Below are 51,847 nucleotides of genomic sequence, written 5' to 3'. Positions count from 1 at the left end.
ACACCCCGTATCATACCAAGAGGGCTCTTTTTTGTTCAAGTGCCCGAAAATCCTTCTAACAGGAATGCTCCTTATACCATTGATGTCATTCAGCAAATTAGCTTTAATGAATACGATGTTGTTTTAATGGATATGAATCTTGGGGATATAAATGGCATGGAGCTATCCACTGAAATTATTAAGCATTCTGAGGAATGCAAAATTATTTTATATACAGGCTATGATGTCGAAGATTATTTTGACGAAGCGATTCGTCTTGGCATACACGGAGCAATCAGCAAAACGGAGACGAAGGAAAAAATTCTTTCCTCTATCAGACATGCTTTGAATGGCGATGTCGTCGTGCCATATCCATACTTAAAGGCGTTAATCCTGCAGCAAAAGCATAAGAGCAGCGTGTCTCAAAATGATACTGAGTCTCTAAATGACCGGGAGAAAGCGATTCTTCAAGAAGTTGAGAGAGGGTTAACAAATCAGGAAATTGCAGACAAGCTCCATTTAAGCAAGAGGTCGATTGAGTATAGCTTAACCTCAATTTTTCACAAGCTGAATGTAGGCTCACGAACAGAAGCTGTGTTAATCTCTAAGTCAGAAGGAATTATTGATTAGTGTGCAAGAATTAAACTTGCGCACTTTTTTTTATTGGTACGACATATAGATGTAAAAGAGTGTTCTATTCCGAGAGGAGTGTACTGAATGTATTCAATGTATGGACAGCCATTTGATCCATCTTATCGCGGAAGGGAAAGAGAAAGCAAAACAAAAAATATGATATCCGTTCGCGGTACAGGAAAAGTGGAAGCAAAACCAGATTCCGCAACACTTCAAATTGCGGTAACTACAACTAATAAAGATGCAGCCGCAGCTCAGCAGGAAAATAGAGTCCGTATGAATCAGCTGATTCAGGCATTAACTTCAATCGGGATCCAAAAACAGCAAATTGAGACCATCTCCTATACTGTTTTCCCCCAATATGATTATAGCGCTGGTTCAGAACCGATTTTAAAAGGATATGAAGTGACAAATACGATCTCCATCACAACTCAAAATCTGGATCAAATTGGACAGATTTATGATACTGCTTTTGCGAATGGAGCAAACCGTGCAGATCGAGTGCAATTTTCCCTTTCCAATCAAGAGATGTGGATCAATGAAGCATTGAACTTAGCTGCAAAACAAGCACTGGATAAGGCAGAAGCAATTGCCCAATCCTATCAGCTCAAGCTGCAGCGAAAACCTGTAAAAATAACAGAGGAACCGAGAGGATTTTCCCCAATGTCTAAAGAATTAAGTCTAGGTGTGCAGTCATCTGAACAAACCCCGATTTTTGTCAGTAAAATTGAGATTATTGCTGAACTAACAGTGGTGTTTACGTATCAATAAAGATGTTTACAAAACTTAAACACCCTCTCAATATCACCATCACAAACCTTCGTTAAGATGGAGTCTATATATAGATTCAAGTGCTGGAAAGCGCTTTCTTTTTTGGGAGGTAACGATGGACGTGATGGCGGTATTGCCTGTTTTATTCCTCATGCTTATGTATTTTGTGTTTGCTGTATTTGTGCTTAAAAGGTAAAAGGTTCGTTCAAACAAGCATAAATACGTGAACCATTTCTTATTTTTCGTTAAAATTATAGGAAATGATGAATAAGAGGTGATTTTCCTGAGGATTGCATGTTTTCTCATACTTATCAGTGTTTTCATTGCCGGATGTCAGTCAGACCAAGATGGAAGTATACAAAACGAAGAAGCAGCTGGGCAGTCACAGGCGCAAGATACGGAAAGTGTTTTAAAAAACATGGACGTACCATGGTCTATAGCAAAGAGCGATGAAAATTTTTATTTAAGTGAGCGGACAGGACAAATCGTAAAATGGAATCGTGATTCAGATGAATTGGTGATTCAAAAGCTTAATTTGAAAAAAACACTGCATCTAGAAGGGGAAGGCGGATTCCTCGGCTTGGAGCTTGCATCAGATTTTAAAGAGAGTAAGCAAGCCTATGCTTATCATACATATAAAGAAGAAAACACTGTGAAAAACCGAATTGTAATACTTGAGGAAAAGAACGGCCAATGGACCGAAATAAAGGTTGTACTAGAGGATATTCCAGGAGCCCAGTTTCATAATGGCGGGCGCATCAAAATTGGACCAGACAGCAAGCTTTACGCTGCAGCTGGAGATTCGTTAAATCCAGAGCTCGCCCAAAACAAAGATTCTCTTGCAGGGAAAATCCTCAGGATTGAACCTGATGGATCTGTCCCAGCGGATAATCCATTCCCAGGATCATATGTATATTCTTATGGCCACCGTAATCCTCAGGGGCTCGCATGGGACGAGAGAGGCACTCTGTTCAGTACAGAACATGGTCAGTCTGCACATGATGAAATTAACAGGATCCAGCCAGGAAAAAATTATGGCTGGCCAGTAATAGAAGGGGACGAGCAGAGGGAAGGAATGGAGACTCCTCTCTACCATACCGGTGATGAGACATGGGCGCCATCAGGCATTGCCTATAAAGAAGGAAAGTTGTATGTAGCGACATTATCAGGAAAAGCGGTTAAGACGTTTGAAGTGCACACAGGGGGAGTTCAGACGTACCTCGACGGATGGGGCCGAATGAGGGATGTTATGATAGAAGATGATGATTTGTATGCAGTGACCAACAATCGGGATGGCAGAGGAAATCCTGTTAAAGAGGATGATCAAATGCTGCTGAAAAAATTAACCGCACAATAGAGGGGGAAGAAAAAAATGGAATACAATGTTGAAAATACGCTGCTGAACTCACTTGGAATTGATATTAAAAGCATCACAAATGATGGAGTCGTTGCTACAATGCCAGTAGACGACCGGACAAGACAGCCTTTTGGAATTCTGCATGGCGGTGCATCTGTAGCGCTAGCTGAAACAGTAGCAAGCATAGGGGCGTATCATTTAATCGACCAAGAAACAGAGATGTGCGTTGGCCTTGAGATTAACGCGAATCATATAAGAGGCAAGCAGGATGGCTTCGTCACTGCACATGGAGTTCCTGTTCATCGCGGCAAAACGACAATGGTTTGGGAGATTAAGATTGTAGATGAAAGAGAAAGTCTGATTTGTATTTCAAGATGTACAATGGCAATCTTGAAGAAGAAATAATAAAATTTTTCTTAGGCAATTTTTATTATCAAAATAGGAGATAAAAATGATGAAGCCGATTAAGAGGTTCCCAGTTCTAAAAACGGAACGGTTTATTTTAAGAAAACTGGATGAGAATGATGCAGAAGAAGTATTTGCTTATTTTTCTGATGATGAAGTGACCAGATTCTATGACCTCGAAAGCTTTACCGATATCAGTCAAGCAATTGATGTAATCAATCGATGGTCAGCAAGGTTCCTTGAAAATGAAGGATTCAGATGGGGAATTGCGGTAAAAGAAACGAACAAGATCATAGGCAGCTGCGGCTACCATAACTGGGCAAAAGAACATAACAAAGCAGAAATAGGTTTTGAAATAGACCGATCGTATTGGAAAAAAGGCGTCATGACAGAAGTGTTAATGCCAATATTAGAATTTGGCTTTAGCCAAATGGATTTAAACCGGATTGAAGCTTTTTATGATCCAGCTAATATAGCTTCAAAATCATGCCTTGAAAAAGCGGGCTTTATATTTGAAGGGATCATGAGGCAGGCTGCATTTGAAAAAGGGGTATTTTGTGATGCTGCAGTTTGTTCGATTTTAAAAGATGAGTACATTAAGGAACATAATTGAGTTGACTTTAGTTCGCAAAGTTGTATTGCAAAATCGGATTAAACAGGAATGCAAGTTTGGCTTGGCCAAAAAAGCAGCCGGTCAAAACTCTGACCTGTTTTGCAAATCGTTATTTTTAGAAAAAGTATATAAATTTGCGCTTTGATGGCGAGCGGAATCGCCCAACTCCTCGGCCAGAACAAATCCGCAGGAAAAGTCAAATCCGGACTTTTCTGCCGGATTCTTATCTGTCATGCCTGCGCTAAACAGGCGTTTGCGCATTTCTTTTTGACAAATGCTTCATTCCTTCACGTTTGCTTAAAGGAGCCAATTCATTTTCAGAAATAAATGAGTGAACAGATTCAGGGTTCGTTTTCGAGTATTCTCTTAAAGCCCATCCTATCGCTTTTTGAATGAAAAATTCCTTTGATGAAGATAGATTCCGTATTACATTGTACAGCGAAGCTTCATCCGTTTCTTGCTTATATTTCAATTGATAAAGAATAGCTGTTCTTTGCAGCCAAAAATTTTCACTCACTGCCCATTTGTCTAAATGTTTTTCCTTCAATTCGGGGTGCTTCATCACAAGCGGACCGATTACATTCGATGCGATGAGATCCACTGTATCCCACCATGAGACAGTTATAATCAGATCCTTGATCCATTCAATATCCTGCGGGTGCAGCTTCTTTTTTTCAAGCACAAGGATGTCCATTGCCGCATATAAGAGTTCTCTTTCTTCAAACGACCAAAGCTTGAGGATTGTTTCTTTCAGCTGATCAGGACGACCGTGCTCCATAAGGAATTGCTTTGTGATCTCTTTTCTTTCAGGTGATTTAATTCCAAGGAACCGGAATTGGTTACGCATGTAATTTTCCATTGAAATAGCTTTTTCAAGGTCTGCATGCTGTAAAAAAACGTCTCTAAGGTTATTTGCATAGTGCATACATCAGCATCTCCTTAAAAAAAGGATGAGAGCGCTCATCCTTTTACACCTTCTTTTTTCCGATCTTCTTTTAAATCATCCTGCACACTTTTCTCCCATAGCGGCACTTTCGTATTATAAGCAGCTCTCATGATGAGATGGCCTGCAACTGGAGCAGTCATAAAAACAAAGACGATTCCTAGAATGATTCGTGCATTCATATGTCCTTCAATCAGCCAGAAATAGAGAAAGACACCCAAGAGGACGCTGATGACACCAAGTGTCGCGCTTTTTGATGCTGCGTGATTACGCGTATACGCATCAGGAAGGCGGACAACGCCATATGCTGCAACAAGGCTAAGCAAAGCACCTTGAAGGATGAAATACCCAATAATGATTTTAGCGATTACGATCATTTTCGATAATCTCTCCCTTCTCTAGGAATTTTGCAAATGCGACTGTACCAATAAATGTCAAAATCCCAAGCACCAAAATGACCTCAAGAAATGCATTCGTTCTTAACACCACTGAAATAATGGCTGTAATGCCAATCAGGTTAATTCCAATGGCATCAAGCGCGATGACCCGATCGGGTGTTGAAGGACCTTTAATTAGCCTGTATAAATAGAGCACAGTTGATAGAGCAATGATCAGAAGTGATACCTTAAGAACAATATCCAGCATTAACGGCTCACCTCCTGAATGGCTTTTTCAAATGTATTTTTAATATCTTTTCTAGCTTCTTCCGCATCCTCTAAATCCATTGCATGAATGTAGAGAAAGCGGTTATCGTCTGATACTTCAACTACAAGAGTTCCAGGCGTTAGGGTAATTAAATTTGCCAGTATGGTAATTTCCCAATCTTTTTTCAGCTCTGTTTCAAGCTTAAAAATGCCGGGACGGGCATTGATTTTAGGCGCAAGCACTATTTTCAAAACAGCGATATTGGACATGATAAGTTCACGGTTGAAAATATAGATGAGGTTAATAACCGCGAATACATTCCATAAATAAAACCGGTGATGGAAAAAACGGCGCAGGGCAAAAATCATCAGCAAGCCGAAAAAATAGCCATTAAAAAAGTCTTGAACAGAGTATTCACCCTTTAAAAACATCCATATAAACGCAATTGAAAAGTTCAATAAAATTTGAAAGGCCATATCATCTACTCCTTCAGCACGGCTTGAATATAGATTGATGGATCAAGCAGCGTTTCAGCAGCTTGTGTGATATATGGTGCAGCTGCTTCTGTTCCAACTCCGAATGCGATAGAGAGTGCTATTAAAATGGCAATTGGATAGAGAAGTCCTTTTGTTGAGCCTTTCTCTTGATCTTTCGTAAGCTTCACTTCACCCCAAAAGCCATTAATGAAAATTTTCATAATGGAGTAGAGAACAAGCAAGCTTGATAAAAGCACAAACAAAGCAAAGACGTATTCGCCGGCTTCAAAGCCGCCCTGCACGATTTTCAGCTTTCCGACAAAACCGCTTAATGGAGGAATTCCTGCAAGCGAGATTGCGGAAATAAAGAACATCCAGCCAAGGAGCGGATGTTGTTTCAGGAGCCCGCCCATTTTCTTCAAATCGCTTGTACCTGTGATCACAATCATCACACCTGCAAGCATAAAGAGTGCGCCTTTGATAATCATATCATGGATCAAGTAGTAAATAGCTCCTTCAATCCCAGGTGAATTAAAGACGGCAACTCCAAATAAAATGACGCCGACTGCGACGATAATATTGTAGATAACAATCTTCTCTACATCCCAATAGGCAACAGCTCCAATCACTCCGAAAAGAATTGTCAGAACCGAGAGCCAGGCTAAAATCTGATGAGTATAGCCTGTATCATGAATGAAAATCAGCGTATAGACACGCGTAATGGAATACACGCCAACCTTAGTTAAAAGAGCTCCAAATAAAGCTGTAACAACGGCTGGCGGAGCTTGATAGGAACCTGGCATCCAGAAATAAAGAGGGAAAATAGCGCCTTTCATCCCGAATACGACCAGAAAGAGAATGGCTATAACCGTCAGAATCCCTGATTGTCCGTTATCACTGATTATTTGACTTAAATCCGCCATATTTAATGTACCTGTTACTGCATATAGATAGGCAACTGTTATGACGAATAAAGCAGAAGAAAATATATTAACAATGATATATTTAATAGATTCTCTCAGCTGAGGCTTAGTTCCGCCTAAAACAATAAGGACGTACGAGCTCATAAGCATAACTTCAAAGAAGACAAATAGATTAAAAATGTCTCCTGTTAAAAAAGCGCCGGTTACTCCAGTCAGCAAGAACTGAACGGCTGAATAAAAGTAAAACCGTTCTCTTTCAGCACCGATTGAACGAAAGGCAAACAGGATGGACACAAGCCCAATGATGCTAGTCGTTAAAACAAGCAGACTTGAAAACATATCTGCTACAAACACGATACCGTATGGAGGGGCCCAGCTGCCGATTTCCACCGTTAGAATCCCGTTCGTTTTTACCTCTTGAACGAGCAGTAGAGAGATGATAACGGCAGTAATTGACGCAATCACGCTTATCCATTTTTGGATGGTTATATATTTATTGAAAAAGATTAAAAGAATACCTGCCAATAATGGAACAATGAGAGGCAGCATCACGATATTATTCATTATGATCATTTCCCCTTAACTGATCCATATCATCGCTTCCAAGTTCCTGATACGCTCTGTAAGCTAAAACAAGCAAGAAGGATGTAACACCAAAGCTAATAACAATCGCCGTTAAAATAAGAGCCTGCGGCAGCGGATCGACATATGATGAAGCTTCCTCGCCAAGCAAAGGTGCGGCGCCTTTTTTCAGTCCGCCCATTGTGAGAATTAATAAATGTGCTCCATGACTTAACAAGCCAGTCCCAATAATGATCCGAAGCAAGCTTTTTGAAAGCATTAAATAGGTTGCAGCCATAAATAAAATACCAACAACTATCGACATTAAGATTTCCATTATTCCGTCTCTCCAATCGTTTGAATAATGGTTAAGGTAACGCCGATCACGACGAGATAAACACCGAGATCAAATAAAACAGCTGTAGCAAGCTCCGTGTCGCCCAAAACAGGAAGATTAACATGGCCGAATGTATGAGATAAAAAAGGTACATCGAAAAAGAATGAACCTATTCCGGTTAATACAGCTATCAGCAGCCCTGATGCAGCCAGGTTAATATAATTAACAGGCAATACATTAATGACTGTTTTCACATCGTAAGCGAGCAGCAAAAGCACGATTGCAGAGGAGGTCATCAATCCCCCGACAAATCCGCCGCCGGGAGTATAGTGTCCGGCAAAAAAGAGATAAATGGAAAAAATAATGATGATGAAGAAAACAACTTTTGTAACAGTCTGCAAAATCACATCATTCGTTTTGATATGTGTTTTTTTCATCCTTCCTCCCCCTTTGCCATCCGTAATTTGACCATGCCATAGATGCCAAGTGCGGCAATGCCAAGAACTGTAATCTCAAATAAAGTATCAAAGCCGCGAAAATCAACAAGGATAACATTGACCATATTTTTACCGCCTGCTTCTGTATAGCTGTTTTCAATAAAGTAAGAAGAAATCGTTTCACGTACACGGCTGCTGTTGGCTGAAATTGCGACTAAAGTGACAATCAGTCCTACACCAAAAGAAATAATGAAGTTTACTAATCGAAATTTAAGTTTCTTTTCTTTTTTCTTTAGCTCTGGCAAGAAATAGAAGCAGAGCAGGAATAAAGCGACAGAAACCGTTTCAATTACTAGCTGAGTCAGCGCAAGATCGGGTGCACGGAACAAAACAAAAAATAAAGCTAAACTGTATCCTACCGAGCCGAGGGCGATGATCGCAGTTAGTCTGGATTTCGAAAATAAAATTGTAATCGTACCAAGCACCATTGATAACGCAAGGACACCTTCATAAATGCCAATATCGGCAGTTCCGTCTAAAGTGAATGAGAAGCCGCCTTTAATTGCCATTGTCGCTCCTGTAATGCCGATCAGGAAAACAAAGATGTATGCAAGGTAATCCCTAATAAATCCCGTCATATAAAAGCGTGTTAATTTGTTTGAATAGCGTTCCATTCCGACTAATGAAGCATCATAAAATTGATTAATCGTAAGTTTGCCTGGGAACAAATCGTATATTTTGCGCCATTTTCCAAGTGTCACATATCCGATTGCACCAAGTATGATTACACCGATAGTCATGTACAGTTCAGGTGTAAAACCGTGCCAAAAGGAAATCTCAACTTCGAATTTTTTTCCTTCAGGGAGAAGGGAAGGCATAATTGATTCTACGGCTGGCTCAATCAGTGAATAAGACAGCAAATTCGGGAAGAAACCGAAAATCACCACTAGAGAACCAAGAATGATTGGAGAAATCAGCATGCCGAGCGGCGCTTCATGCGGTTTCTTTGCAAGTTTTTCAGGCTGATAAGGCCCTGTAAATGTTTTGAAGACCAGCACCATGCTGTATAAAAATGTAAAGATGCTTGCAACCCATGCTATTACAGGGAATAAAAGCCCCCATGTCTCCATATTGAAGATATCCATTTTTGTCACGTTAATCATGCCGGTAAAGAACATTTCTTTACTTAAGAACCCGTTAAATGGAGGCAAGCCCGCCATTGAAAAAGATCCGATAACCGCAATCGTGAACGTGATTGGCATAAAGCTCATTAAGCCGCCAAGCTTCCTGATATCACGTGTGCCAGTCTCATGATCAACAATTCCAGCAACCATAAAAAGACTCCCTTTAAATGTTGCATGATTGATCAAGTGGAAAATGGCTGCTACCGTAGCAATCGTATAAAAATGATCATCAAGTGAATCGTAATGAAGAGCGGCCGCGCCAACCCCGAGCAAAGACATTATTAATCCAAGCTGACTCACCGTTGAAAAAGCCAGTATTGCTTTTAAGTCGGTTTGTTTAACAGCATTTAACGATCCCCAGAATAACGTGATAAGACCGAAAATACTGACAAGCCAAAACCATTCAGCTGTCATGGCAAAAACAGGACTGAATCTTGCAACAAGATAGATCCCGGCTTTAACCATTGTTGCAGAGTGAAGATAAGCACTGACAGGCGTCGGGGCTTCCATTGCATCTGGAAGCCAGACGTAGAAAGGGAATTGAGCAGATTTTGTAAAAGCTCCAAGCAGGACAAGCACCAGTGCTGGAACAAACAGCTGGTCATTTATAACATTTGGAACAGCTTCTATCATTTCACGAATGCTGAACGTGCCTGTCATTAAATAGAGCAGCACAAAGCCGCCAAGCATTGAGAGTCCGCCAAAAACAGTTATCATCATTGATTTAAGTGCACCATATCTTGATTTTTCTCTATCATACCAATAGCCGATCAGTAAGAAAGATGAAAGACTGGTAAATTCCCAGAAGGTATAAAGCACGATGACGTTATCAGAAAGAACAACGCCAAGCATAGCCCCCATAAACAGCAATAAATACACGTAAAAATGATTTAATTTTTCTTTTACTTTTGACAAATAATAAATAGAGTACAGAACGACAAGTGCGCCGATTCCTGTTATTAATAAGGCAAACAGCAGACCCAGTCCGTCCACATAAGCTGTAAAATTAATCCCTAAAGAAGGAATCCAATTAACAGTAGATTGAACGGTCTCACCGATAAATCCAAGAAAATAAACGAACAAAACAATCGGCAAAATCAGTACAAACCAACCAGTATGTATTCTTCTGAAGTATTTATAAAGGAAAGGTATCAGAATGGCCAGGAGAAATGGTGAAATGATAGCCGTATGTAATAACGTCATGTTTGAACCTCCTTACGAGAATTTCATGGTCATAAGAACCTAAATTAATTATAACGTAAAATTTCTGTTCTTGCATTCCTCGCATTCCTATTATTGACCACGTTTACACGATCTATTAAATAAGTAGAAATGTCAGGAAATGAACCAAAAAATAACTGCATTTTTCCATTCTGGCCAGGTATATTTTATTTATTTGATGAACATCCTAAAAATGAGGTGATCCATATGAATACAAAAAAGATCCTCGCTGCATTCGTCCTATTTTCTGCAATGTTCAGCAGTGCCTGGTTTGCAAATGAAAAAACAAAACGAACTTACATTGAATCAGGTTCGTATGATCAAAGCAAAGAAGATCCCTTTTACATGTCGAATGAAGAAAAGAGATTGCTCGAGAAATTTAAGCCGAGAGAGTACATTCGAATCGTGAATAAGTAAACAGAACGTCTAATGGGATGACGTTCTGTTTTGTGTTTATTTTTAGGAATTTATAAAAGGTAATAGATTGTGGATAATAAAATAAAGTTATCTGCGTCCAGCTACGGCGCCTAACCTCGGTCAGAACTGAGGTGCCTGTGCTGACCAAGGACACTGCACTTTTGTTTAGAGATAGGAAAGTATAAAATTTTGTGCATTGATATCTAGCTCCATCGCCCAACTCCTCGGCCAGAACAAATCCGGCAAAAAAGTCAAATCCGGACTTTTCTGCCGGATTCTTATCTGTCATGCCTGCGCTAAACGGGCGCTTGCGCTTTTCTTATTATCATTTTTTTCTTGTAACCAGTAAGGCTCTCGTTCATAATGGATGAGTATTCTACCAAATTAGGAGATTCATGGAATGAAAAATACATATTTTACGAGTTATTTTCCGTTGATTTCAATTTTGCTTTTCAGCGCATCACTTTCCATTTCTACTGTTATGACAGTGGTAAAGCAGCTGCAGAGACTTGGGGTATATGGGGGAATGCTCGAATTTTTTTCTGAAAATGGAATTAATTTATCGCTGTTTATCGTATTTGCACTTATTTATTTTATGATTTTCTCGGCTTTGAAACTTATTGCCGACACAGTGACTGAACTTTCCCTGCTGTTTTTTTCAAAAGATGCAGATGGCGAAAGCTTAAAGAAGATAAGACTGGGTTCTTCCTTCTTCCTGATCGCATCCGCACTTTCTCTGCTTCTTGTAAAGTATGGGGCTTTTATTATCGCCGTTTTTCTGCTTGCAGCTCTCTGCTATTTCGTATTTGTTGTCTATCAGTTCAGCTTTTCCTTAACCTCACTTTCTTTAATTGGACTCGTGTTATTTCATGTGCTTTTCTGGTCGATTTTTCTGTTTGGCATTCTTTATATTTGCATGAGATTATATAATAGTGTGTTGGCGAGTCTGCCTGTATAGCAAAAGAAGCCCTTCAGCTAGTGATGGGCTTTTTTTTAAGGTTGAAAATCGGAATTAATCCCGAAATTTTTCTTTATATCACATAAAAATCCAAAAATAATGGACAAAAAATCAAATATAACGCCCAAAAATCTCAAAATATACAGTCGCCAAAATTAGATAGATTCCCCTGCATCAAGCCCGTATTTTAGGACAAAAATCGTTCTCTTACTTCAGGAGAAGGCAGCGAACAAGCATCCTTTCTGCCGAACCATTTGTATCTATTTTTAGCAAGAATGCTGTAACCAAAATCCCGGATGGGACGGGGAATCGCAAGTAGAATAAAAGTAAGCTGAAAGGTGCCTCCCAGTTCTTTTAAAACGTGCAAAGCAGCTGTTGATTTTGTATATATCCTGTCATTTTTAACATATACAAAGCTATCAAAGTCCTGCTGCGGAAGGCGATGGCGGGCCAGCAGCCTTTGGCCTGCATCAGATTGGAGGGAAGCAAATTTGAATACAGCTTTTTTATCATGTTTGATGACAAATTGTACAGTGCGATCGCAAAAATTACAGACACCATCGAATAAAAGGATATTTCCGTTTGCCATAATTTCACCCACTCTAATTAAAAGCTATAGTGTATATTTTCCACGAACAACCAAAATAAAACTAGTAATTCTTCGTAATGTCACGCCATATGAGCTGCTGGGGCGCAGATTTTGAAAGTCCGCTGACATTGCCTCCTTGATCTTTTCCAATCCAGACACCCGCTGCATAACGTTCTGTTAAGCCGATAAACCATAAATCTTTGTAGTCGTTTGTTGTTCCCGATTTGCCGCCGATATAGGATGCGGAATGTTTTGCTTTCGTTCCAGTTCCGCTCTTTACAACAGCAGAAAGGAGCTTTCTCATTTCATTGTTGGTTGTGTTTTTCCAGACTCTGACCGGCTCATCTTTCCATTCATATAATGTTTTTCCTTTTAAATCAGTCACTTTGATAATTGCATGGCTTTTATGAAAAACGCCATCATTTGCAAATGCAGAATAGGCTTCCGTGAGCTCAAAAGGTGAAAAGCCATTTGTAAATCCTCCAATTGCTGAGGGCAGCCGATAATCATCTGCTGTAATTGATCGAAAGCGGAAAGGTGTTAAATAAGAGTATCCCTTTTCAATGCCAACTTCATCAAGCATTCTGACAGCTGGAGTATTGTAAGATTTTTTAAAAGCCGTTTCAAGCGTCACATTGCCATAGACTTTTTCATCATAATTATCAGGACAATAGTCTTTTTTGCAAAAAGGCTTTGCACTGATAATAGATGAAGCTGAGGCATTTTTCACATCAATATAAGGAACATAATCGAGCAAAGGCTTGATGGCTGATCCTGGCTGGCGATAAGCTTGATATGCCCGATTGAAATCGAATTTTTGGTAATTATGTCCCCCGTACAAGGCGGTAATTTTATGAGTTTGATGATCAATAACTACACTTGCTCCCTGAATGGAAGCATCCTTCAAATGATTTTTGAAGGCATCTGCAGTCCTTGTCTGCATTTCAGGGTCAAGAGCCGTATGAATTCTGACTCCTCGGCTGACAACCTCCTGCACTCTGTTTTTCAGTTCTGTTTCAATAGCAGCCTCTTCTTCTTTTCCGGCATTTGCTGATCTTTTTGTATAGCCCTCTTTTTCACCTATCAGCCTTTTGATCTCGTCGTGAACATAGGTGACATAATCAGGATACCTGTCAGTCCGATGCTGAAGGTTAAGACGGATATTCTCTCCCATCGCCTGGCTGTATTGTTCTTGATTTATGTAATCATGTTCTAATAGATTTTTTAAAAGGAGCTCCTGCCGCTTCTTTGTATTTTCAAAGTGTTTGACTGGATCGTATAAGCTTGGGTTGTTTGGTATGGCACTGATAAAAGCAATTTGAGCAAGCGTCAGCTTATCTAATGGCTTGCTGAAGTAATAATTGCTTGCCATCTGCACTCCATAAACCCCGTTATGAAAGTAAACAGCGTTTAAATAGCCTTCAAGAATTTCTTCTTTGGAAAAGTTTTTTTCAATGTGATAAGAATACAGAAGCTCACTCAGCTTCCGGTTATAAGACTTTTCATGTGATAAAAAAACATTGCGGGCAAGCTGCTGTGTAATCGTGCTTCCGCCTTGTTCAATTGATTGATTTTTTGCATTCACGATGACCGCTCGTGTCATCCCTGCAGGATCAAATCCTATATGCTCAAAGAATTTCTGGTCTTCTGAAACAATGAAAATCGTTTTTACTGCTTCGGGAATTTGGTCGAAAGGCATAATTACCCGATTTTCCTGGTTCGTTACAATTTCTGACACGACGGCGCCGTTTTGGTCAACGATAAAACTATTTTGCACAATAGGAATCTCTTTTATAGGAATCTTTTCTTCTAATACTGTTGAGACTGCTTTTACATTTTTCACTTCATTGCCCGAAATCATAAATAGATAGATAAGAACAGGGGCCATGGTTATAAGACAAATCCAGCCAATAATTGAACGCACTGTTGTCACTCGCTTTTTTAGATATTATTATTCATCTAATAGTACCATCTGATGGAATAAGATAGAAGATATTTCCTAAGAGATGGCCAAATCAAAAGCGATGCAAATAAAGGCAGGCCATAAAAAAACCGCGCTTCTAAAAGAAGGCCGCGGTTTTAACTGGCTTTTGCCATAGAACTCTCTTTATGCTGCAGGCTTTTCCATAATAGAATGGCACTGCATAAGAACAATCCGGCTGTTACATAAAACACTGCAGAAATACCGAAGCTGCCTGCAACCATTCCTCCAAGAACGGGTCCTATGACATTTCCGAGGAACCTAAAGCTTACATTATAGCCCAAAACTTCACCCTGCATCGCTACAGGTGCGGTTTGTCTGATGAAAGCAGTAATGCAGGGGATAATTCCCCCAATGGCCATGCCGAATAGAAACCGAAAAATCACCAGCTGCCACAGTGTTTGGACAAGTGCCTGGGGAATAAAGCAAAAGACAGAGGCAATCAAAAGTCCGATTAAGACTTTTTCATGACCAATCCGGTCACCAAGAGCCCCCCATCTCCTTGAAGCAATTAAATTGCCTGCCCCTGTTGCAGAAAAAGCAATCCCTGAGAAGAATGCCAAATTGACGGGCCCATGAAGTTCCTTCACATATAAAGCAAGCAGAGGCTGAATACTGAAATTCCCAATTTGAACAAGCAAAGTCAAGAACATGATAGTTAATAAAAGAGGAGATTTAAAAATATGCTTCAAAACCTGTATTCTCGTGTATGACTTCTTCTTATCTTCTTTTGTTCTAAGAGGTGCTTCCTTAATGCCAAAGGCAACAAGGAGGACAGATATGTATATAACTCCCGCTGTAATAAAGAATGTATACGTAAAACCAAACTGATCAGCAAGAAGACCTCCAAGCAGCGGTCCGAATAAACCTCCCGATACGGTTCCCATTTGAAGGGTGCCCAATGTGCGCCCTGCCACTTCTTTCCTAGTCTGCGCTGAAATTAATGCCAGTGAGGTTGGAATGAAACCGGTAACGGCTCCCATAATGAGGCGAAGAAAGAACAGCTCGAAGACTGATTGGACAAATCCCATCAGAAGGATGCTTGTTGCAATGCCGGTTCCTGTGATCAGCAAGATTTTTTTATAGCCATACTTATCACCGAATCTGCCCCAAAGAGGAGAAACGAGAAAAGCCATTAGAAAAGCAATGCCAAATACATATCCTGCCCATCTGCGGACATAATCATCTGAATAATCACCAAATGTGCTCAAGTACAAGGACAAAAAGGGCATAATCATTGTTGCGCTGGCGGCAACAAAAAAATTGGCCGTCCACATGATCAAAAAATTTCGTTTCTGAATAGAAATAGAAACACCTTCTTTGTGAAAATCCCAGCAATATATTTCGTGTTCCTTAATATTATAAATCATACCTTTCGGTTTTAGAAATAAAATTGAGCAATATTCATTATTTTTAGAAAAATGAAGCTATATTCTGCAGTTTGGTGATATAATGGTAATAAAAAGGAAATTGCCTTTTTTGAACATAATAAGTGGAAAGGAGGGCTCGTATGATTGATCAGCACCAATTAATATTCATTGATTTTGAATTCACAATGCCGGAAGGAAAAGCAAACCCGCGTGGATTTTATCCGGAAATAATCGAAGTAGGAATCGTCTCCATTATCAACCAAACCGCTCAAAAACAATTTTCCTCCTATGTAAAGCCAGTTCAGTTTCCCTTTTTATCCAATCGCTGCAAATCATTTCTTCACATCACTCAGGCACAGGTTAACTCAGGCATTTCTTTTCAGGAATTGAACAGGATTTTGAAGGAATATGGAAATCATCCAAAAACGACAGTTGTCACTTGGGGTAATATGGACATGAAGGTACTCCGGCAAAACTGCCAGAAAAATAATGAAGATTTCCCGTTTAACGGAAAGTTCAGAGATTTATCAATGGAGTACAAGAAGTTTTTTGGAGACAGAAATCAAACCGGCCTATGGAAAGCTGTTGAGGAATACGGTAAAAAAGGAACAGGCAGGCATCATTGTGCACTAGATGATGCGCTGACCACCTACAATATCTACAACTTAGTCGAAAATGACAAAAGGTACTTGCAAAAACCCACTCCAACGACAATTGGAGACCGAATTGATTTTTCAAAAGTATTGAGCAAATTTGCTACGTAAAGCCAAATCACCTACCACGTGATTTGGCTTATTAAATTAGGTTTTTCAGGATACAATGCTGTATTCAATTGTTATTTAATAGAAAAGAACACGAAAAACAACAATCAAGTAAATGATTTAAAGTAATCTTCTTTTAGCAGCTGGATCTTTTCTAACGACATTTTCGCCCAAGGTCTATCGTCTTCCTTGAGCTCATTCTCAAGTGCTGCAACAGCAGAACTTAATGAATCTAAGTAGGATGGAATACTGCCCTCATATTTATGAACCATTCCTTTAGGGACGTTCGTTTGTTCATTTTGAGCCAGAGCTCTTCTTTCATGAAAAAGCGGCACGTCTGCATCCTTTGGCATATGCAAATCTCCTTGAAGCGGGTGCTTTACGACAGCCATAACCTTTACTAGATAATGCTGCGGACGAACATTGGTTATCTCTCCAATGTATTTTCCGGTTTTGTAGATGCCTGTCACGATTTCACCGATTTTTAGGTCTTCTCTCATTTTTATGCCCCCTGTTTTAGATTGGTGCAAATCCCCATTTTATTTTCAAGTTATTGGATGTATAAAATTTTTTTGCTTATATGTTCTTATTGAGAACGATTCTTCCTGCGCTGACCAAAGCGCTTCCGCTTTTCTAAAGAGATACGAAAGCATAAAATTTTCGTATTGCTGGAGAGTTCGATCGTCCAACTCCTCCGACAGAACAAATTTTCATGAAAAGTCAAAACCGGACTTTTCTGCCGGATTCTTATCCGTCATGCCTGCGCTAAACGGGAATTCGCTTTTCTTATTATATCAAAGCAAAGCGAATTTTTTGTGACAAGAGTAGAGGTTCTTCAGAAAACTTGATATAGTTAATGGATAAAGGTAAGGAGTGATCGTTTTGTTAAACGCTTTCATATTTGGCCTGTTTCTCTATTTCCCTGAAGATAAATCCGAATACCTTCCAGCCGGAATTACGATGTTCATTTTCTTTTTGGCTGCTGTGGCGGCATTTATGCTGATAAAAAAAGTTTCTAAAAAAGAGCAGATAAAAGCAGAGGAATTTGAGAAAAATTTAAAACTCACTCATAAAAATAAGTAGGCTCTTATTAAAACATTGTTGCTTTACAATCGTTTTTGAAAATCACGAAACCCTAAAAATAAACGTGATAAGTATAGTTGGAGATCCAGCAGTATTGTATGCGATGCAATATCTATTTTCCTCTGTATAAAAAAGAAAAAGTATGCCGAAAATGGTATAAGCACATTTTTATGGAGGAAACGATGAAAATACAAATAGTTCCAGCTGTCATATTCCTGTCTTTCTTGAGCGGCTGCATGGAAGAGGCACCGACTAAACTAGATGTTGAAATGTATAATGCAAATGGGGACTCTCTTGGTACAGTAAAAATCTCCGAGCAAACAAAAGGCGTGAAAATGGAATTGGTGCTTGAAGGTCTTCCGCCTGGTGAGCACGGCTTACATATTCATGAAAACGCAAAATGTGAAGGTCCTGAGTTTAAAAGTGCAGGCAACCATTTTAATCCTGACGAAAAGCAGCACGGGCTTCTTCATCCAGAGGGATCACATGCAGGTGATCTCCAAAATTTGATAGCTGATGAAAATGGACTCGCTGAAGCTGAACTTGCTGCACCAACTGTAACATTAAAAAAAGATGCAAAAAACTCTTTATTAATGAAGGATGGCACTACCTTAATCATTACCGAACAAAAGGATGACGGTATGTCCCAGCCATCAGGAGATTCCGGAGCACGCATCGCCTGCGGTGAAATCACGGAAAAAGAAGGTAAGCGTTCTGATAAGAATGAAGTGAAACCTGCTGATGAAAAGTGAGAACCACGCATTCTTTGAGTGTGTGGTTTTTGAATATAGGATTATTTCATTCAATTGATTTGTATTTGCAGCGTATTGATGAAGGACAAAGGATTCCCATCATGAATGGCAAATCCTGATCATTGTTTGCTGTTTGTGAATATACAATTACAAAAGGAACAACCTTTCAAATCAGAAATCCTATTCCAAATGCGAATGGATTGTTTCTAATGAAAAATGATGCAGACATAAAAAAACGGCCAACCTTGGCCGTTTTTACTTTATGTCTGCAATTTGATTACAGTCTGCCTTTACTTTTGAGAGAGGCAGTCCAAAAAACGTGTAAAACTGAACAGTGGTTTCATAACATTTTTGATTAGAGTCTTCGAGTTCTTTAACGCTAAGTACATGTTCGTTAAGAGAAAGTGCCCGCTGAAAAGAATTAAAATGAAGCGCTTGGATTGTGTCAATGGCAAGATCAGCTTCTTGCTGCATTTTCTCGTTAGGAATAGCTTGCGCACCATCACCCATTTGCTTCGGTATAAAGAAAGCCGCGGTTAATAAGCATAAGGTTAGCAGAAGAATCAGCATGAATCGGTTTCTCAAATATACCACCTCCTCATATACTTTTCGTCTGGTCACTAGTGTTAGTTTATTACGGAATTTGCAGGAACATTCGAACTATTCGGCTTCAGAATAGATAGGCAGTGATACAGTGACGGTTGTTCCCTGATTAACCTCGCTTTGAAAGCGAATGATTCCCTGATGCTGTTCAATTATGGAAAAAGTTACAGTCTATCCTAATCCAGTACCCGTTTCTTTTAATGTAAAATAAGATTGCTGTTTTGCTGAATTTATATAATCGGCAATAATTTCCTGAGCGCGACCCGAGCTCTGATAATACTAATTCGAAGTAGTCCTTATTTTTATGTTCTTTGTCTTCAGCTTCCTGTCTCATCAGCTGAATAAAGCCTCTTACAACAGTTAGCGGATTGCGGACTTCATGGGCAACACTTGCAGCAAGCTCACTAACGATAGAAAGCTTTTCATTTTTGATAAGGCTGTATTTGCATTGATTGTTACTAAAATGAAGGTATTGCGGTTACTCAATATGAATGGTGTCCATCGAAGATATCCAGTTAAGTACACAGCGGCGTATGCAACTGCTGTTTTAACATTTGCAATCAGTATTATTAGCATGATTTTTCGCCGTTTGTAATAAGAAGGCCACTTTCTATGTAAATAGAAAGTAAAATCATATAAATAGGAATTGTCAGCAGACTAAGCATTACCCAGTATCCGCCTGTATAGAACCGATAGATAAACACTTTGATAATGACAAGGGCACCAGAGATGGGTCCTCCATTTAAAGTACTGATTATAATAGGAATAGTGAGAAGATCCAAGCTTATATCATCCACAATGTGGAGAGGGTAAGTCATGCAAAGAATAGCCGAAGATGCACAAAGTAAATAAATCAGCGCCTTTTTTGGGCTTTGCGGGTTATTAAAAGGTCTGCTTAGCCATGCCATTTGATAAATAAAAATCGGTAAAAGAATAAGTGTCATATGAAGAATTCATTCTTTAATAGATTCTATTGGCATGGTTAATGGATTCGTCACCTTTACAATAATCTGAAATCATTATATCATTAAAAAATTCAATATACTTGAAATTATTTCATTTTTTGTCAAATGATGAGCTGAATAAATGACACGCTTAATAAAACCTCATATCCGTTATGCAAAAGATATATTTGACATGACCAGCAAAGAAGAAGTAGTAAAGTACTTAACATTTCGGAACAAAAGAATTGAAGATGTGTTTACGTTTCTGAATATCATGCAAAAAGAGGAGCAATTAGGAGAAACACGCTGCCGGTTCATCCTCGATGAAAAGGAACGATTTATCGGCACCACTACTCTTTCAAATATCTCATTATCGAAACCTGGATCGACCGGGAATATTGGGGAAAGGGCTATAATTCCAAATCGAAAAAGCTGATTCTTACTGATGCATTTGAGAACCTAGGCCTTGAAAAAGTATTTATTGGAGCAGATCGGGAAAATATCAGATCAAGAAAAGCGCAGGAGAAACTTGGGTATGTCACTTTTGATGTACATGAACAGTACCCAGATGAACATGCACTGCTTGAGAAAAAGCAAGGTTCGCCAGTAGTACTTAATGTCATATATAAGCATGATTTTTTAAGGTGTTTAGAAGCTGTTAAATGAAAGCTGTTTTCGCATTGATTGTTGTTTTTGGTTATTCATTGTACCCCTGGATTTCCGCTGCAGGCACTTGCTTTCCGCGGGGATGGATGGGAGCTTCCTCGGCTATGCCTGCGGGGTCTCCCATTCCTCTCTATTTCCCGCAAGAGTCAAGTGCCTTCCTCTACAATCCATTAAAGGTTTTAACTATTTTTTCTAAAAGCAACAAACTTTCCGAAAAGAGCCTAAATAAACAAGGGTGATATCTATTCTATATGTCCAATAAACTTGGAAAAGTGTCTATAAAGAAAGTGTCTGTTAAAAGCATATGCAGCGAAAAAAATATATCAAAACAAATAGCGGTGGTTATGAACACCGCTATTTGTGTCATTCTCATGAAAATGCTTTTTCCAGCCTGTTCAGCCCTTCAAGTACCATTGAACGGGGACAGCCGATATTCATCCGGACAAATCCTTCTCCGCCTGGACCGTATTTGCTGCCTTCTTCAAGAGCAAGCTTGCCTTTTTCAAGCAGCGCATGTTTGATTTCAGCATCTGTTTTTAAAAGGTTTCTGCAGTCAATCCATACTAAATAAGTTGATTCAGGCTTCATCACTTTTAGATTAGGCAATTTTTCAGAAATGAAGGAAATAACAGTGTTCACATTTTCTTCTAAGTACCCTACTAAATTCTCAAGCCAAGGAGCACCGTATGTGTATGCAGCCTCCAGTCCTGTAATACCAAACGTATTTAGTGTGAAAAAGCCTTGTCTTTTTTGGAAATCTTCATATTTGGTCCTGAGCTCTTTATTCGGAATGATAATGGCAGATGATTGCAAACCTGCAAGATTAAATGTTTTACTGGGGGCCATGCATGTAATGGAATGATCGGCCAGCTCTTTAGAAATCGATGCCAAAGGTACGTGCTTATGGCCGTACAGCATTAAATCAGAATGAATTTCATCTGAGACCACGATCACATGATGTTCTGCACATAATTCTCCCAGTTTTTTCAGTTCATCCATTGTCCATGCTCTTCCGCCAGGATTATGAGGATTGCATAAAAGCATTAATTTTACACGAGGATCTGAAAGCTTTTTTTCAAGGTCAGCAAAATCAATTTCGTACTTTCCATTTAAAAGCTTTAATTGATTATTAACGATTGTACGATTGTTTTTTTCGGTCATTTCAAAAAAAGGATGATAAACAGGCGACTGAATGATTACACTGTCTCCTGGCTCAGTTAATGACTGTATGGACATACTGAGAGCAGTCACAATACCTGAACTGAAAAGAATGGATTCCTGCGTAATATCCCAGTCGTGACGTGTTTTCATCCATGTTTGTACAGCTTTTTTCGCTCCTGCACCTGCAGAAGTATATCCATAGACTCCATGTGATGCACGCTTCTCAAGTGCTTCAATGACTTCAGGCGGTGCTTTAAAATCCATATCTGCTACCCACATTGGAAGAACGTCCTTGATGCCGAATATTTCCTCAGTATAATCCCATTTTACGGATTGAGTATTGTATCTGTCTGTTGTCTGATCAAAAGGATTCAACATTTTTCACCTCTCTGAAGATATATCATACTTTTCTTTTATCATATCTATGATAAAATAGCTATGCAAATGAAATGGATAGGTGATATAAAGTGGAAATGAAAGAAGCTAATGAACAAATGCTTGAAATTTTATATCAATGGGATCCGCTCGGCTACGGTGATGAAGCTTACGAAACAGAAGTATTCGATGTTTTGCAGGCTGTTCACGTTTCAGATGAGCCCTCCCATTTATCAAGAAAAATTCAGGCTATATATGAATTCTCTTTTGAAGAAATCGTTCCATTAAAAGAATGTGAAAAAATAGCATTTCAACTGCTTCTCATAAAAAATAATGCAGCTTGTGAACGATAATTCATCGTTCTAAGCTGCATTTTTTTATTTGTTTCTAAATACCTTATATGCAAAATTCAAATATTCTTTCTGAAACAATATCCGGGCGCTCTTCAGGCACCAAATGCCCTGTGTTTTGCAAAGAAAAAAAATGAGAATTCCGCAAATCTTTGTTCATTCTTTCGCCAATTTGTACAGGAACAACTTTATCTTCCTGCCCCCAAATAAGCAGGCTTGGCGTTTCAATTTTTCTTAAATCCTCTGCAGATAAGTCTCCTTCGCGATCACGAATCATCCTTGATAGGGCCATGAAAATTCGGTCGTCATAAAACGGCTGTATATAGCCATCCATCATTTCTTGGTCAATTAATGATCGATCGTGGACAACATTGCATAGGTTTTTCCAAACACCTTGCCGGCTCATAATGTGTTTAATACATAGGTAGAAGTATGGTACATACGAGCCGAAAATAAGGGATGGATGAGATCTTTTCATATAGCCTGAACTGCATAAAAGAACCACTTTCTTAAACATTTCAGGCATTTCTTTTGCAGCATACAAGGAAATTTGTCCGCCCATTGAGTGCCCTACAAGAAGGGCGTTATCCACATGAAGATTTTTCAATAGCTCAATGACGATCTTTGCCATATTGCGGTATGAGTAAACAAATGCAATTGATTTCTCTGACTGCCCAAAAGGCGGGAGGTCAATCGCAATAATGCGGTACTCATTTCTTAAAAATGGAATTAACCGCCGATAGCTGAATGTAGAAGAAAGAAATCCGTGAATTAATACCATCGTTGGTTTTCCAGGATTCTCATAGAGCTCATAATGAACATGAATGCCTTGTATTTTCATTTTGAATGCTTGTTTATTATCCAAAGTCACCATAGTCATTCACTCCAACATTTTTTCTGGATTAATCTATACAACATATATTCGCATAAGCTGACAAAAACTGACGGTAATCAGCAAATTTGTCATGGAGTTTTTAATATTTTAACCTGCAAATTGAAATTCACTCATGAAAAATCTACCCGTTTAATAATGAAAAAAAACAAATGAAAGCATGCCTGCCGATAAGATTCATGCTATAATTATCAGAACATTCTTGATAGGGAGGACGATATGATGAAGCTGTCTCAAAAGGAAACGGAAATATTGGAGCTGCTGGAGGAAAACAGCAGGCTGACTCCTCTTGCCATTGCAAAAATGGTGCAGCTGACTGAGGAAGAAACGATTGAATCGATTAAGCGTCTTGAGGAATTGAAGGTTATAATTGATTATTCTACAACCGTAAACTGGCGTAAAGTCGATGGTCACGAAGGGGTAACAGCGATGATTGATGTAAAAGTTGCTCCGAAAAGAGGCACAGGCTTTGATGCAATTGCAGAACGGATCTACCGATTTAAAGAGGTAAAGTCAGTTTATCTCATGTCAGGAGCGTACGACTTGTCCGTTGTAATTGAAGGAAGATCGATGTCAGAAGTCGCTCATTTTGTATCAGATAAGCTATCTACACTTGATTCCGTTCTTTCGACAACGACACATTTCATTTTGAAAAAATATAAACATGATGGCAAAATTTTTGAACAAGATGATGAGGATCGACGAATTGTGGTGTCTCCATGACAGTAAAATCACGTTTTTTATCGAATACAGTTACACAATTGAAGCCTTCCGGCATCCGCAAGTTCTTTGATCTTGCGGCTAGCATGGAAGGTGTTATTTCGCTTGGAGTTGGAGAACCTGACTTTGTGACATCTTGGAGTGTAAGAGAAGCCTGTATTCTATCATTGGAGCAGGGCTTTACTTCATATACGGCGAATGCCGGTCTAAAGGAACTTCGTGTTGAAATTGTCCAGTATTTACATAAGAAATTTAACACAGCTTATAGGTATGAAGACGAAATTATTGTCACTGTGGGAGCAAGCCAAGCTTTGGATATTGCTTTAAGAGCCATTACAAATCCCGGTGACGAAGTGCTGATTCCAGAGCCATGCTTCGTATCATATGGACCATTAGTATCTCTAGCGGGAGGTTTGGCGGTGCCGCTTCATACGAAGGCAGAGGACCAATTTAAGCTGCTGCCTGATCAAATTGAAGCCGCCATAACCGATCAGACAAAAGCTTTGTTATTATGCTCTCCAAGCAATCCAACGGGTGCTGTTTTAAATAAGACCGAGCTTGAAGAAATTGCAAAAGTAGCTGAAAAACACGATTTACTCATTTTAGCTGATGAGATTTACGCAGAACTTACATATGAGGAAGCATATACAAGTTTTCCAAGCTTAGCCGGCATGCGTAAACGAACGATTCTGATTTCAGGGTTTTCAAAAGGCTTTGCCATGACTGGCTGGCGTCTTGGGTTTATTGCTGCTCCAGCAGAGTTATCACAGGCCATGCTGAAGATCCATCAGTATTCCATGATGTGCGCGCCTACAATGGCCCAGTATGGGGCGATAGAAGCGTTGAAGAACGGACAGCAGGATGTTGAACATATGAAGAAAAGCTATCGGCAGAGAAGAAATTATTTCGTTGATTCCTTAAACGAAATTGGACTGCCGTGTCATCTGCCTGGAGGAGCGTTTTATGCGTTTCCTTCGATTGCTAATACAGGCCTAAGTTCAGAAGAGTTCGCAGAAAGGCTGTTGCTTGAACAAAAGGTAGCAGTTGTGCCAGGACATGTATTTGGACAGAGCGGAGAGGGCTTTATCAGATGCTCTTATGCTTCTTCGTTAGAACAGCTTCAAGAGGCTTTGAGAAGAATCGCTGTTTTTATGAAAAATTTCCAATAAAAAAATGGACAAAACCGACGGGGTTTTGTCCAATCAACAAAAGGGGGGAATACTAGAAAGCTTTTACGCTAATATTATTCCCCTTTTTTTGTATGTTAAACCATCTTTTATATTTTTTTCCTCTTTTATTTCTGCGTATATACTCTTGTGATTTTTTTCCTAGGAATGAAACAAACTGTTCTTATCTCTCGTTTCACAGATGTCATAAGGAGGGCAGAACATGAATGATGATGAGTTAGTTTTAAAAGCCAAAAAAGGGAATATGAATGCTTTTCAGCTGCTGGTTGAGAAGTATACTCCTGTTGTTGAAAAGTTTGCTTATCAGCTTGGCAACAGGCGTGATGATATAGATGATATTACACAGGAAGTATTTATTCGCGTTTACCGTTTTCTCGATCAGTTTTCAAAAGCAAAGTTCTCAACATGGCTTTATAAAATAACCCTTAACGTTACAAGAGATGCAGCAAGAAAACGCATGTCAAATATGCAAAAGGTATTTAAAATCCAAAATGAGCCTCATTACGACTATCCTGAGGTTGAGTCTCATGTCCTGCAAAATGAAGAAGACAGGTCGCTTCATCTTTGCCTGCAAAAACTTGATGAAAAATACAGAGTTCCAATTGTCCTCTATTTTTTTCATGAGATGAAATATGAGGAAATTGCTGAAATTATGTCAATCACATTATCTACCGTGAAAACAAGAATTTTAAGAGGGAAATCCATGCTTAAAAAAATCTTGGAGGAGCACGAGAAGAAAGAAGGTGAAACGCATGGATGATCAAATTTTTGAACAAAGACTATCGAACTTGAAAAAATCATATGAACAGCTTCCAGCTCACTCATCTTCTGAAAAAATTATTGAACGAATTAAAATAGAAGAAAAAAAGAAGCGGAACTTTTTTTCATCTCAGTATTTATATGCAGCAAGCTTTATTGGTGTCTTAATCATTGCCGGTTTGCTCGGCACTCAGCTTTTAATGCAAAACCAGTCTGGAAATGGCGGGACAGGTGAACAGCCTCCAGCAGCAGCAGAACCGCCTTCAAATAAAGAAATTGAGGCAAGGCATCAGGAAATTAGTAAGTTATATGAAGAGAAATTGAGTGACTTTGATGAAGCCGTCAGCATAGCAGATGTTGATCAATATGTATTCGTCCAGGAAGCAAAGAAAGCTGTTGATGATTTTGAGAATCGCAAAACCTATAACTCAAAGCAAGAGCTTGAAAATTACTACAAAACAGTGAAGCATACAGTAGAGCAAAAACTATCTGTCCCAAGTGAGGAACTTGCCAATCTGCGTGCAAAAGTCAAAGAAGGGCAGCAAATTAAAGATGAAGAAATCATTAGTTTGCTTGAAAAGCAGCGAGTGATGCATGAATATTACTTTGAAAAATGGCTTACCGTATCCGAAAATCTGCAGTATACAGATGTGTTTGCTTTTACAGAAGAATTGAATACTGCTGGTACAAAGGATCCGGATGCAGGTCCGATCGTAAAAGAAATAAGAGACAGCGGCTATCGTTTTTATCATGAAGGAGAAGGAATGATTAATTTTCAGCCTGACCTTGCTTTATTGCAGAAAGAATTAAAATTTAGTGAGCAAATGCTGAAATATTTTGAAGTCGAAAATCAAGCGAAGGTAACGGCTGATGCTGCCGTAAGTATTACGCCGCAAGAGCTGGCAGAACGGACCGTTGCTCTTGAAGATTTTATAAATCAAAATCCAAACTTTAAATATAGTGAAAAACTGAAGGAACGTTATGAATTTTGGCTGTTTTTACTTTTGAAAGGACTAACTAATACTCCTGCAATCGATGAGGAGAATCGTTTGAAAGAAGAATGGAAACTTGCATTACAATCTGTAATGGAAAAAAATCCTAATAGTCAAACGGCTGCTGTCGTAACAGAGTTTTACAATAAATTAAAAGAAAAAAACTTCACGTTTGATTCTAGAGAACAATATGAGCAATACGAGGTGGCTGCTCCTGAAAGCTTATCACCTGCGGTTTCTTATAAGAGAGGGAGAGATTTTATTGTTCTTCCGCTTCCTGACAAAATTCACGATGCTTACCTTGCATTCAAAGAGAATGGAGACACAGAGGCTCTGGATGCCTTGCAGTCTGTCGAAGTTCTTCGCCTCTACATCTATACAGTAGTAAAGGGAGATGCAGATTCAGCATATGAGCTTCTTGATAAAGGAGAAGGAACTCCTTCAAAAGAAGAGTTTGCTGAAGAAATCGAGAGGAAAGCATCTGAGTATAAAACGATTTCAAACAGAACCTATAAGGTTCACGAGGAGTATAGTGCGCAAGGTGATAAGGCAACATTTGAATTGATTTTTAATGACGGATCATCAGTCATATATGAAGTAAAAATAGATCCTGAAGATTACTTCACAAGGGTTGTTTATCCATAAAGCAGCTTAACTATTGAAACCTTAGATTGGTTGATACGTTCGTGAAATAATCCGTTGATAATTTTAATGAATGGTTTATAAAAGTTCCAGTGAAGCATGTGCCATATCAAGCTAATGAACCGGGCGGTTATAGCCCGGTCTTTCTTATTCAGAAGGGAAGATATCTTATGCTGATTAAAGCAGGACAGCTTTCAGTTCGAAAATTAGAAACAAGAGACCGTCACTTATTAGCCAAATGGCTGACAGATCCAAAAGTGCTTGAATTTTATGAAGGCAGGGACAATCCGTTTAATTTGCAAAGAGTTCATGAGAAATTTTACGATCGTGATAACGGGGTACACCGGAATGTCATAGTGTATGAAGGAAGCCGGATCGGTTATATTCAATTTTACGACATCAGTGATAAAGAACGTCGGCTGTATGGTTATGAAGATGAAATCGTTGCCTGAGATGGACCAGTTTATAGGGGAACATGATTATTGGAACAGAGGAATCGGTCAGCTGCTCGTTTACACAATGTCTGAATATTTATTAGAATCAGCAGATTTAGTGGTAATGGATCCTCTTCTGTTAAACGAGCGTGCGATTCACTGTTATGAGAAAAGCGGATTTACAAAGAAAAGGTTGATGCCAAAACATCTCCATCATGAAGGAGAATATCGCGACTGTTTACTTCTGGAAAAAGGGAAAATAAATTTATTTCATTCTCCTTCAATAGAGAAGGCACAATACTTGACAGATCCGATGAGGAAAAAACTTCTTTGAAAAAAACACGAATATATGATATAGTTTTAAATTGCGTATATTAAACGAGAAAAATACAACTTATATAGGAGTGTTACCATGAGCACAAAATACGAAACAGGTTCTGTTCACACAGGCAAAGTAACAGGAATCCAGCGCTACGGAGCGTTTGTAGCATTAGATGAATCAACACAAGGTCTAGTTCACATTTCTGAGATAGCACACGGATTTGTTAAAGATATCAACGAGCAATTAAAAGTTGGCGACGAAGTTCAAGTAAAAGTTCTTTCAGTTGACGAGCAAGCTGGAAAAATCAGCCTCTCTATCCGCGCAACTCAAGAAGCACCAGCACAAACAGAAGCTCCTAAAAAGCCTAAAAAGCGTCAAGCTACTGTGAAAGCAACTCCAGCTTACTCAAACGAAACTCCACAAGGTTTCAACACTCTAAAAGAAAAGTTAGAAGAGTGGATCGAGCAATCTAAACAAACAAACAAATAAGTCGTGACTTTTTAGAAGAATGCATCCTTTTTGGGTGGATTCTTTTTTATTTGCTCATTTCGTAAAGATTGTTGCTTTTAGAAAAAATGCTGTAAATCCTAGTGAATTGTAGCGGAAGGCACTTGACTCCTGCGGGAAATAGAGGGAAATGGGAGACCCCACCCTCCCCGCGGAAAGCCTGCAGCGGAAAGGAACGGGTAACATTGATAACCAATAACAACAATCAATGCGAAAACATCCTTTTATTTGTTCATGTAGCAGAAAAAATGTAAGTTTGGCCGATAAACTTCAGGTTTGGGCCCGATAAAAGGGGAGGCTTACACCCAATTAAAAAGCAAAAAAATAAACACCGGACAGAATCCGGTGCCTTCATTATAAATCTATCTCGCTTCAGGTCTTGGTTCGTCGCGTGCGATTTCAGCTGCTGGCTTAAATAGAAGGGCAAGATTGATTAAACCGGCGATTCCAACAAGTCCATAGATTATTCTTGATAATGCGGAATCCTGACCGCCAAAAATAGCAGCTACTAAATCAAATTGGAAGAAGCCGATTAAACCCCAGTTTATCGCTCCGATAATAGTAAGTACAAGTGCAATGCGTTGAACAGCGCTCATGCTTTAACCTCCTTAGATGATGAGACTTCACTAATAGATTGCGAAGTAATGCTGAAATTATTCATTCAAGAAGAAAAAGTTTGCTGAGAGCTCATTCCTTGCAAAATGAAATGAAAAAAGGTCATACTTACTTTATAAAAGGAGGCGATGATTGTGGAAAATTTTACATACCATAATCCTACTAAATTAATTTTTGGTAAAGGACAGCTTGAACAGCTCCAAACAGAAGTTCCGAAATACGGAAAAAATGTTTTGCTTGTGTATGGGGGCGGAAGCATCAAACGCAATGGCCTATATGATCAAGTGCTTGCACAACTGGATGAAATTGGTGCAAATGTGTTTGAACTTGCAGGTGTAGAACCAAATCCAAGGTTATCAACTGTTCAGCGCGGAGTAAATCTTTCTAAAAGCGAAAACATCGACTTTCTATTAGCTGTAGGCGGAGGAAGTGTCATTGATTGTACGAAGGCAATTGCTGCCGGTGCAAAATATGACGGAGACACTTGGGATATTGTAACAAAAAAACATTTTCCAACAGAGGCACTTCCATTTGGAACGGTCTTAACGTTAGCTGCAACAGGTTCCGAAATGAATGCTGGCTCCGTTATTACAAATTGGGAAACGCAAGAAAAATACGGATGGGGCAGTCCTTTAACATTCCCTAAATTCTCGATTCTGGATCCCGTTAACACATTTACAGTTCCGCAGGATCAAACCGTATATGGAATAGTGGATATGATGTCACATGTATTTGAACAGTATTTCCATCATACTAAAAATACACCGCTTCAAGATCGTTTTTGTGAAGCAACTCTAAAAACAGTAATCGAAACAGCTCCTAAGCTGATTAATGACTTAGAAAATTACGAGCTTCGTGAAACCATTCTTTACTCAGGAACAATTGCCTTAAATGGTTCTCTGCAAATGGGTTATCGCGGCGACTGGGCAACTCATAATATTGAACATGCTGTTTCTGCAGTTTATGATATTCCGCATGCAGGCGGTCTTGCCATCTTGTTCCCTAACTGGATGAGACATACACTGGATGAGAATGTGAACCGTTTCAAACAGATTGCTGTCCGCGTATTCAATGTAGATCCAGAAGGAAAATCAGACCGTGATACAGCTTTAGAAGGAATTGATAAGCTAAGCGAGTTCTGGAGCAGCATCGGAGCGCCTAACCGTCTTGCCGATTATGATATTACGGATGAAAAGCTCGATTTGATAGCTGATAAAGCGATGTCTAATGGAGAATTCGGCAACTTTAAAAAACTTAACAAAGAAGACGTTCTAGCTATTTTAAGAGCATCTCTTTAAGTAGAACAGCACCCTGGTTTTTCAGGGTGTTTTCCTTTTTATAAATTGGATGCGTTTACATTTTAAGGCTTGCTTGATTTACCATCTTAGTTTGGTTAAAGTGAAAGAGGATAAAAATTTTACATTGATGGAGGAAATGAAATGACTCATGTTCGTTTTGATTATTCTAAAGCGTTGTCATTTTTTGGTGAACACGAACTTACATATTTGCGCGATTTCGTAAAAGTGGCGCATCATTCAATTCATGAAAAAACAGGTGCAGGAAGCGATTATTTAGGATGGGTGGATCTTCCTTCTGCATACGATAAAGAAGAATTCGCACGCATTCAAAAAAGCGCAGAAAAAATCAAATCAGATTCTGACGTTCTTTTAGTTGTTGGAATTGGCGGATCGTATCTTGGAGCTCGTGCTGCTCTTGAAATGCTTAATCATTCATTCTACAATGCCCTTTCAAAGGAACAGCGCAAAACACCGCAAATCATATTTGTTGGGAACAATATCAGCTCAACTTACATGAAAGACTTAATGGATTTAATTGAAGGAAAAGATTTTTCAATCAATGTCATTTCCAAGTCCGGTACAACAACAGAGCCTGCACTTGCTTTCCGCATTTTCCGCAAGCTTCTTGAAGAAAAATACGGAAAAGCTGAAGCGAAAACACGCATTTATGCTACGACGGACAAAGCACGCGGTGCATTAAAAACGCTGGCGACAGAAGAAGGATACGAATCTTTCATAATTCCTGATGATGTTGGCGGACGTTATTCCGTTTTAACAGCGGTTGGCTTACTTCCAATCGCTGCTGCAGGAGCTGACATTGAGGAAATGATGAAGGGCGCAGCTGCTGCAATGGAGGATTTTGCAACTTCTGAGCTTGAAGACAATGCTGCTTACCAATATGCTGCTGTACGAAATGCATTATACAATCGCGGAAAAACAATTGAAATGCTGATCAACTATGAGCCAGGACTTCAATATTTTTCAGAATGGTGGAAGCAGTTATTTGGAGAAAGTGAAGGGAAAGATCAAAAAGGTATTTTCCCAGCTTCGGCAAATTTCTCGACAGACCTTCACTCAATGGGTCAGTACGTACAAGAAGGACGCCGTGACTTATTTGAAACAGTATTAACTGTAGAGAAGCCTCGTCATGAGCTAACAATCGAAGCAGAAGCGAACGATTTGGACGGATTGAATTATTTAGCCGGAGAAACCGTTGACTTCGTAAACAAAAAAGCATTCCAAGGTACAATGCTTGCCCATACAGATGGAGGAGTACCGAACTTAATCGTAAATCTTCCTGAGATGAACGAGTACACATTCGGATACCTTGTTTATTTCTTTGAAAAAGCATGTGCGATGAGCGGATACTTGCTGGGCGTCAACCCATTTGACCAGCCAGGTGTAGAAGCATATAAAGTAAACATGTTTGCGCTGCTTGGCAAACCTGGCTTTGAAGAAGTGAAAGCGAAGCTAGAGAAACGCTTAGAGGAATAAGGGTTTACGCCTCTTTCATTAGTATAAATTTATAAGTAATTTGTATAGTTCTCGGGGTATAAAAAACTTGACTGACCGCATTTTGACCACATTCCTTGCTAAAATGTGGTTGAGTCGGCCATATACTCCGAGAATTTATTAATTGATTTACCTTCCATTGATTTTGATCCCACTCTGAGCCGTATTAACTCCAAGTTTCTGCAGCTCTTCTAAAAAGAATTGCTTTTTTTCTACGCTCATCCAGTTTCTTCCCTGATCATCCTTGCCATGAACAATCATGGTCTTCCGTCCGAATTAAATGTTCAAATAATGAAAGATTCTAAATCTGATAACGGATTTATTATTAATACTGCTTACCTTAAAAAATAGTATAGGTAAAGGAGAATGAATAATGAATGTTAAAGCAAGCTATATAAACCTTAAATACTTTTTTGATTGTTATTATAACCAGTCATATGATGACAGTTTAGATGTTAGATTTAAAGATTTTATAGAATTAGAGAATGATTCTTTAATTCAGAAATTAAAAGGGGAAATTTTACAGTTAGAACAAGTTTATATTCAAAAAGATCTTGAAACATGGAAAAGGATTGAAGAGTTAGTTCATGATGATAGTTTGAGGTATTTACCATATAGCTTTGGAGAAGAATTTATTAGAACCGCAAAAAAAATATTAAATTAATCTAATCAATCAATAAAGAAGAAGCCTTTCTCTTAATCGAGAGTGGCTAAAATTTTATATACCTTATATTTACGATAAAAATACATCTTCATCCTTCTATTCACATGTTGAGCCACAGATATTGCCAATACCTCATTTTCCCCTGATGTCCATGAGCGAAGTATTCATACTCCATAAATTCAACTTTCATCTTTACTGGATCCATAACCTTAATACTCATCTTTCCGAACTTAATTTTCATATCTCGAATCAATCCTGATTCGTCGCAGCTCACCTCATGGTAACGGAGACGGTTCAGAGGTGCAAAACAATTAAATCGTTTTAGAAAAAGCACACCATTTTGCAGCTAAAATAGTGTGCTTTTTGTTAGTTAATTTAAGGTAGGCTATTGGACCTTTATGATAAATTGGAAATTTTAGTTATTCCTTTAAAGGGAAGTTTAACGGAGTAAGCAGATACTGAAGTCTTCTGCATAAGGGCTATTAAATTGAAGAACCATCTTATCGAAGAACTTTTCTTTAAGTGTCAAATAGGCTCTTATCCCTTTCTCGACAATCAGACAGACTCTCCAATGAGTCTGTTTTTTATTTTAACTTAAATGACAATAAATTAATTTATTTAATGTATAAATTAACTTATTGAATAAAAATATAAATTTTTATAAATAATTTTAAATGTTTATTTGAAAAATAAAAGATATGGTGTATGATATGACTAAATGAAAGAAAGGAGAACAGTATGGCGTATCCTTTACTCACTAATTGTCCTGTTTGCAGGAAGGCGCTTAAAATTACTAAGCTACAGTGTAACCATTGCCAGACAACGGTAGAAAATGAATTTGAAGTTTCAAGACTGGCGGCTCTCGGTCAGGAACAGCTGCATTTTATTGAGATTTTTCTTAAATGCCGTGGAAATATCAAAGAGGTCGAGAAGGAGCTCGGAATTTCCTATCCGACTGTTAGAGGAAAATTAGATGAAATTATCTCTGCTCTGGGATATTCCTCTCAAAAGAAACCGGAAGTGGATAAGAAAAAAATTGTATCGTTATTGGAAAAAGGCGAAATTACGGCAGAGAAAGCCATTCAGTTATTAAAAGAGGGGGAAGTATAATGAAAGACGAAATTTCGAGAGTCTTAACGCTGGTAGAGGAAGGAAAGATTGATAAGGAAAAAGCAAGTGAATTAATTAATATTTTACAAGGTAAAGATCAGCCAGAGCTAGTGACAATAAAAAAAGAAGTCCCATATGGAAATAAAATGTTAAAGATTCGTGTGACCTCCGAAGAAGGTGATAATGTAAATGTGAATTTACCGATTAATCTGGTAAAGGCTGTTTTAAAAGTAGGTACAAATATTGCTGAAAAAATACCTGAGGCAGAAAAATATGTAAAAGATATTAACGTTGACCTGCTCATCGAAGCAATTGAAAACGAATTGGACGGACAGATTGTTGACATCACCTCGGCAAATGGTGATAAAGTTTTTGTGGTGATTGAGTAGATTATGTTAAAAGTCAAGGTGAAAGTAAAGGATAAACGATTCTCCATTCCTGTTCCCTATGCGGTTTTAAATTTGGTTAGTTTGATTATTACATCAAAAAGGATTAATCACTTAATAAATAAAGCAATTGAAAAGGATGGCAGCAAATTCATCTTCCCGGAAATTGAAAGAAAAGATTTGAAGTCGTTGCTGCAGGGATTGTCTAAGCACAGTGGAGTTATCCTTGTTGAAACGAAATTGAAGGATGGAACTGAGGTAGAAGTAAAGCTTTAAATAAAACTTCTAAATCGCATTTTTTAATGGAAACAGCTTCGTCTTTTTGGTCATTTTGTGCCTAATCTATAGGATTAGAAATAGCAGTAAGCCAATACAAGAGACTAACAGTGTTTTTCTGATTTTCTGTTCAGTACCAATGCTGAATATCGGAAAATTCATTTGACCATAATTGACCACAATTACTCCGAAATAATATGAGATTTAGCGAAAGAGAAAATAGTAAATATGAAAGAATGTAAAGCTGTTATATGTATAAAGAAAGAAAATGAAAAAAACGATTTCCCAAGGTAATAAAGTAAACATGTTTGCCTTGCTTGGGAAACCAGGTTTTGAAGAAGTGAAAGCAGAGCTTGAGAAACGTTTGAAAAAATAATGGAAAAGGGCAGCCCAAAGGAGATAGTCGGGCTGTTCTTTTTTACTTATGAATAATATTTACTTGGATTTCTGTAATCCATTCCGTGATTCTAGGTCATCATACGGCGCCAATGGATACCTGGAATTCTGTTTTTCGCGAATCAAGGGTACCATACGGCGCCAATGGTTACCTGGATTTCTGTTTTTCGTGGATCTAGGGTACCATACGGCGCCAATGGTTACCTGAATTATTGATTTTCGCGAATCTAGGGTACCGTTAATTTAACTCAGCTGGGGTATGACCCCTGTCATAAAAGCGTATTTTTCTGGAGAACCTATCCTTAAAAAGGAGGTCGATCTAAATGATTGAAATACCATCTAAGCTTGAAGGGAAGTCATTTAAGCTTTATCATCTTGAACAGCAGCTTAAGCCTCTTGGCTATGCGATTGGCGGCGGCTGGGAATATGATCATGGCTCTTTTGATTATAAAATTGATAATGAGGTCGGCTATCAGTTTCTGCGTCTGCCATTTAAGGCGATTGACGGACAGCTGGATTCGCAAAATACAACTGTACAATTGACAAATCCCTATTTGCTATCTCATAAATACCAAATAGGACTCGACGATAATGTACATCTTGGCAACGTTAAAGCTTCTTTTGATCAGTTTCAGGAGCCGCAGGATAAGGATGCAGAGTTTCCTGAAAAATATATTGACCTTGGCAAGGATTTAGTAAAAGAGCTTGAAGCTGTTCTTCTTGATTAATGAGTAATCATGATCATGAGATCATTTTCTTGCATGATCTGGGAGATGGGCGGATTTAATTTCGTCTGATCTCCCTTTTTTATGCCAATCAAAAGCATTTCTTTTTCAAGCATGAAATGACTTGCCTCATGAAATGTTTTTCCAATCAAATCTGCAGGCAGCGGCTCAATTTTAAAGTAGTTGCCTCTCCCCGGGTTCAATTCAGAATATACGCTTGATAATCCATATTTGGCTAAATAGCTATTCATCATCAGGTGGCTTGCAAGCTGATAGGACTGGATGATTTCATCGGCTCCGGCGCGCCTTGCATTGTTTTGCTGCATGCCTGTTACTAACTCAATCACTGTATAAAGCTCTGGATTTAAGCCTTTAATAGCCAGGAGAATGAGAATGGAGTGCATGTCCGCATCAATTTCGCTTTTATGCTGATTAGCCGTAATGATCGCAGCATCAGCCTGTTCAATGTTGGCTTTAATAAGTGTGCGGTCAATTGTAGGATTGCCCTTGATGAAATGCAGATTTTCAATGAGCGGCGATTCTTCGAGAGTATCATCAATCAATACAAGGTTTTTATATGGTTTGATTTTCTTGAATGTATCAATCAGTTCATGCGTTTTTTCATTCCATCCGATAATCACGATATGATTGCTGTATTTAAAAGGGGTGTCCCCATGAAGATACGAATGCTGTTTTTGAAAAGCTGCTGCCGACAAGGTTGCAAAGTAAGTTGTAACAAATCCCGCTCCAATTAAAATCAGCATCATTCCTACAGAGCGTCCAGCAACGGTTTGCGGAACATAGTCCCCAAAACCGACTGTTGAAACCGTTACAAGCGCCCACCATATCCCATCAAAAACTGTAGGAAAGACTTCGGGCTCAATAATAGAAATCACTTGTCCAAACAAAAGAACGATCAGCATGACGATTAATACAATTCTTAAATACAGTGGCCATTTAAGCCAATCAATTAATAATTTATTTGACTTCATGTTACCTCCTATTTTTCACCTGGAAGAAAAGAGAGCACCTCTCGGATAATGGCATTAATCTTTGCTGCAACAGCCTCTTTTCCATAAGCATCCATGGCCTTTTCAATCGCTGAAACGGTATCTTCTGTAAATTCAATAATTGGCTTATCCTCTTCAGCATCATTATAAAATTGGATAAAAACGTCCAAGCCTTCATTCATTTTATCAATCGCTTCACTTAGTGCGGATTTCTCTTTATCTGTAAGTTTCATCGTTTTCACTTCCTTACGTTCACAACGTATTCTTCAGTAGTATGTGCAATTTTTTCCTATTTTTTTCATAGAAGTAGCGGGTATTGCAAAATAAAAAAGGAACAAGAGCATGTTCTTTTGCCAGTAGAGAAAGCTAATAAGAAATAGCCTTATTGCTGAGGTAGATGATCATGAAAAAATGGTATGTTTCTGTAAAAAAGAAATTTTGGTTCAGCCAGACAGCAGCCATTTTATGGTTAAGCTGCTCTGTTTGGCTATCTTTGCCTTGGATTAAGGAACTTTCAGAGATCACGGGACTTCTTCTCGCTATTTTCATCATTGCGGGAATTGCTTATATCCCAGGTTTTTTAAATGCTTTTTTAGTAAGCAGTTTACTAATCGACAGACAGCCTCCTCCTAAAATTAAAAATCCTTGTCTGCCAGTAACAGTGATCATAGCTGCAAAAAATGAAGAGAAAAATATAGCTTCTACTCTTAGCTATATTGATAAGCAGGATTACTTGGGAGATATCTTTGTCATTGTTGTTGATAACGGTTCAGAAGATCACACTTCGCTTATAGCAAGACAAGCAAATGCCGGCCTCAAAACAGCGATTAGCATTGTTTATGAAGAGAACCCCGGAAAATACAATGCGCTGAACCGGGGAATAAAAGAAACAAAGACAGAATTCGTGCTTACTCTTGATGCAGATACCATTCTTCACAAAAGTGCTATACGCCATATTGTGTCACGGATCATCAGTTCTCCTGATGATGTATGCGCGGTTGCAGGGACGATTCTTGCGAGAAACAGCCGCGATAATTTATTGACGAAGATGCAGGAATGGGATTATTTTTTAGGAATTTCAGCTGTAAAAAGACTTCAAGGGCTATATCAGGGAACACTCGTTGCACAAGGTGCATTTAGTTTGTATAGAACGGAAGCCATTAAAGAAATTGGGGGCTGGCCTGAAGCAATAGGTGAGGATATCGTACTCACTTGGCGGTTATTGCACCATAAATACAGGGTCTATTTCGAACCGCTTGCTGTCGCATTTACAGAAATCCCAGCCTCCTTCAGCCATTTCGCAAAACAGCGATCAAGGTGGGCACGGGGAATGATCGAGGCATTAAAAGAAATGAAGCCATGGCAGCAGCCGGTTCTGTTTGCCAAGTTTTTAACAGGCATCAATTTTATTATGCCGTATCTGGATTTTACGTACACATTTTTCTGGCTTCCAGGACTCGTTCTTGCCTTTTTCGGCTACTTTTGGATTGTCGGTCCAATGACACTATTTGTTCTTCCAATTACGTTCTTAAGTTACTTCAGCATTTATACCTATCAGAAAAGGGTCTTTAAAGAGCTCAATTTAAAAGTCAGGAAGAATACATCCGGTTTTTTCCTTTTTGCATTAACGTATCAAATAATCATGTCACCCGTCTCTGTTTGGGGATATCTGCAAGAATTTTTAAAGCTGAGGAGAATATGGAAATAAATGAAATGGTAAGCAGCTAGTATTTTGCAAAGAATACAGACAATAAAACAGCTGAAATATATTTGAAAAAACTGAGTATGTCGAACTGAAATTTTAACGGATATAGCCTTTAATTAGAAAGGGGGTGACCCTTATCCATTCTGCGGATAAGGGGGTGCTCTTGATAGTTACGAACCTTTTACTCGTTGTTATATTAATTGCAGTCACTGGATTCTTTGTTGCTGCCGAATTTGCAATTGTAAAAGTAAGGAGTTCAAGAATTGATCAGCTTGTCGGCGAAGGCAATCGAAGTGCTATCGCTGCAAAGAAAGTGACCGGGAGTCTAGATGAATATTTATCAGCCTGCCAGCTTGGCATCACAATCACTGCCCTCGGACTTGGCTGGTTAGGTGAACCGACAATTGAGAGACTGCTGCATCCTTTGTTTCATTCATGGGGATGGAATGATCCTATAGTCAGCATTTTATCTTTTATTATTGCATTTATTACGATTACATATTTACATGTAGTCATTGGCGAGCTTGCTCCAAAAACGCTTGCTATCCAAAAAGCCGAGTGGGTCACAATGACTTTGTCACGTCCGCTCATTTTGTTCTACAAAATCATGTATCCCTTTATCAAAACGTTAAACGGATCTGCTTTATTCCTTATCAGATTATTTGGGCTCCACGCGGCATCTGAGCATGAAGTGGCGCATACGGAAGAAGAACTTCGCATTATATTATCCGAAAGCTTAAAAAGCGGAGAAATCAATCCGTCTGAATATAAATACGTCAACAAAATTTTTGAATTTGACAATCGGATTGCAAAAGAGATCATGGTTCCAAGAACAGAAATGGTGACAGTGTCACTCGAAGATTCATTTGAGGAAAATCTCGAAATCATGAGAAGTGAAAGGTACACAAGATATCCGCTTGAACATGAAGATAAAGACAATATCGTCGGTCTTATTAATATAAAGGAAATCCTAAATGCCCTCTATATGTCAAAGGAAGGCGTGCTGCTTAAAAATTACATTCGCCCCGTCATTAAAGTCATTGAAAATATTCCGATACAGGACTTGCTGCTCAGAATGCAAAAAGACCGTATCCATATGGCGATTTTAGTTGACGAATATGGAGGAACTGCAGGACTTGTCACAGTAGAAGATATCCTTGAAGAAATCGTCGGTGAAATACGTGATGAATTTGACGTGGACGAGCTGCCGAATGTTCAAAAGAAAAGCGACGATCATTATATCTTTGACGGCAAAGCTTTAATTGAAGAAGTAAATGATTTGCTGCATCTTGAGATTGATGAAGAGGAAGTTGATACAATCGGCGGATGGGTCCTAACGGAAAAAATTGATGTGAAAAAAGGAGACAAGATTGAGTCTGACGGCTTTGAGTTTACCGTAACGGACATGGAGGGGCATCATATAAGAAAGCTTGAAGCGAAAAAGAAAAAAGAATCAAAAACAGGTGAACCTTTTTGATCACCTGTTTTTGATTTCTGAAAATATAGCAGATACATCATAAGTGATTCCAAATTTATGGCATTGAGAAAGAAATTTTATCTCTGATAGCATTAGTGCGTTCTTATAGATTAATGTTGGAGGGATTATTTAATGAAAGCATATCGCTTTCCGCTTATCTTGCTGTCGTCTGTTCTTTTAGGCGGAATCATCGGACTGATCCTCGGAGAAAAAGCAACATTCTTAAAACCATTCGGTGATCTCTTTTTAAATGCTATGTTTACAGTCAGCAGTATGATGGTTTCAAGGTTAGTAGAAGGAAAGGATTGGCTCAAGAACAAAGCTTCTGAGCTAAGCTCCAAAATTGCATAAAAGTTCAGGAAGAAGCTATCGATTGCCGGCAGCTTCTTCTTTTTTGAAAATAAAATACTGTTGGATGGACAAAGGTTGGGTGGTCTTCATTATTCATAACGATTAAGAAAATTGTTCAATCTTTAACATAATTAGAGTATAATATTTTTTAGTAAAGACAACTTTTAATAAATGTAAGCGAATACTTTTTGTTTTTCTGCTTAATTCCAATTTTAATTCGTCTTACTGGACGTTATGGTTGATATAAAGGAGTGTTTGTACTTGAAAAAAGTTTGGTGGAAAGAAGCGGTAGCTTACCAAATCTACCCTAGAAGCTTCATGGATTCGAATGGAGACGGAATTGGAGATATCCGCGGAATTATTTCTAAACTAGATTATTTAAAAGACTTTGGCATTGATGTCATCTGGATTTGTCCGATTTTCAGCTCACCGAATGCCGATAACGGGTATGACATCAGCGATTATCAGGATATTATGGCAGACTTCGGTACAATGGAAGATTTTGATGAGCTGCTTTCTGAAGTGCATAAAAGAGACATGAAGCTGATCCTTGATCTAGTAGTCAATCATACAAGTGATGAGCATCCTTGGTTTATTGAATCCCGATCTTCGAAAGATAATGAAAAAAGAGACTGGTACATTTGGCGCGACGGCAAGAACGGCAAAGAGCCAAACAACTGGGAAAGCATATTCAGCGGATCTGCATGGGAGCTTGATAAAGACACAGAGCAATATTACATGCATGTATTCGCTACAAAACAGCCTGATTTAAACTGGAAAAATGAAGAAATGAGACAAGCTGTATACGATATGATCAACTGGTGGCTTGATAAAGGCATCGACGGATTCCGTGTAGATGCAATATCGCATATTAACAAAAAAGAAGGATTTCCTGATCTTCCGAATCCAAACGGACTTGATTTCGTTTCATCATTCGATTATCACATGAATGTAGAAGGTATCATGGAGCACCTCAGTGAGCTAAAAGCGCAAACGTTTGCGCGTTATGACATCATGACTGTTGGGGAAGCGAACGGTGTAAGACTTGAACAGGCTGAAGATTGGGTTGGAGATACAAACGGGATTTTTAATATGATCTTCCAATTCGAGCATCTTGGGCTTTGGGATAACGGGACAGAAGGAACAGTCGATCTCATTAAATTAAAGGAAACATTAACTAAATGGCAGAAAGGGTTAGAGGGTTCGGGCTGGAATGCATTATTCCTTGAAAACCATGATCAAGCTCGTTCAGTATCCACTTGGGGCAACGATCAGGAATACTTGACAGAAAGTGCAAAGGCGCTTGGGGCTATGTATTTCTTAATGCAGGGAACGCCGTTTATTTATCAAGGCCAGGAGCTTGGCATGACAAATGTTCATTTCCCATCAATTGATGATTATGATGATGTAGCAATGAAAAACCTTTACCGCATAGAAACGGCAAAAGGTCGCTCTCATGAAGAAATCATGAAAATCATCTGGCATAAAGGAAGGGATAATTCTCGAACTCCCATGCAGTGGAACGAGGAGATGAATGGGGGATTCTCTACGGGTACCCCGTGGTTTGGTGCAAACGAAAATTATAAAAAGATTAGCGTTGAAAAGCAATTACAGGACGAAAACTCTGTGTATCATTTTTATAAAAAAATGATTGATCTTCGTAAAGAAAATAAAGTCTTCGTATATGGGTTATACGATTTGATCCTTCCAGAGGACAAGCAAATCTACGCTTACACACGAACATTTGAAGGCAAAAAAGCATTGATTATCTCAAACATAAGCAATAAAACAGCTTTTTACCAGTACAGCGGGCTGCCGTTATCTAAAGAGCAAATGGTCCTTCAAAACTATGAAGTCGATGCGCATAAACACACAACTTCATTTGCAATGAAGCCTTTTGAAACAAGAGTATATGTGCTTTAATGAATTGCCCTAAAAAGGAGATCCTTTTTGGGGTTTTGTTTTATGTAGAAGTGACAATTTAGCTTATTGTAACCCTTGGAATATACAATTTCCATTCTTGAATGATACAATTTATCCAGATAACCAAAGGAGTGAAGAACAGAATGCTCAAAAGATTTTCTTTAAAAACACAATCGCGTGATGAGATGCTGGACGTAACCTCAAGCGTTCTGAAAGCAGTGAAAGAAGCAACTGTTAAAGAAGGGACTGTCATCATCTATAGCCCGCATACAACAGCCGGCATTACAATAAATGAAAATGCCGATCCAGATGTTAAAAAAGACATGCTCAGACGTTTTGATGAAGTGTACCCATGGCATCATGAGGCAGATCGGCATGCAGAAGGCAATACGGCTGCCCATTTGAAAACAAGCACGGTAGGGACATCACAGCATGTTATTGTGGCGGATGGGAAGCTTTTGCTTGGAACATGGCAGGGAATTTATTTTTGCGAATTTGATGGCCCGAGAGAACGGACATTTTATGTAAAGGTACAGTCATAATCGTGAAAAAATATCAAAACCTGGATGATATTCAGAATATAAAAAGCTTTTCAGACATGAGAAAGTGGATGAAAGAAAGAAAAAGCAAGAAGAAGGATCTCACACAATCCATTGAACAATCAGACCGAAAATACCATGAAAAATTGAGGGCCAATGAACGGGAAACGAGCATTACCTGGATTGGACATTCCACTTTTCTGATTCAAATGAACGGACTGAATATCTTGACTGATCCAGTATGGGCAGGAAGAATGGGCGTTCAAAAACGTTTAACTGAACCTGGACTTTCCCTTCATGAATTGCCTGAGATCGATTATGTTTTAATCTCACATGGACATTATGATCACCTTGACTTTAGCACGATAAAACGATTAAAAGGAAGTCCGGAATTTTATGTTCCTGCTGGATTAAGATCAGCATTTGCAAGAAGAGGCTATAAACGGGTGAAGGAAGCTCACTGGTGGAATTCATTTGAAGTTCAGGGTGTGAAGCTTTCGTTTGTGCCTGCTCAGCATTGGACTAGAAGAACTCTTTGGGATACGAACACCTCACATTGGGGCGGCTGGGTAGTTGAAGACAAAATGAGCCAGAGCTCCATATATTTTGTGGGAGACACCGGTTATTTCAGAGGATTTCAAGATATAGGAAGCAGATTTAACATTGAGACTGTGCTCATGCCAATTGGAGCCTATGAACCGGAATGGTTTATGGATGTGTCCCACATAAATCCAGAAGATGCGATTAAAGCATATCTAGATTTAAAAGCAAAAGGTCCATTCATTCCGATGCATTATGGTGCATATCGCCTTGCCGATGATACTGGGCCTGAAGCGCTGGATCGCCTTTACAAAGAATGGGAGCGTCTTTCATTAAGCGAAGAACAACTGAGAGTGATGAAGATCGGTGAAACTTGGTGGATTGGCAGGTAATTTTCGCGAAACTTCTTAATTCGGAGACCATGACTCCAATAATCTGCTCTAAAGCGGAAATTAGGGCTTCAATGGTTTCTAATGAATCCCCATATTCTAACTGCCTTTGGCTATTTAATCTTAGAGAATGGTACAAACGTTTTCAATCAATCTAATTATCGAAAACAGTCCTCTAATTATCTAATGCCAAAACTAAAAAATAAAAAGCCGTCTCACAATCAGAGCCGGCTGCACCACGTTAATATCCGCGTACCTTATGCGTAAACTGACCATCTTTCTTCGATGGAAGGAATTTTTTAAATCCTTTAATCGTTTCCGGAGTTTCTATTGCAATATCTATTGTTGACTGCACAGTATGTTTTTTGTATTCGACATCAGACATGATTTTTTGCTGTGTTTCCGTGAGCTTTGTTGTTTCTGTTTGGATTCCTTCTGTTTGTTTTTGGATGCGGTTTGCAGTTTCCTGCAAATCCTGCAGAGCAGGTTTTGCACCCTGGAATGTTTTAAATGCTGAGACTCCTAAATATATGAGCGCACATATTACGAGTGCAATGCTGATATAGACAATAATCATTTGAATGCTCCTTTCCTTCTATCTTATCTCTTTTCTTTTTTACCCTGAATAGACCTTCATTAATCGTGTAAAGATGGACGAATATTTTCTTCATCCTTCAGCCAGGAGCGAATCCCGCGTCCTGCATAAGGCTCGTCTTCAAATCGGGGAATGACATGCAGGTGAGCATGAAAAATATGCTGTCCTCCTGTTTCTCCTGCATTCCATCCAATCGTATAGCCGTCTGGCTGATACTGATCATCCAATAATTCCTTGACTTCTTTTAACAGACTGTATGTGGATTGCCACTCTTCTTCAGATAATTCAAAAACCGTTGGCCGATGCTCCCGCGGTACGATTAACCCCGAGCCTTTCAATATTTTCTGAGGCATTTGCAAAAATAAGCAGTGTTCATTAGACAGGACCTCTCTTTGATCTCCAATCATTTCTGGATTGCAAAGGGGGCATAACTCTTCCAACTTCAACAGCTCCATTCTAACTGAATCTATTTTTTACCATTTTAGCATAATCAGTCAAAATATACGTGCAATCTGTTTATGGGAAAATGAAGTATTCGTGTGAAAAACGGCAGGGAAGAGCCTGTATCATGTAGAAGAAGTGTGGTAGCATTCTTCTGAATTTGGAGGCAAGGCCACATGACATGGAAACAGACTTTTGTAAGTGAGCTGCTGAAGATTGAATACCCAATAATTCAGGCACCAATGGCAGGAGGAATTACCACTCCTGAACTAGTAAGCGCTGTCAGTGAATTTGGCGCACTCGGCTCAGTCGGTGCAGGATATTTAACGTCAGCTCAGCTTGATGAACAAATAAAAGAAATAAAAGCAAGAACAAGCAAACCGTTTAATGTTAATCTTTTCATACCTGAGGGTAAAGTGAACTACAGTAAAGAAGATGTTCATAGGATGTCCGATGTGCTGAAAAAAATGAATATGCCATTAGAGGATTTTTCGTTTTCACATGAAGGGAATCAAATCAATTATGAGAAGCAGCTTGAGGTTATCCTGCAGAACGATGTTCCGATTTGTTCATTTACATTTGGAATTCCTTCAAAAGAAGTGATAGTAGCGCTGAAAAGAGAGAAGCGGATCGTAATTGGCACCGCAACAACTGTGGAGGAAGCGCTTCTTTTTGAGGAATGGGGAGCAGATTTAGTCGTTGCTCAAGGAAGCGAAGCAGGCGGTCATCGCGGGACGTTTAAAGGATCTGCTAAATCGGACGCGTGTATTGGAACGATGGCTCTCGTTCCACAAGCTGCAGATGCAGTCGGCATTCCAATTATTGCAGCAGGAGGAATAGCAGATGGGAGGGGAATTGCTGCAGCATTGATTTTAGGTGCAGAAGGCGTTCAGCTTGGAACTGTTTTTATTCCTTGTTTAGAAAGCGGTGCTGCAGCTGCTTATAAATCGACAATAATAAACAGCAATGAAAGCGACACCATACTGACAAAAGCATTTTCTGGGAAATATGCCCGGGGGATAACAAATGAGTTTATTCAAAACATGAAACCATATGAAAACCTTCTTTTGCCGTATCCGGTGCAAAATGAAATCACGAAACCACTGCGAAGTCAGGCCGCGAAAGAACATAACAGGGACAACATGTCTTTATGGGCAGGGCAAGGCTTAAGAATGATTAATGATTCGCTTTCTGCAAAGGAACTCTTAACAAAATTGATTTTACAAGTAAACTCAGTAACAGAATCAAGCTTGAAGGAGAGGCTGTGAATAATAATGGATCTCAAAAAAGCAGCTGCACTCGATGAAAAAGATGAGCTGGCAGCATTCCGCAGTGAATTTTATCTGAAAAAAGATACGATCTATTTAGATGGCAATTCACTCGGATTGCTTTCTAAAAGAGCAGAAGCAGCGTTGCTGACTATACTTGATGCCTGGAAGGAATTTGGAATTGATGGCTGGACACAAGGTGAGAATCCCTGGTATTACTTATCTGAAACTCTCGGGGCTCAGTCAGCATTTCTAATAGGGGCAAAGCCTGAAGAAGTCGTCGTAACCGGATCAACGACAGTCAATCTGCATCAGCTCGTTTCAAGTTTTTTTCATCCAAAAAAAAACAGAACAAAGATTCTTGCTGATGAGCTGAACTTTCCATCGGATATTTACGCGCTGCAAAGCCAGCTATCTTTAAAAGGACTTGATCCTGACGTGCATTTAGTTAAAGCGAAAAGCACGAACGGGCATACTCTTGAAGAAGATGAAATCATCGTTTGTATGACAGAAGAAATTGCATTAGTTGTTTTACCGACTGTTCTATATAAAAGCGGTCAGCTTTTAGATATAGAAAAGCTCACGAAAGCGGCTCATGAACGGGGGATCCTAATCGGATTTGATGGTTGTCATTCTGTAGGAGCCGTTCCTCATGAGTTTCACAGCTGGGGAGTGGATTTTGCTTACTGGTGCAATTACAAGTATTTGAATGGCGGTCCAGGTGCATCTGCTGGCTTGTTCGTCCATGAAAAGCATTTAGGGAAATTACCTGGACTAAGCGGATGGTTTGGTTCAAACAAAGAATCGCAATTTGATATGCAACATGTTTTTACACCGGCAGACTCTGCAGGGGCATATCAAATTGGAACGCCTCATATTTTCAGTTCGGCGCCTTTGGCTGCCTCTCTTCAAATTTTTAAAGAAGCAAGCCTTTCATCCATTCGCAAAAAGTCGTTGAACATGACTCGAATTATGATGGATTTAATTGACTCAGAACTTTCAGGCTTCGCATTCAGCATCGTAAATCCACCTGAGGATAACAGAAGGGGAGGACACGTTGCCCTTTTGCATCCTGAAGCAGCACGGATCTGCAAGGCACTCAAGCAAGCAGGTGTTGTTCCTGATTACCGATTGCCCAATATTATCAGGCTTGCACCTGTTGCGCTATATACGTCATATGAAGAAATTTGGAGAACCATCCAAATTCTTAAAGACATTATGCGGGAAAAAAGATATGAACAATATGATAACAAGCGTGAGGTGATAGCGTAATGATAATTGATATTTCAAGACCACTTTCAAATCAAACGCCAACATGGCCGGGTGATACACCATTTGATTTTGAACTGACATGGACGAAAGAAGCAAGCGGGTCTGTTAATGTAGGTAAACTTGAAATGAGCACACATACAGGAACACATATCGATGCACCTTTTCACTTTGATACTGAAGGGAAAAAAATTCATGAGCTCGATCTTGCTCTCTATTGCGGAAAGGCTAAAGTGATTCATCTTGCGAATACAGAAATAATAACTGCACATGAGCTGAGAAAATTTGATCTCTCAGGTACGGAAAGACTGTTAATACGAACAGATTCCTGGGAGGATTCGATGAGATTTCCTGAGAAGATATCCTATTACCATCCTGATGCAGCGGCTTATATGGGTGAGCTCGGCATCAAGCTGATTGGGGTTGACGTTCCTTCTGTTGATTTTATTAAAAGCAGAGAGCTCCCTGCCCATCATTCATTTTTAGAGCATTCGATCTCAATCTTAGAAGGCTTGAATCTTAGTGAAACAGAGCAGGGAGACTATGAATTAATTGCCTTGCCGCTTCCGATTGTCGGGGGTGACGGAAGTCCGGTCAGAGCCATTTTAAGAACTTCCTGAGTAAAAGGCTGATCTAGATGCTCCATTCATAACCAATTGTTTCTTTTCTTTAGAGCGTTGGACATGTATTCTTTTAGAAGGTGATGAGAAATGAAAATCATTCATTATTCTTATAAAAAGCACGGCAAAATTGAGTTCTGGTTTGAGCAGTGGCCAAATTCTCCTGTCGTTTTCACTCACATCAAAGAATACTATTTTATAAGATTTGTTAAGTGGAATGAACTCGATCCGCTTGTAACGAAAGATGATCTTGGCAAGATGGAGCTGATTGTCAATCAATATCTTGGACGTGAAGAATACTACTTGCAGCGAAAATATTTTGAACAGGATCGAGTGAAGCTGCCTAAATGACGGCAGCTTTTTAATTTAAATAAATAGTTGTTCCAATCTTTGAAATAATTTTCCGGTCATCTGAAATGGAGAACATTCCTATGTTTTCACGATTTCTTTTTCTAAAAGGATATAAATACCGATAATCAATCCTCGATACTTGTGAAAGCAGATAGGCAGTTTGAACGGCATCCTTTTTTCGGTACTTATTAAGAGATTCAATGATTCCCTCAGAATCTTTAATTCCAATCCCGTGACCGTAATATAAATCATAGCCCATATCTATTGTATTTTCCCCGCGCCATTGTGGTTTTTCAGGATCGAAATCAGGGTTTTTAAAATAGAGACAGTCACCAGGCAAAAAATCATTCCCTCGTCTTGTAAAAACGCCAAGGTCGTCATCATAATGCCAGTCATACAAAATCATTCCGCTGAATAATCGATTAAAATGGTTTTCCTCGATCATTTCGAGCACAGCCCTGTAAAATACAATGACAATGGCAGTGGCACATTCGAATGCATAAAGCTTACCATTCTTAAAAATATCTTTGATTCCCTCTGATGGAGGAACTCCCGGTTTTATGACAAAAGCACCCTGACTTGTCAGATTCCAAAGCTCCTCATTGCAGCGTGAATATTCAAAAACAGTGAATTTCACACCGCTTTTGTAAAGAGCAGATGCAGCTTTGACAATCTCCACTCTTAAATCCAATTCAAATTTAAGCTGATTAAAATGATCGTAGGAATAGACTTCTTCATATTTAACCATCAAATCCAGCATTTCTTTTTGTTCACTTGTCAAAATAGAAGTATTTAATATATTTTCATTTTGAAACGAGTTTTGAATTTTAATCATTTTGCAGCGCCTCCTTTGAAGCTGATTTAATAATTTATGAGAAAGATTGGCGAGGTGGAACTTCTGAAGAACAATCTATTAGGATGAATATTCACAGATTCAAGAACGTAAGATGAAGCAGGAGGTCTTCGTTGGTTATTCCTACTTGACGCATTGGAATAATTGAATTATAGTTTTTCAAGTATTATAGGAAAATGTTAGGGGGAAAAAGAATGTCATCTTTATTAATTATTGTAAATATTGCCGTGCTTCTTGGTCTTATATTCTTGCTTTTTTATATGCAGAAAAAACACATGTCGTTTTCAAAGCGTGTATTCGCTGCACTTGGACTCGGGATTGTTCTCGGATTTGCCTTCCAATTTATTTATGGTCCGGAGAATGAGGTTCTGATTGAATCCATTGGATGGTTCAATATCGTCGGAAGCGGATATGTTAAACTGCTTCAAATGATCGTCATGCCGCTTGTTTTCATTTCGATTCTTGCTGCATTTACAAAGATGAAATTATCAAACAATATAGGGAAAATCAGTATCCTTATCTTAGGTATACTTGTTGGAACAACTGCTATTTCGGCTGCAATTGGAATCGGTACTTCTCTGGGATTTAACTTAGAGGCCGTTCAAATTGAGCAAGGTGATGCAGAAACGGCAAGAGGGGAAGAGCTTGATGCAACATACACAGACATTCAGGATCAGACGTTTCCGCAAAAAATCCTCGAATTGCTTCCTGGAAATCCATTTCTTGACTTCACTGGTGCCCGTCCGACTTCAACAATTGCTGTTGTCATTTTTGCCGCGATTTTAGGATTGGCATTTTTAGGTGTTAAAAGAAAAGAGCCGGAACATGCAGAGCTCTTTGCAAGAATTGTGGATGCATTCTATGCCGTTATTATGCGAGTCGTCACGTTAATTTTACGACTGACTCCATATGGGGTCCTTGCCATCATGACAAAAACGGTTGCATCAAGTGACATTGATTCCATTTTAAAACTCGGTAAATTTGTACTCGCTTCTTATGCAGCATTGCTTCTTATGTTCATTATTCATTTGCTTTTGCTGACACTCGCAGGACTCAATCCGATTACGTATGTCAGAAAGGTTTTCCCAGTTTTAACGTTTGCTTTTACTTCACGGACCAGCGCAGGTACTTTGCCGCTAAACATTAGTACGCAAACGAAAAAGCTTGGAGTGCCAGAAGGAATCGCGAATTTTGCAGGATCTTTTGGTCTTACAATTGGCCAAAATGGCTGTGCAGGCATCTATCCGGCAATGCTTGCTGTCATGATTGCGCCGACTGTGGGGATTGATCCGTTAGATCCTTCTTTCATCTTTACTCTAATCGCTGTTGTTGCCATTAGTTCATTTGGTGTTGCAGGTGTTGGGGGAGGAGCGACATTTGCTGCCATCCTTGTCTTATCAACGATGAACATGCCGATTGCACTAGCAGGTTTGCTTATTTCAGTAGAGCCGTTAATTGATATGGGCCGTACGGCACTTAACGTAAGCGGCAGTATGACAGCTGGTGTTTTAACTGGAAAAATGACAAAAGAGTTAGATTCACAAACGTATAATAGCGACACTTCACAAGTAGAACTTGAAGCATAAAATAAAAAGCAGTTAGTACTGGAAATTACCAGTCTAACTGCTTTTATTTTTCCTTATCTTACAAATCCAATAGAAATGGCAAAGTTACTTTTAAGAATTTTTTCGATTTCTTTATAAAAATCATCATGACATTCAATTACAATGATAACTTCTGTTTCTTTTTGCTTCTTTTTTTGATCAAATTTTTTCTTTTTTATAACTTTATAATAGAGAAAATTGATAAGAAATCCAAGCAGCAGTCCGCCTCCGGCCCCTATTAATCCCCAATAAACAGGACCCCAGTTTAAACGAAATCCAATACTTACGCCAATGACCGCAAATGCTGTCGCGAGCGCGGCGCCAGTATCAAATAAGCTGACTCCATCTGAGTGATGAATGGAGTCCATCAGCTTCATAGAATCGCTCGTCTTTTGCAAAGAGACAGCCAATATTTTCTCTTTTGAAATCCCTTCTTGTACTAATTGAGAAATGGCCATCTCAAGGTAACTGGAATGATCAAACGCAGCAAATACTTGCAATGGAAATCGCCTCTCAAACTCTGCCTGGAAATTTTACTCGGTAGTGCTGATAATTTTTCATAAGAAAATTGCGCTGATCATCTATGAAAAGCTTGTTATTTTCTACTGTATTAATATAAGCATCATAAACGGCAAAACCATAAACGGAAGGTACAAACATCAGCCATTCTGGGTTTATTATATCTGTAGCATTTTGAATTTGTCCCAAAAACAAAAAATGAACAGCGAGCAAGCACTTTGAATAATAAACAAAGACAACTGTCCAGATTAGAGCAAAAAATCCGGTAATGAGCCGATGATTGTAAAGCTGACCTGTTCCAGGCATCAAAAAAGACCATATGACTGCCATCTGAGGGCTTCTTTTATCCAAATAATTGATTTCCATAAATCCAATTGAAAATGTATTAATTGGAGCGTTTTCTCTTTCTGCTAAGAGGAAGACCCGATTAGAATCAATTGTCGTACGGTAGCTGTCCCAAA

The 51,847-nt window shown here is 39.0% G+C and carries 64 protein-coding genes and 2 pseudogenes (1 of these 66 running past the window's edge); 40 read left to right on the top strand and 26 right to left on the bottom strand.

Annotated elements, in window-relative coordinates; genetic code table 11:
* Positions 1 to 9 precede the first annotated feature (9 nt).
* The 5 genes from CYJ36_RS20895 (at position 10) to CYJ36_RS20875 (ending at position 3,758) form a co-directional block, all read left to right on the top strand.
* Positions 10 to 609 carry a response regulator transcription factor gene (locus CYJ36_RS20895; RefSeq protein ID WP_308315388.1) on the top strand — a complete coding sequence of 200 codons (600 nt, stop codon included), beginning with the start codon at positions 10 to 12 and terminating at the stop codon, positions 607 to 609.
* 87 nt (positions 610 to 696) lie between these two features.
* Positions 697 to 1,383 (top strand): SIMPL domain-containing protein, encoded by a 687-nt coding sequence (locus CYJ36_RS20890; protein ID WP_101569188.1) that lies wholly within the window; start codon positions 697 to 699, stop codon positions 1,381 to 1,383.
* A gap of 274 nt (positions 1,384 to 1,657) precedes the next feature.
* A complete protein-coding gene (locus CYJ36_RS20885; RefSeq protein ID WP_257962582.1) occupies positions 1,658 to 2,740 on the top strand; it encodes a PQQ-dependent sugar dehydrogenase in 1,083 nt (360 codons plus the stop codon).
* Positions 2,741 to 2,755: 15 nt separating this feature from the next.
* Positions 2,756 to 3,145 carry a hotdog fold thioesterase gene (locus CYJ36_RS20880; RefSeq protein ID WP_101569187.1) on the top strand — a complete coding sequence of 130 codons (390 nt, stop codon included), beginning with the start codon at positions 2,756 to 2,758 and terminating at the stop codon, positions 3,143 to 3,145.
* A gap of 49 nt (positions 3,146 to 3,194) precedes the next feature.
* On the top strand, positions 3,195 to 3,758 hold the full coding sequence (locus tag CYJ36_RS20875) for a GNAT family N-acetyltransferase (RefSeq protein ID WP_257962581.1): 564 nt from the start codon (positions 3,195 to 3,197) through the stop codon (positions 3,756 to 3,758).
* A gap of 81 nt (positions 3,759 to 3,839) precedes the next feature.
* Here CYJ36_RS20875 and CYJ36_RS24180 read toward each other — a convergent pair whose 3' ends face one another.
* Genes CYJ36_RS24180 through CYJ36_RS20835 form a run of 9 tightly spaced genes read right to left on the bottom strand, consistent with a single transcriptional unit; the run spans position 3,840 to position 10,467 of the window.
* Entirely contained in the window at positions 3,840 to 3,992 is a 153-nt protein-coding gene (locus CYJ36_RS24180; RefSeq protein ID WP_219621143.1) for a hypothetical protein, read from the bottom strand.
* Between the two features lie 7 nt (positions 3,993 to 3,999).
* On the bottom strand, positions 4,000 to 4,683 hold the full coding sequence (locus CYJ36_RS20870; RefSeq protein WP_101569186.1) for a DNA alkylation repair protein: 684 nt from the start codon (positions 4,681 to 4,683) through the stop codon (positions 4,000 to 4,002).
* 35 nt (positions 4,684 to 4,718) lie between these two features.
* Entirely contained in the window at positions 4,719 to 5,078 is a 360-nt protein-coding gene (gene mnhG / locus CYJ36_RS20865) for a monovalent cation/H(+) antiporter subunit G (protein ID WP_101569185.1), read from the bottom strand.
* Entirely contained in the window at positions 5,062 to 5,346 is a 285-nt protein-coding gene (locus CYJ36_RS20860) for a Na(+)/H(+) antiporter subunit F1 (protein ID WP_101569184.1), read from the bottom strand. The genes mnhG and CYJ36_RS20860 overlap by 17 nt, the downstream gene beginning before the upstream one ends.
* On the bottom strand, positions 5,346 to 5,822 hold the full coding sequence (locus CYJ36_RS20855) for a Na+/H+ antiporter subunit E (protein ID WP_101569183.1): 477 nt from the start codon (positions 5,820 to 5,822) through the stop codon (positions 5,346 to 5,348). Before CYJ36_RS20855 ends, CYJ36_RS20860 begins: the two co-directional genes overlap by 1 nt.
* Before the next feature lie 5 nt (positions 5,823 to 5,827).
* Positions 5,828 to 7,309 (bottom strand): Na+/H+ antiporter subunit D, encoded by a 1,482-nt coding sequence (locus tag CYJ36_RS20850; protein WP_101569182.1) that lies wholly within the window; start codon positions 7,307 to 7,309, stop codon positions 5,828 to 5,830.
* Positions 7,302 to 7,643, bottom strand: a complete 342-nt coding sequence (locus CYJ36_RS20845) for a Na(+)/H(+) antiporter subunit C (protein ID WP_101569181.1) — start codon at positions 7,641 to 7,643, stop codon at positions 7,302 to 7,304. The genes CYJ36_RS20850 and CYJ36_RS20845 overlap by 8 nt, the downstream gene beginning before the upstream one ends.
* A complete protein-coding gene (locus tag CYJ36_RS20840; RefSeq protein ID WP_101569180.1) occupies positions 7,643 to 8,080 on the bottom strand; it encodes a Na(+)/H(+) antiporter subunit B in 438 nt (145 codons plus the stop codon). The genes CYJ36_RS20845 and CYJ36_RS20840 overlap by 1 nt, the downstream gene beginning before the upstream one ends.
* Positions 8,077 to 10,467: a Na+/H+ antiporter subunit A gene (locus CYJ36_RS20835; RefSeq protein WP_101569179.1), complete on the bottom strand. Its 2,391-nt coding sequence runs from the start codon at positions 10,465 to 10,467 to the stop codon at positions 8,077 to 8,079. The genes CYJ36_RS20840 and CYJ36_RS20835 overlap by 4 nt, the downstream gene beginning before the upstream one ends.
* 225 nt (positions 10,468 to 10,692) lie before the next feature.
* Between CYJ36_RS20835 and CYJ36_RS20830 the strand changes: the two genes are divergently transcribed.
* Together CYJ36_RS20830 and CYJ36_RS20825 are read left to right on the top strand one after the other, a co-directional pair.
* Positions 10,693 to 10,902, top strand: a complete 210-nt coding sequence (locus CYJ36_RS20830) for a hypothetical protein (protein WP_142382731.1) — start codon at positions 10,693 to 10,695, stop codon at positions 10,900 to 10,902.
* 400 nt (positions 10,903 to 11,302) lie between these two features.
* Positions 11,303 to 11,860: a DUF5366 family protein gene (locus CYJ36_RS20825; RefSeq protein ID WP_101569177.1), complete on the top strand. Its 558-nt coding sequence runs from the start codon at positions 11,303 to 11,305 to the stop codon at positions 11,858 to 11,860.
* A 187-nt stretch (positions 11,861 to 12,047) separates the two neighbouring features.
* Here CYJ36_RS20825 and CYJ36_RS20820 read toward each other — a convergent pair whose 3' ends face one another.
* The 3 genes from CYJ36_RS20820 to CYJ36_RS20810 all read right to left on the bottom strand — a co-directional run bounded on the left by CYJ36_RS20820 (position 12,048) and on the right by CYJ36_RS20810 (position 15,800).
* The gene (locus tag CYJ36_RS20820) at positions 12,048 to 12,449 is read right to left on the bottom strand and encodes a thiol-disulfide oxidoreductase DCC family protein (RefSeq protein ID WP_101569176.1); all 402 of its coding nucleotides are present in this window, start codon (positions 12,447 to 12,449) and stop codon (positions 12,048 to 12,050) included.
* Between the two features lie 61 nt (positions 12,450 to 12,510).
* Positions 12,511 to 14,382, bottom strand: a complete 1,872-nt coding sequence (locus tag CYJ36_RS20815) for a transglycosylase domain-containing protein (RefSeq protein ID WP_180850515.1) — start codon at positions 14,380 to 14,382, stop codon at positions 12,511 to 12,513.
* Positions 14,383 to 14,528: 146 nt separating this feature from the next.
* Positions 14,529 to 15,800, bottom strand: a complete 1,272-nt coding sequence (locus tag CYJ36_RS20810; protein WP_374702843.1) for an MFS transporter — start codon at positions 15,798 to 15,800, stop codon at positions 14,529 to 14,531.
* Between the two features lie 143 nt (positions 15,801 to 15,943).
* Between CYJ36_RS20810 and kapD the strand changes: the two genes are divergently transcribed.
* Positions 15,944 to 16,564 (top strand): 3'-5' exonuclease KapD, encoded by a 621-nt coding sequence (gene kapD / locus CYJ36_RS20805; RefSeq protein ID WP_180850519.1) that lies wholly within the window; start codon positions 15,944 to 15,946, stop codon positions 16,562 to 16,564.
* Positions 16,565 to 16,668: 104 nt separating this feature from the next.
* On the opposite strand, the gene CYJ36_RS20800 is transcribed toward kapD, so the two are convergent.
* Positions 16,669 to 17,061 carry a kinase-associated lipoprotein B gene (locus tag CYJ36_RS20800; protein ID WP_101569172.1) on the bottom strand — a complete coding sequence of 131 codons (393 nt, stop codon included), beginning with the start codon at positions 17,059 to 17,061 and terminating at the stop codon, positions 16,669 to 16,671.
* Between the two features lie 373 nt (positions 17,062 to 17,434).
* Between CYJ36_RS20800 and CYJ36_RS20795 the strand changes: the two genes are divergently transcribed.
* Positions 17,435 to 17,644, top strand: a complete 210-nt coding sequence (locus CYJ36_RS20795) for a hypothetical protein (RefSeq protein WP_308315387.1) — start codon at positions 17,435 to 17,437, stop codon at positions 17,642 to 17,644.
* 182 nt (positions 17,645 to 17,826) lie between these two features.
* Positions 17,827 to 18,396 (top strand): superoxide dismutase family protein, encoded by a 570-nt coding sequence (locus tag CYJ36_RS20790; protein ID WP_101569196.1) that lies wholly within the window; start codon positions 17,827 to 17,829, stop codon positions 18,394 to 18,396.
* Positions 18,397 to 18,651: 255 nt separating this feature from the next.
* On the opposite strand, the gene CYJ36_RS20785 is transcribed toward CYJ36_RS20790, so the two are convergent.
* From CYJ36_RS20785 to CYJ36_RS20775, 3 genes and pseudogenes are all read right to left on the bottom strand, one after another.
* Positions 18,652 to 18,981, bottom strand: coding sequence for a hypothetical protein (locus tag CYJ36_RS20785; protein WP_101569170.1), 330 nt, complete (start codon positions 18,979 to 18,981; stop codon positions 18,652 to 18,654).
* A gap of 231 nt (positions 18,982 to 19,212) precedes the next feature.
* A pseudogene (locus CYJ36_RS20780) lies at positions 19,213 to 19,429 on the bottom strand (histidine kinase dimerization/phospho-acceptor domain-containing protein); the annotation flags it as partial.
* A 139-nt stretch (positions 19,430 to 19,568) separates the two neighbouring features.
* The gene (locus CYJ36_RS20775) at positions 19,569 to 19,943 is read right to left on the bottom strand and encodes a LytS/YhcK type 5TM receptor domain-containing protein (RefSeq protein ID WP_101569169.1); all 375 of its coding nucleotides are present in this window, start codon (positions 19,941 to 19,943) and stop codon (positions 19,569 to 19,571) included.
* Positions 19,944 to 20,085: 142 nt separating this feature from the next.
* Between CYJ36_RS20775 and CYJ36_RS20770 the strand changes: the two genes are divergently transcribed.
* Genes CYJ36_RS20770 through CYJ36_RS20760 form a run of 3 tightly spaced genes read left to right on the top strand, consistent with a single transcriptional unit; the run spans position 20,086 to position 20,848 of the window.
* A complete protein-coding gene (locus CYJ36_RS20770) occupies positions 20,086 to 20,379 on the top strand; it encodes a hypothetical protein (RefSeq protein WP_101569168.1) in 294 nt (97 codons plus the stop codon).
* Entirely contained in the window at positions 20,280 to 20,609 is a 330-nt protein-coding gene (locus CYJ36_RS24945) for a GNAT family N-acetyltransferase (protein WP_101569195.1), read from the top strand. Before CYJ36_RS20770 ends, CYJ36_RS24945 begins: the two co-directional genes overlap by 100 nt.
* Positions 20,606 to 20,848 (top strand): hypothetical protein, encoded by a 243-nt coding sequence (locus CYJ36_RS20760; protein ID WP_101569167.1) that lies wholly within the window; start codon positions 20,606 to 20,608, stop codon positions 20,846 to 20,848. The genes CYJ36_RS24945 and CYJ36_RS20760 overlap by 4 nt, the downstream gene beginning before the upstream one ends.
* Before the next feature lie 130 nt (positions 20,849 to 20,978).
* Here CYJ36_RS20760 and CYJ36_RS20755 read toward each other — a convergent pair whose 3' ends face one another.
* On the bottom strand, positions 20,979 to 22,148 hold the full coding sequence (locus tag CYJ36_RS20755; protein WP_101569166.1) for a MalY/PatB family protein: 1,170 nt from the start codon (positions 22,146 to 22,148) through the stop codon (positions 20,979 to 20,981).
* A gap of 95 nt (positions 22,149 to 22,243) precedes the next feature.
* Here CYJ36_RS20755 and CYJ36_RS20750 point away from each other — a divergent pair, with 95 nt between their 5' ends.
* Complete coding sequence (locus CYJ36_RS20750; protein ID WP_101569194.1) at positions 22,244 to 22,498, top strand: DUF1871 family protein; 255 nt, start codon at positions 22,244 to 22,246, stop codon at positions 22,496 to 22,498.
* 43 nt (positions 22,499 to 22,541) lie between these two features.
* Here the strand turns inward: CYJ36_RS20750 and CYJ36_RS20745 are convergent, their stop codons facing one another.
* Positions 22,542 to 23,369 carry an alpha/beta fold hydrolase gene (locus CYJ36_RS20745; RefSeq protein ID WP_101569165.1) on the bottom strand — a complete coding sequence of 276 codons (828 nt, stop codon included), beginning with the start codon at positions 23,367 to 23,369 and terminating at the stop codon, positions 22,542 to 22,544.
* Positions 23,370 to 23,609: 240 nt separating this feature from the next.
* On the opposite strand from CYJ36_RS20745, the gene CYJ36_RS20740 reads away from it, so the two are divergent.
* The 7 genes from CYJ36_RS20740 to yugI all read left to right on the top strand — a co-directional run bounded on the left by CYJ36_RS20740 (position 23,610) and on the right by yugI (position 28,932).
* Positions 23,610 to 24,110: an Lrp/AsnC family transcriptional regulator gene (locus tag CYJ36_RS20740; protein ID WP_101569164.1), complete on the top strand. Its 501-nt coding sequence runs from the start codon at positions 23,610 to 23,612 to the stop codon at positions 24,108 to 24,110.
* Positions 24,107 to 25,276 carry an aminotransferase gene (locus CYJ36_RS20735; protein WP_101569163.1) on the top strand — a complete coding sequence of 390 codons (1,170 nt, stop codon included), beginning with the start codon at positions 24,107 to 24,109 and terminating at the stop codon, positions 25,274 to 25,276. Before CYJ36_RS20740 ends, CYJ36_RS20735 begins: the two co-directional genes overlap by 4 nt.
* Positions 25,277 to 25,496: 220 nt before the next feature.
* Positions 25,497 to 26,054 (top strand): RNA polymerase sigma factor, encoded by a 558-nt coding sequence (locus CYJ36_RS20730; protein ID WP_101569162.1) that lies wholly within the window; start codon positions 25,497 to 25,499, stop codon positions 26,052 to 26,054.
* On the top strand, positions 26,047 to 27,690 hold the full coding sequence (locus CYJ36_RS20725; protein WP_101569161.1) for a hypothetical protein: 1,644 nt from the start codon (positions 26,047 to 26,049) through the stop codon (positions 27,688 to 27,690). Before CYJ36_RS20730 ends, CYJ36_RS20725 begins: the two co-directional genes overlap by 8 nt.
* Positions 27,691 to 27,857: 167 nt before the next feature.
* A complete protein-coding gene (locus CYJ36_RS24690; protein ID WP_308315385.1) occupies positions 27,858 to 28,139 on the top strand; it encodes a GNAT family N-acetyltransferase in 282 nt (93 codons plus the stop codon).
* Positions 28,123 to 28,455, top strand: coding sequence for a GNAT family N-acetyltransferase (locus CYJ36_RS24685; protein ID WP_308315384.1), 333 nt, complete (start codon positions 28,123 to 28,125; stop codon positions 28,453 to 28,455). The genes CYJ36_RS24690 and CYJ36_RS24685 overlap by 17 nt, the downstream gene beginning before the upstream one ends.
* A 78-nt stretch (positions 28,456 to 28,533) precedes the next feature.
* Entirely contained in the window at positions 28,534 to 28,932 is a 399-nt protein-coding gene (gene yugI, locus CYJ36_RS20715; protein WP_101569160.1) for a S1 domain-containing post-transcriptional regulator GSP13, read from the top strand.
* 380 nt (positions 28,933 to 29,312) lie between these two features.
* Here yugI and CYJ36_RS20710 read toward each other — a convergent pair whose 3' ends face one another.
* Entirely contained in the window at positions 29,313 to 29,546 is a 234-nt protein-coding gene (locus tag CYJ36_RS20710; protein WP_101569159.1) for a DUF378 domain-containing protein, read from the bottom strand.
* A 153-nt stretch (positions 29,547 to 29,699) separates the two neighbouring features.
* Here CYJ36_RS20710 and CYJ36_RS20705 point away from each other — a divergent pair, with 153 nt between their 5' ends.
* The 8 genes and pseudogenes from CYJ36_RS20705 to CYJ36_RS20675 all read left to right on the top strand — a co-directional run bounded on the left by CYJ36_RS20705 (position 29,700) and on the right by CYJ36_RS20675 (position 35,935).
* Entirely contained in the window at positions 29,700 to 30,863 is a 1,164-nt protein-coding gene (locus CYJ36_RS20705; protein WP_101569158.1) for an iron-containing alcohol dehydrogenase, read from the top strand.
* 141 nt (positions 30,864 to 31,004) lie between these two features.
* Positions 31,005 to 32,357, top strand: a complete 1,353-nt coding sequence (locus CYJ36_RS20700) for a glucose-6-phosphate isomerase (protein WP_101569157.1) — start codon at positions 31,005 to 31,007, stop codon at positions 32,355 to 32,357.
* Positions 32,358 to 32,748: 391 nt separating this feature from the next.
* Complete coding sequence (locus CYJ36_RS20695) at positions 32,749 to 33,039, top strand: hypothetical protein (protein WP_101569156.1); 291 nt, start codon at positions 32,749 to 32,751, stop codon at positions 33,037 to 33,039.
* Positions 33,040 to 33,777: 738 nt separating this feature from the next.
* Positions 33,778 to 34,149 (top strand): DUF2089 domain-containing protein, encoded by a 372-nt coding sequence (locus tag CYJ36_RS20690; protein ID WP_101569155.1) that lies wholly within the window; start codon positions 33,778 to 33,780, stop codon positions 34,147 to 34,149.
* Positions 34,149 to 34,538 (top strand): SHOCT-like domain-containing protein, encoded by a 390-nt coding sequence (locus CYJ36_RS20685; protein ID WP_101569154.1) that lies wholly within the window; start codon positions 34,149 to 34,151, stop codon positions 34,536 to 34,538. Before CYJ36_RS20690 ends, CYJ36_RS20685 begins: the two co-directional genes overlap by 1 nt.
* Before the next feature lie 3 nt (positions 34,539 to 34,541).
* Complete coding sequence (locus CYJ36_RS20680) at positions 34,542 to 34,811, top strand: hypothetical protein (RefSeq protein ID WP_101569153.1); 270 nt, start codon at positions 34,542 to 34,544, stop codon at positions 34,809 to 34,811.
* A gap of 295 nt (positions 34,812 to 35,106) precedes the next feature.
* Positions 35,107 to 35,187 (top strand): annotated as a pseudogene (locus CYJ36_RS24940) (hypothetical protein); the annotation flags it as partial.
* A gap of 343 nt (positions 35,188 to 35,530) precedes the next feature.
* A complete protein-coding gene (locus tag CYJ36_RS20675) occupies positions 35,531 to 35,935 on the top strand; it encodes a YugN-like family protein (RefSeq protein ID WP_101569152.1) in 405 nt (134 codons plus the stop codon).
* On the opposite strand, the gene CYJ36_RS20670 is transcribed toward CYJ36_RS20675, so the two are convergent.
* Together CYJ36_RS20670 and CYJ36_RS20665 are read right to left on the bottom strand one after the other, a co-directional pair.
* Positions 35,932 to 36,924 carry a potassium channel family protein gene (locus tag CYJ36_RS20670; RefSeq protein WP_101569151.1) on the bottom strand — a complete coding sequence of 331 codons (993 nt, stop codon included), beginning with the start codon at positions 36,922 to 36,924 and terminating at the stop codon, positions 35,932 to 35,934. The two genes, CYJ36_RS20675 and CYJ36_RS20670, sit on opposite strands and share 4 nt — an antisense overlap.
* 8 nt (positions 36,925 to 36,932) lie before the next feature.
* Positions 36,933 to 37,175, bottom strand: coding sequence for an atypical membrane-integrating protein (Mistic protein) (locus tag CYJ36_RS20665; RefSeq protein ID WP_101569150.1), 243 nt, complete (start codon positions 37,173 to 37,175; stop codon positions 36,933 to 36,935).
* 170 nt (positions 37,176 to 37,345) lie between these two features.
* Here CYJ36_RS20665 and CYJ36_RS20660 point away from each other — a divergent pair, with 170 nt between their 5' ends.
* From CYJ36_RS20660 to CYJ36_RS20635, 6 genes are all read left to right on the top strand, one after another.
* Complete coding sequence (locus CYJ36_RS20660; RefSeq protein ID WP_185772371.1) at positions 37,346 to 38,650, top strand: glycosyltransferase family 2 protein; 1,305 nt, start codon at positions 37,346 to 37,348, stop codon at positions 38,648 to 38,650.
* Positions 38,651 to 38,810: 160 nt separating this feature from the next.
* Positions 38,811 to 40,124, top strand: a complete 1,314-nt coding sequence (locus CYJ36_RS20655) for a hemolysin family protein (protein WP_101569148.1) — start codon at positions 38,811 to 38,813, stop codon at positions 40,122 to 40,124.
* A 132-nt stretch (positions 40,125 to 40,256) separates the two neighbouring features.
* Positions 40,257 to 40,475: a hypothetical protein gene (locus CYJ36_RS23915; protein ID WP_180850513.1), complete on the top strand. Its 219-nt coding sequence runs from the start codon at positions 40,257 to 40,259 to the stop codon at positions 40,473 to 40,475.
* A gap of 261 nt (positions 40,476 to 40,736) precedes the next feature.
* Positions 40,737 to 42,398, top strand: a complete 1,662-nt coding sequence (locus tag CYJ36_RS20645) for an alpha-glucosidase (protein ID WP_101569147.1) — start codon at positions 40,737 to 40,739, stop codon at positions 42,396 to 42,398.
* Between the two features lie 143 nt (positions 42,399 to 42,541).
* Positions 42,542 to 42,940 (top strand): secondary thiamine-phosphate synthase enzyme YjbQ, encoded by a 399-nt coding sequence (locus CYJ36_RS20640; protein ID WP_101569146.1) that lies wholly within the window; start codon positions 42,542 to 42,544, stop codon positions 42,938 to 42,940.
* Positions 42,940 to 43,869 carry an MBL fold metallo-hydrolase gene (locus CYJ36_RS20635; RefSeq protein WP_101569145.1) on the top strand — a complete coding sequence of 310 codons (930 nt, stop codon included), beginning with the start codon at positions 42,940 to 42,942 and terminating at the stop codon, positions 43,867 to 43,869. The genes CYJ36_RS20640 and CYJ36_RS20635 overlap by 1 nt, the downstream gene beginning before the upstream one ends.
* A 238-nt stretch (positions 43,870 to 44,107) precedes the next feature.
* Here the strand turns inward: CYJ36_RS20635 and CYJ36_RS20630 are convergent, their stop codons facing one another.
* Entirely contained in the window at positions 44,108 to 44,443 is a 336-nt protein-coding gene (locus tag CYJ36_RS20630; RefSeq protein ID WP_101569144.1) for a DUF948 domain-containing protein, read from the bottom strand.
* Positions 44,444 to 44,502: 59 nt separating this feature from the next.
* Complete coding sequence (locus tag CYJ36_RS20625; protein WP_101569143.1) at positions 44,503 to 44,916, bottom strand: HIT family protein; 414 nt, start codon at positions 44,914 to 44,916, stop codon at positions 44,503 to 44,505.
* Positions 44,917 to 45,078: 162 nt separating this feature from the next.
* On the opposite strand from CYJ36_RS20625, the gene CYJ36_RS20620 reads away from it, so the two are divergent.
* The 4 genes from CYJ36_RS20620 (at position 45,079) to CYJ36_RS20605 (ending at position 48,410) form a co-directional block, all read left to right on the top strand.
* On the top strand, positions 45,079 to 46,170 hold the full coding sequence (locus tag CYJ36_RS20620) for an NAD(P)H-dependent flavin oxidoreductase (RefSeq protein ID WP_101569142.1): 1,092 nt from the start codon (positions 45,079 to 45,081) through the stop codon (positions 46,168 to 46,170).
* A gap of 6 nt (positions 46,171 to 46,176) precedes the next feature.
* On the top strand, positions 46,177 to 47,442 hold the full coding sequence (gene kynU, locus CYJ36_RS20615) for a kynureninase (protein ID WP_101569141.1): 1,266 nt from the start codon (positions 46,177 to 46,179) through the stop codon (positions 47,440 to 47,442).
* A complete protein-coding gene (gene kynB, locus CYJ36_RS20610) occupies positions 47,442 to 48,059 on the top strand; it encodes an arylformamidase (protein WP_101569140.1) in 618 nt (205 codons plus the stop codon). Before kynU ends, kynB begins: the two co-directional genes overlap by 1 nt.
* 90 nt (positions 48,060 to 48,149) lie before the next feature.
* Entirely contained in the window at positions 48,150 to 48,410 is a 261-nt protein-coding gene (locus CYJ36_RS20605) for a hypothetical protein (RefSeq protein ID WP_101569139.1), read from the top strand.
* A 10-nt stretch (positions 48,411 to 48,420) separates the two neighbouring features.
* On the opposite strand, the gene CYJ36_RS20600 is transcribed toward CYJ36_RS20605, so the two are convergent.
* Positions 48,421 to 49,245: a protein-glutamine gamma-glutamyltransferase gene (locus CYJ36_RS20600; RefSeq protein WP_101569138.1), complete on the bottom strand. Its 825-nt coding sequence runs from the start codon at positions 49,243 to 49,245 to the stop codon at positions 48,421 to 48,423.
* A gap of 212 nt (positions 49,246 to 49,457) precedes the next feature.
* On the opposite strand from CYJ36_RS20600, the gene CYJ36_RS20595 reads away from it, so the two are divergent.
* On the top strand, positions 49,458 to 50,849 hold the full coding sequence (locus tag CYJ36_RS20595) for an L-cystine transporter (protein WP_101569137.1): 1,392 nt from the start codon (positions 49,458 to 49,460) through the stop codon (positions 50,847 to 50,849).
* A gap of 53 nt (positions 50,850 to 50,902) precedes the next feature.
* Here the strand turns inward: CYJ36_RS20595 and CYJ36_RS20590 are convergent, their stop codons facing one another.
* Together CYJ36_RS20590 and CYJ36_RS20585 are read right to left on the bottom strand one after the other, a co-directional pair.
* The gene (locus CYJ36_RS20590; protein ID WP_224773399.1) at positions 50,903 to 51,367 is read right to left on the bottom strand and encodes a hypothetical protein; all 465 of its coding nucleotides are present in this window, start codon (positions 51,365 to 51,367) and stop codon (positions 50,903 to 50,905) included.
* A 13-nt stretch (positions 51,368 to 51,380) separates the two neighbouring features.
* Positions 51,381 to 51,847: the 3' portion of a hypothetical protein gene (locus CYJ36_RS20585; RefSeq protein WP_101569136.1), read on the bottom strand. Its footprint extends 313 nt past the window's final position; the window shows 467 of its 780 coding nt (coding positions 314-780); its start codon lies off the right edge, out of view; it ends in the stop codon at positions 51,381 to 51,383.

It is taken from the genome of Bacillus sp. UMB0893, assembly GCF_002858905.1.
GTDB lineage: Bacteria > Bacillota > Bacilli > Bacillales > Bacillaceae > Bacillus_P.
This window is presented reverse-complemented; position numbering and strand designations above follow the sequence as displayed.

Excerpts from the sequence above, each read along its gene's own strand:
- yugI (WP_101569160.1), top strand. The coding sequence starts at position 28,534 with ATGAGCACAAAATACGAAACAGGTTCTGTTCACACAGGCAAAGTAACA.
- CYJ36_RS20810 (WP_374702843.1), bottom strand. The coding sequence starts at position 15,800 with ATGATTTATAATATTAAGGAACACGAAATATATTGCTGGGATTTTCAC.
- CYJ36_RS20860 (WP_101569184.1), bottom strand. The coding sequence starts at position 5,346 with ATGCTGGATATTGTTCTTAAGGTATCACTTCTGATCATTGCTCTATCA.
- CYJ36_RS20605 (WP_101569139.1), top strand. The coding sequence starts at position 48,150 with ATGAAAATCATTCATTATTCTTATAAAAAGCACGGCAAAATTGAGTTC.
- CYJ36_RS20730 (WP_101569162.1), top strand. The coding sequence starts at position 25,497 with ATGAATGATGATGAGTTAGTTTTAAAAGCCAAAAAAGGGAATATGAAT.
- kynU (WP_101569141.1), top strand. The coding sequence starts at position 46,177 with ATGGATCTCAAAAAAGCAGCTGCACTCGATGAAAAAGATGAGCTGGCA.
- CYJ36_RS20660 (WP_185772371.1), top strand. The coding sequence starts at position 37,346 with ATGAAAAAATGGTATGTTTCTGTAAAAAAGAAATTTTGGTTCAGCCAG.
- CYJ36_RS20760 (WP_101569167.1), top strand. The coding sequence starts at position 20,606 with ATGAAAGCTGTTTTCGCATTGATTGTTGTTTTTGGTTATTCATTGTAC.
- CYJ36_RS20880 (WP_101569187.1), top strand. The coding sequence starts at position 2,756 with ATGGAATACAATGTTGAAAATACGCTGCTGAACTCACTTGGAATTGAT.
- CYJ36_RS20710 (WP_101569159.1), bottom strand. The coding sequence starts at position 29,546 with ATGAGCGCTGTTCAACGCATTGCACTTGTACTTACTATTATCGGAGCG.
- CYJ36_RS20825 (WP_101569177.1), top strand. The coding sequence starts at position 11,303 with ATGAAAAATACATATTTTACGAGTTATTTTCCGTTGATTTCAATTTTG.
- CYJ36_RS20820 (WP_101569176.1), bottom strand. The coding sequence starts at position 12,449 with ATGGCAAACGGAAATATCCTTTTATTCGATGGTGTCTGTAATTTTTGC.
- CYJ36_RS20875 (WP_257962581.1), top strand. The coding sequence starts at position 3,195 with ATGAAGCCGATTAAGAGGTTCCCAGTTCTAAAAACGGAACGGTTTATT.
- CYJ36_RS20745 (WP_101569165.1), bottom strand. The coding sequence starts at position 23,369 with ATGGTGACTTTGGATAATAAACAAGCATTCAAAATGAAAATACAAGGC.
- CYJ36_RS20725 (WP_101569161.1), top strand. The coding sequence starts at position 26,047 with ATGGATGATCAAATTTTTGAACAAAGACTATCGAACTTGAAAAAATCA.
- CYJ36_RS20775 (WP_101569169.1), bottom strand. The coding sequence starts at position 19,943 with ATGACACTTATTCTTTTACCGATTTTTATTTATCAAATGGCATGGCTA.
- CYJ36_RS20870 (WP_101569186.1), bottom strand. The coding sequence starts at position 4,683 with ATGCACTATGCAAATAACCTTAGAGACGTTTTTTTACAGCATGCAGAC.
- CYJ36_RS20740 (WP_101569164.1), top strand. The coding sequence starts at position 23,610 with ATGAAGCTGTCTCAAAAGGAAACGGAAATATTGGAGCTGCTGGAGGAA.
- CYJ36_RS20620 (WP_101569142.1), top strand. The coding sequence starts at position 45,079 with ATGACATGGAAACAGACTTTTGTAAGTGAGCTGCTGAAGATTGAATAC.
- CYJ36_RS20845 (WP_101569181.1), bottom strand. The coding sequence starts at position 7,643 with ATGGAAATCTTAATGTCGATAGTTGTTGGTATTTTATTTATGGCTGCA.
- CYJ36_RS20665 (WP_101569150.1), bottom strand. The coding sequence starts at position 37,175 with ATGAAACTTACAGATAAAGAGAAATCCGCACTAAGTGAAGCGATTGAT.
- CYJ36_RS24690 (WP_308315385.1), top strand. The coding sequence starts at position 27,858 with ATGCTGATTAAAGCAGGACAGCTTTCAGTTCGAAAATTAGAAACAAGA.
- CYJ36_RS24180 (WP_219621143.1), bottom strand. The coding sequence starts at position 3,992 with ATGACAGATAAGAATCCGGCAGAAAAGTCCGGATTTGACTTTTCCTGC.
- CYJ36_RS23915 (WP_180850513.1), top strand. The coding sequence starts at position 40,257 with ATGAAAGCATATCGCTTTCCGCTTATCTTGCTGTCGTCTGTTCTTTTA.
- CYJ36_RS20790 (WP_101569196.1), top strand. The coding sequence starts at position 17,827 with ATGAAAATACAAATAGTTCCAGCTGTCATATTCCTGTCTTTCTTGAGC.
- CYJ36_RS20830 (WP_142382731.1), top strand. The coding sequence starts at position 10,693 with ATGAATACAAAAAAGATCCTCGCTGCATTCGTCCTATTTTCTGCAATG.
- CYJ36_RS20835 (WP_101569179.1), bottom strand. The coding sequence starts at position 10,467 with ATGACGTTATTACATACGGCTATCATTTCACCATTTCTCCTGGCCATT.
- CYJ36_RS20840 (WP_101569180.1), bottom strand. The coding sequence starts at position 8,080 with ATGAAAAAAACACATATCAAAACGAATGATGTGATTTTGCAGACTGTT.
- kynB (WP_101569140.1), top strand. The coding sequence starts at position 47,442 with ATGATAATTGATATTTCAAGACCACTTTCAAATCAAACGCCAACATGG.
- CYJ36_RS20630 (WP_101569144.1), bottom strand. The coding sequence starts at position 44,443 with ATGATTATTGTCTATATCAGCATTGCACTCGTAATATGTGCGCTCATA.
- CYJ36_RS20595 (WP_101569137.1), top strand. The coding sequence starts at position 49,458 with ATGTCATCTTTATTAATTATTGTAAATATTGCCGTGCTTCTTGGTCTT.
- CYJ36_RS20685 (WP_101569154.1), top strand. The coding sequence starts at position 34,149 with ATGAAAGACGAAATTTCGAGAGTCTTAACGCTGGTAGAGGAAGGAAAG.
- CYJ36_RS20690 (WP_101569155.1), top strand. The coding sequence starts at position 33,778 with ATGGCGTATCCTTTACTCACTAATTGTCCTGTTTGCAGGAAGGCGCTT.
- CYJ36_RS20640 (WP_101569146.1), top strand. The coding sequence starts at position 42,542 with ATGCTCAAAAGATTTTCTTTAAAAACACAATCGCGTGATGAGATGCTG.
- mnhG (WP_101569185.1), bottom strand. The coding sequence starts at position 5,078 with ATGATCGTAATCGCTAAAATCATTATTGGGTATTTCATCCTTCAAGGT.
- CYJ36_RS20850 (WP_101569182.1), bottom strand. The coding sequence starts at position 7,309 with ATGAATAATATCGTGATGCTGCCTCTCATTGTTCCATTATTGGCAGGT.
- CYJ36_RS20670 (WP_101569151.1), bottom strand. The coding sequence starts at position 36,924 with ATGAAGTCAAATAAATTATTAATTGATTGGCTTAAATGGCCACTGTAT.
- CYJ36_RS20700 (WP_101569157.1), top strand. The coding sequence starts at position 31,005 with ATGACTCATGTTCGTTTTGATTATTCTAAAGCGTTGTCATTTTTTGGT.
- CYJ36_RS20890 (WP_101569188.1), top strand. The coding sequence starts at position 697 with ATGTATTCAATGTATGGACAGCCATTTGATCCATCTTATCGCGGAAGG.
- CYJ36_RS20735 (WP_101569163.1), top strand. The coding sequence starts at position 24,107 with ATGACAGTAAAATCACGTTTTTTATCGAATACAGTTACACAATTGAAG.
- CYJ36_RS20855 (WP_101569183.1), bottom strand. The coding sequence starts at position 5,822 with ATGGCCTTTCAAATTTTATTGAACTTTTCAATTGCGTTTATATGGATG.
- CYJ36_RS20680 (WP_101569153.1), top strand. The coding sequence starts at position 34,542 with ATGTTAAAAGTCAAGGTGAAAGTAAAGGATAAACGATTCTCCATTCCT.
- CYJ36_RS20800 (WP_101569172.1), bottom strand. The coding sequence starts at position 17,061 with ATGAGAGAAGACCTAAAAATCGGTGAAATCGTGACAGGCATCTACAAA.
- CYJ36_RS20625 (WP_101569143.1), bottom strand. The coding sequence starts at position 44,916 with ATGGAGCTGTTGAAGTTGGAAGAGTTATGCCCCCTTTGCAATCCAGAA.
- CYJ36_RS20695 (WP_101569156.1), top strand. The coding sequence starts at position 32,749 with ATGAATGTTAAAGCAAGCTATATAAACCTTAAATACTTTTTTGATTGT.
- CYJ36_RS20750 (WP_101569194.1), top strand. The coding sequence starts at position 22,244 with ATGAAAGAAGCTAATGAACAAATGCTTGAAATTTTATATCAATGGGAT.
- CYJ36_RS24685 (WP_308315384.1), top strand. The coding sequence starts at position 28,123 with ATGAAATCGTTGCCTGAGATGGACCAGTTTATAGGGGAACATGATTAT.
- CYJ36_RS20600 (WP_101569138.1), bottom strand. The coding sequence starts at position 49,245 with ATGATTAAAATTCAAAACTCGTTTCAAAATGAAAATATATTAAATACT.
- CYJ36_RS20770 (WP_101569168.1), top strand. The coding sequence starts at position 20,086 with ATGACACGCTTAATAAAACCTCATATCCGTTATGCAAAAGATATATTT.
- CYJ36_RS20675 (WP_101569152.1), top strand. The coding sequence starts at position 35,531 with ATGATTGAAATACCATCTAAGCTTGAAGGGAAGTCATTTAAGCTTTAT.
- CYJ36_RS20755 (WP_101569166.1), bottom strand. The coding sequence starts at position 22,148 with ATGTTGAATCCTTTTGATCAGACAACAGACAGATACAATACTCAATCC.